Annotated in this window: 32 protein-coding genes; 22 read left to right on the plus strand and 10 right to left on the minus strand. The window is 63.2% G+C overall.

Features of this window, described 5'->3' with window-relative positions; genetic code table 11:
* Positions 1-421 precede the first annotated feature (421 nt).
* Together cmoB and cmoA are read right to left on the minus strand one after the other, a co-directional pair.
* Positions 422-1,396, minus strand: coding sequence for a tRNA 5-methoxyuridine(34)/uridine 5-oxyacetic acid(34) synthase CmoB (cmoB, locus tag AACZ17_RS15950; protein ID WP_290737470.1), 975 nt, complete (start codon positions 1,394-1,396; stop codon positions 422-424).
* Positions 1,393-2,124, minus strand: a complete 732-nt coding sequence (gene cmoA / locus AACZ17_RS15955; protein WP_290737467.1) for a carboxy-S-adenosyl-L-methionine synthase CmoA — start codon at positions 2,122-2,124, stop codon at positions 1,393-1,395. Before cmoA ends, cmoB begins: the two co-directional genes overlap by 4 nt.
* A gap of 106 nt (positions 2,125-2,230) precedes the next feature.
* Here cmoA and AACZ17_RS15960 point away from each other — a divergent pair, with 106 nt between their 5' ends.
* Together AACZ17_RS15960 and AACZ17_RS15965 are read left to right on the plus strand one after the other, a co-directional pair.
* Entirely contained in the window at positions 2,231-3,169 is a 939-nt protein-coding gene (locus AACZ17_RS15960; RefSeq protein ID WP_290737465.1) for an aminotransferase class IV, read from the plus strand.
* 4 nt (positions 3,170-3,173) lie between these two features.
* Positions 3,174-3,941: an HAD family hydrolase gene (locus AACZ17_RS15965; RefSeq protein ID WP_290737463.1), complete on the plus strand. Its 768-nt coding sequence runs from the start codon at positions 3,174-3,176 to the stop codon at positions 3,939-3,941.
* Here the strand turns inward: AACZ17_RS15965 and AACZ17_RS15970 are convergent.
* Both AACZ17_RS15970 and AACZ17_RS15975 read right to left on the minus strand, forming a co-directional pair.
* Positions 3,938-4,999, minus strand: a complete 1,062-nt coding sequence (locus AACZ17_RS15970) for a purine nucleoside permease (RefSeq protein WP_290737460.1) — start codon at positions 4,997-4,999, stop codon at positions 3,938-3,940. The two genes, AACZ17_RS15965 and AACZ17_RS15970, sit on opposite strands and share 4 nt — an antisense overlap.
* A gap of 116 nt (positions 5,000-5,115) precedes the next feature.
* Entirely contained in the window at positions 5,116-7,275 is a 2,160-nt protein-coding gene (locus tag AACZ17_RS15975) for a TonB-dependent receptor (RefSeq protein ID WP_290737457.1), read from the minus strand.
* A 252-nt stretch (positions 7,276-7,527) separates the two neighbouring features.
* Between AACZ17_RS15975 and AACZ17_RS15980 the strand changes: the two genes are divergently transcribed.
* Positions 7,528-8,943, plus strand: a complete 1,416-nt coding sequence (locus tag AACZ17_RS15980) for an amidohydrolase family protein (protein ID WP_290737454.1) — start codon at positions 7,528-7,530, stop codon at positions 8,941-8,943.
* Positions 8,940-9,506 carry a cupin domain-containing protein gene (locus tag AACZ17_RS15985; protein WP_290737451.1) on the plus strand — a complete coding sequence of 189 codons (567 nt, stop codon included), beginning with the start codon at positions 8,940-8,942 and terminating at the stop codon, positions 9,504-9,506. The genes AACZ17_RS15980 and AACZ17_RS15985 overlap by 4 nt, the downstream gene beginning before the upstream one ends.
* Here AACZ17_RS15985 and AACZ17_RS15990 read toward each other — a convergent pair.
* Positions 9,503-10,105: a phosphoribosyltransferase family protein gene (locus AACZ17_RS15990; protein ID WP_290737448.1), complete on the minus strand. Its 603-nt coding sequence runs from the start codon at positions 10,103-10,105 to the stop codon at positions 9,503-9,505. The two genes, AACZ17_RS15985 and AACZ17_RS15990, sit on opposite strands and share 4 nt — an antisense overlap.
* A gap of 131 nt (positions 10,106-10,236) precedes the next feature.
* Here AACZ17_RS15990 and AACZ17_RS15995 point away from each other — a divergent pair, with 131 nt between their 5' ends.
* Genes AACZ17_RS15995 through AACZ17_RS16005 form a run of 3 tightly spaced genes read left to right on the plus strand, consistent with a single transcriptional unit; the run spans position 10,237 to position 14,235 of the window.
* Entirely contained in the window at positions 10,237-11,553 is a 1,317-nt protein-coding gene (locus AACZ17_RS15995; protein ID WP_290737445.1) for an NCS2 family permease, read from the plus strand.
* A gap of 25 nt (positions 11,554-11,578) precedes the next feature.
* The gene (gene pepD, locus AACZ17_RS16000; protein WP_290737442.1) at positions 11,579-13,021 is read left to right on the plus strand and encodes a beta-Ala-His dipeptidase; all 1,443 of its coding nucleotides are present in this window, start codon (positions 11,579-11,581) and stop codon (positions 13,019-13,021) included.
* Between the two features lie 17 nt (positions 13,022-13,038).
* Positions 13,039-14,235, plus strand: coding sequence for an amino acid aminotransferase (locus tag AACZ17_RS16005; protein WP_290737439.1), 1,197 nt, complete (start codon positions 13,039-13,041; stop codon positions 14,233-14,235).
* A gap of 28 nt (positions 14,236-14,263) precedes the next feature.
* Here AACZ17_RS16005 and AACZ17_RS16010 read toward each other — a convergent pair whose 3' ends face one another.
* A complete protein-coding gene (locus AACZ17_RS16010) occupies positions 14,264-16,153 on the minus strand; it encodes an ATP-binding cassette domain-containing protein (RefSeq protein WP_290737436.1) in 1,890 nt (629 codons plus the stop codon).
* Positions 16,154-16,290: 137 nt separating this feature from the next.
* Positions 16,291-17,697, minus strand: a complete 1,407-nt coding sequence (locus tag AACZ17_RS16015; protein ID WP_290737433.1) for a mechanosensitive ion channel family protein — start codon at positions 17,695-17,697, stop codon at positions 16,291-16,293.
* A gap of 157 nt (positions 17,698-17,854) precedes the next feature.
* Between AACZ17_RS16015 and AACZ17_RS16020 the strand changes: the two genes are divergently transcribed.
* Positions 17,855-19,807: an acetoacetate--CoA ligase gene (locus AACZ17_RS16020; protein ID WP_290737429.1), complete on the plus strand. Its 1,953-nt coding sequence runs from the start codon at positions 17,855-17,857 to the stop codon at positions 19,805-19,807.
* Between the two features lie 95 nt (positions 19,808-19,902).
* Entirely contained in the window at positions 19,903-20,949 is a 1,047-nt protein-coding gene (locus AACZ17_RS16025) for a COX15/CtaA family protein (RefSeq protein WP_290737426.1), read from the plus strand.
* Between the two features lie 19 nt (positions 20,950-20,968).
* On the opposite strand, the gene AACZ17_RS16030 is transcribed toward AACZ17_RS16025, so the two are convergent.
* Entirely contained in the window at positions 20,969-21,187 is a 219-nt protein-coding gene (locus AACZ17_RS16030) for a hypothetical protein (protein ID WP_290737423.1), read from the minus strand.
* A 246-nt stretch (positions 21,188-21,433) separates the two neighbouring features.
* Between AACZ17_RS16030 and AACZ17_RS16035 the strand changes: the two genes are divergently transcribed.
* The 13 genes from AACZ17_RS16035 (at position 21,434) to AACZ17_RS16095 (ending at position 40,612) form a co-directional block, all read left to right on the plus strand.
* A complete protein-coding gene (locus AACZ17_RS16035) occupies positions 21,434-23,560 on the plus strand; it encodes a type I secretion system permease/ATPase (protein WP_290737421.1) in 2,127 nt (708 codons plus the stop codon).
* The gene (locus tag AACZ17_RS16040) at positions 23,557-24,966 is read left to right on the plus strand and encodes an HlyD family type I secretion periplasmic adaptor subunit (RefSeq protein ID WP_290737419.1); all 1,410 of its coding nucleotides are present in this window, start codon (positions 23,557-23,559) and stop codon (positions 24,964-24,966) included. The genes AACZ17_RS16035 and AACZ17_RS16040 overlap by 4 nt, the downstream gene beginning before the upstream one ends.
* The gene (locus AACZ17_RS16045) at positions 24,966-25,577 is read left to right on the plus strand and encodes a response regulator transcription factor (protein ID WP_290737417.1); all 612 of its coding nucleotides are present in this window, start codon (positions 24,966-24,968) and stop codon (positions 25,575-25,577) included. The genes AACZ17_RS16040 and AACZ17_RS16045 overlap by 1 nt, the downstream gene beginning before the upstream one ends.
* Positions 25,578-25,698: 121 nt before the next feature.
* Positions 25,699-26,283 (plus strand): GspH/FimT family pseudopilin, encoded by a 585-nt coding sequence (locus AACZ17_RS16050; RefSeq protein WP_290737415.1) that lies wholly within the window; start codon positions 25,699-25,701, stop codon positions 26,281-26,283.
* Positions 26,270-26,902 (plus strand): type IV pilus modification protein PilV, encoded by a 633-nt coding sequence (pilV, locus tag AACZ17_RS16055; RefSeq protein ID WP_290737413.1) that lies wholly within the window; start codon positions 26,270-26,272, stop codon positions 26,900-26,902. Before AACZ17_RS16050 ends, pilV begins: the two co-directional genes overlap by 14 nt.
* Positions 26,899-27,936, plus strand: a complete 1,038-nt coding sequence (locus AACZ17_RS16060) for a PilW family protein (protein ID WP_290737411.1) — start codon at positions 26,899-26,901, stop codon at positions 27,934-27,936. The genes pilV and AACZ17_RS16060 overlap by 4 nt, the downstream gene beginning before the upstream one ends.
* Positions 27,936-28,427: a pilus assembly PilX N-terminal domain-containing protein gene (locus AACZ17_RS16065; RefSeq protein WP_290737409.1), complete on the plus strand. Its 492-nt coding sequence runs from the start codon at positions 27,936-27,938 to the stop codon at positions 28,425-28,427. Before AACZ17_RS16060 ends, AACZ17_RS16065 begins: the two co-directional genes overlap by 1 nt.
* A gap of 37 nt (positions 28,428-28,464) precedes the next feature.
* Complete coding sequence (locus AACZ17_RS16070) at positions 28,465-32,322, plus strand: PilC/PilY family type IV pilus protein (protein ID WP_290737407.1); 3,858 nt, start codon at positions 28,465-28,467, stop codon at positions 32,320-32,322.
* A complete protein-coding gene (locus AACZ17_RS16075) occupies positions 32,322-32,792 on the plus strand; it encodes a type IV pilin protein (RefSeq protein WP_339638849.1) in 471 nt (156 codons plus the stop codon). Before AACZ17_RS16070 ends, AACZ17_RS16075 begins: the two co-directional genes overlap by 1 nt.
* 25 nt (positions 32,793-32,817) lie before the next feature.
* The gene (locus tag AACZ17_RS16080) at positions 32,818-33,123 is read left to right on the plus strand and encodes a hypothetical protein (protein WP_290737403.1); all 306 of its coding nucleotides are present in this window, start codon (positions 32,818-32,820) and stop codon (positions 33,121-33,123) included.
* Between the two features lie 199 nt (positions 33,124-33,322).
* On the plus strand, positions 33,323-34,864 hold the full coding sequence (gene lnt, locus AACZ17_RS16085; protein WP_290737401.1) for an apolipoprotein N-acyltransferase: 1,542 nt from the start codon (positions 33,323-33,325) through the stop codon (positions 34,862-34,864).
* A gap of 292 nt (positions 34,865-35,156) precedes the next feature.
* Positions 35,157-40,229: a retention module-containing protein gene (locus tag AACZ17_RS16090; protein WP_339638851.1), complete on the plus strand. Its 5,073-nt coding sequence runs from the start codon at positions 35,157-35,159 to the stop codon at positions 40,227-40,229.
* A gap of 68 nt (positions 40,230-40,297) precedes the next feature.
* Positions 40,298-40,612, plus strand: coding sequence for a hypothetical protein (locus AACZ17_RS16095; protein ID WP_290737397.1), 315 nt, complete (start codon positions 40,298-40,300; stop codon positions 40,610-40,612).
* Here the strand turns inward: AACZ17_RS16095 and AACZ17_RS16100 are convergent, their stop codons facing one another.
* A complete protein-coding gene (locus AACZ17_RS16100; protein ID WP_290737395.1) occupies positions 40,613-42,553 on the minus strand; it encodes an EAL domain-containing protein in 1,941 nt (646 codons plus the stop codon).
* A 26-nt stretch (positions 42,554-42,579) separates the two neighbouring features.
* The gene (locus tag AACZ17_RS16105; protein WP_290737393.1) at positions 42,580-43,269 is read right to left on the minus strand and encodes a transglutaminase-like cysteine peptidase; all 690 of its coding nucleotides are present in this window, start codon (positions 43,267-43,269) and stop codon (positions 42,580-42,582) included.
* Positions 43,270-43,442 lie beyond the last annotated feature (173 nt).

The following is a 43,442-nucleotide window of genomic DNA, read 5'->3' on the forward strand; positions in this document are numbered from 1 at the left end:
GCTCGGCGGCGGCCATCCATGGCCGCCGACGGTCCCCCCAGCGCCCGCACCGCCCCCACCGGCACTTGCGGCTTGGGTGGTGAAGTCTGGCATTGAAGGGGCGGGGTGGGGCAGCGCCCGGGAGCAAGTTCTGGCACCGCAACCAGATGAGCAGGGCGACGCGGCGCTTGAGAGTAAGTTCTGGCACCACAACCTGATGAGCAGGGCGGCGTGGCGGATGGGGGCGAGCAGGACTGTAGGAAACAGGGATGCTTCCTTCAAGCCCCCATGGATGGGTTCACGGCGTGTCCTGGTCGCCCCCATCCGTCGCGCCGTCCGCCACCGCAGCCCAGCCCAGCCCAGCCCAGCCCAGCCCAGCCCCAGCCCAGCCCCAGCCCAGCCCCAGTCCAGCCCCGTCGAGCGCCGGCAGCGCCCATCTGCCTCACGGCGCCCGAGCCGTCACCACAGCCCGCATGGGTGCCGGATACCCCTCGATCGTGCGCGTGGCATCCTCGGGGTCGAGGAAGTCAGCCAGCGACTGGAAACGCATCCACTCGGTCTGCCGCTGTTCTTCCACGCGTGTGATCGAAACATCCACCAGCGCCACATCGCGGAACTTCAGTTTGCGCAGCCAGGACATCAGCGTGTCCGGACTGGGCAGGAACCAGACATTGCCCATGCGTGCATAGCGTCCTTCCGGTACCAGCGTGGCGCCCAGCGGTCCGTCGATGACCAATGTTTCCAGGATCAGCTGTCCGCCGGGTCGCAGGCAGTCACGCAGCTCCTGCAAGTGATCCATGGGTGAACGCCGGTGGTAGAGGACGCCCATGGAAAACACGCTGTCGAACGCCTGCAGATTGGCGGGAACGTGTTGAATGCCCAGCGGCAACACCCAGACGCCGGGGTGCTGCAGGTATTTCTGCAGGGCCCAGTACTGCACGACGAACAGTGGAGTGGGGTCGATGCCGATGACCTCTCGCGCACCGGCGCCCGCCATGCGCCAGCAGTGGTAGCCGCTGCCACAGCCGACGTCCAGTACACGGCGGCCATTCAGGTCATCAATGTGGTTCTGCAGTCGCGCCCACTTCCAGTCCGAGCGCCACTCGGTGTCGATATCCACGCCGAAGAGGTTGAAGGGACCCTTGCGCCAAGGATGCAGGCGCTGCAGGGTGGCGCGCAGTGCTGCCCGCTGGTTGGCATCAAGGCCGGGCTCCAGGCTGGCTCCGACCTGCGCGCGATCGAGATGTCGGGCGCTGGGGGTGAGGTCCGGCAGGTCCTCCAGGGCAGCGAGCCAGCGTGGCAGGTCACCGTAGCGTTCAGGCGCAAGACCGGCGGCAATCTGTGCCGGCAGCTGCTCCGCCCAGGGGGCCAGTTCGCCTCCCTGCCAGCGCCGGATGAGCGGGCCGTAGTCAATCATTTCAGCGCAATCAGGGAGGCGAAGTTGAAGCACTGGAACCAGACGTCGCAGCTGCTGAAGCCGGCTTTGCGGCAGCGGTCGCGGTGCTGCTGCAGGGTTTCGCGGCGCAGGTAGCCGTCCAGGGCATCGCGTTTCTGGGCAATTTCCAGGTCGCTGTAGCCATTGGCGCGCTTGAAATCGTGATGCAGGTCGATGTTGAGGGCGTCCAGGCGCGGGTCTTCGAAGGTGACTTTCTCGGAGAGCACCATGATGCCGCCCGGGCGCAGCCCGGCGAAGATCTGTTCGATGACGGCGTCACGTTCTTCGCGGGCGATAAACTGCAGGGTAAAGTTCAGTACCACCACCGAGGCATCGGCGATCTGCACATCCTGCAGGTTGCTGCACACGAGATCGACCGGTATCTCGTGGCTGTCGGTATCGATGACGCTGCGGCAGCGCTCCAGCATGGCGGTCGAGTTGTCGACGCTGATAATCCGGCAGTCGGTGTGCTGCAGGTTCTGGCGCATGGCGAGGGTGGAAGCGCCGAGTGAGCAGCCGAGATCGTACAGGCGGCTGCCCGGAGTGGCGAATCGCCCGGCCAGCAGGCCCGTCATGGCAATGATGGTGCTGTAGCCCGGCACTGAACGACGGATCATGTCGGGGAAGACCTGGGCCACGCGGTCGTCGAAGCGAAACGGTGTGGGCTCGGGCACGGGTTGCGCGTAGATGTTGTCGCGTGGTTCGGACACGGGAGTGGCTGCCTGGCGCTGCTGCAAGTGGCGGGATTTTATCATGGATGTACTTGCCGCCCGAATAGCGCACAATATCGCGCGCTGAAACGGTTGGAGCTGGAGCATGAAAGGCACGCACGAATATGCGGGGGATCCGCGCAACGAGACGATTCTGATTGACATCAACGGCACGATTTATCCGCGTGCCGAAGCACGGGTGTCGGTGTTCGACTCGGGATTTATCCTCGGCGACGGGGTCTGGGAGGGGCTGCGCGTTGAAGGCAATACCGTCCTCTTCCTGGAACGTCACCTGGAGCGGCTGTTCGAGGGCATGAAGACCCTGGATTTTCAGCCGGATTTCAGCCGCGAAGAACTGGCGGCGCGGCTCTACGCGCTGCTCGCGGCCAACGGCATGAGCGACGGTGTGCACATCCGCCTGATGGTGTCGCGGGGCGTGAAGGCAACCCCCTACCAGGACCCGCGCATGACCATCACGCCGCCCACTGTGGTGATCATCCCCGAGTACAAGCAGGCGCTGCCCGAGGTGGTGGAAAAGGGCGTCAGGCTGTACACAGTGTATGTGCGGCGCGGGTACTCGGACGTGCAGGACCCGACCCTGAACACCCACTCCAAGCTGAACTGCATCGGGGCCTGCATACAGGCGACCAAGGCCGGTGCCGATGAAGCGCTGATGCTGGACCCGCATGGCTTCGTCGCCACCTGTAACTCCACGCACTTTTTCATCGTGCGCCGGGGCGAGATCTGGACCTCGACCGGGGACTACTGCCTGGACGGTATCACCCGCGGCAAGGTGCTGGAGATGGGACGTGAGCTCGGCCTCACGGTGCGCGAAACCAATTTCACGCTCACCGATGTCTACAATGCGGAGGAAGCCTTTGTGACGGGAACGTTTGCCGGCCTGGTGCCGGTGACGGAAGTCGATGGCCGCCAGATTGGCGAGCCCGGTGCGGGGCGCCCGATGATCCAGCGTCTGCAGGCACAGTACCGGGAAACCGTCGCCCGCTATATCGCCGGCCCCGGCCAGCAACACCCGCGGGGCTAGTTCGATGGAGACTCTACGACTGGCCATGTGGTCTGGCCCGCGCAATATCAGTACGGCATTGATGCGCGCATTCGAGAATCGGCCCGACTGCGCGGTGGTGGATGAGCCGTTCTATGGCTACTACCTGCAAGCCACCGGGCTGGACCATCCCGCCGGGGATGCGGTCATGGCCAGCATGAGCTGCGACTGGCGCGAAGTAGCACGGCAATTGTGTGAAGAGCTGCCTGCGACGGCGGACCCGGGCGCCTGCACGCTGTTCTATCAGAAGCACATGACCCAGCACATCCTGCCGGCCATGGACATGGCATGGACCGACCGGCTGGTGAACTGCTTCCTGATTCGCGAGCCGCGCAGAATTATTGCGTCCTACGCCCGGGTGCGGCCGGAGTTCGCGCTGGAGGAGTTGGGTTTCCCGCAGCAGTGGGACCTGTTCCAGCGGGTTGCCGACCGGCTGGGCACGGCGCCGCCGGTGATTGACTCTGCCACCACACTGGCCGACCCGGAAGGCGTGCTGCGTGCGCTTTGCGCACGCGTGGGTATTCCCTTCAGCAGCGCCATGCTGCACTGGCCCGCGGGTCGCCGGGACAGCGACGGCGTCTGGGCGCCTCACTGGTACGCAGCGGTTGAGGCCTCAACCGGCTTTCAGGTCGTGAACGAGCTGCCCTTGTCCGAGGTTGAACTGCCTCCGGCCTGCGAGGCGATGTGCGAAAAGGCCGAGGCAATCTACGCGAAACTGATCCCGCATGCGCTGGGCCGCGAGGCCCGGGCCTAGCGGGAAGGGATGGTAACGGCGTGCTGCTCCCAGTCGGCCAGTAGCGCGTCGATAACCTTCCTGCCCACCTGATAGGCGTTTTCCAGAGCCGCATCCAGGCCGGCATAGCTGTCATGCTGCTCTTCCAGCAGATAGGCCGCGGCGGATTTCCCGGGCGGTGGCAGGGTGAAATTGGAGGCGGTGCGCAGGACCATGACCCGGTTCTTGTCGACCTTGCCGGCTGCGTGCAGGTAGGTCAGGGACTGAAACGTGCCGGTATCCTCCATGGCCGAGCTGACAAACTCACCCTGGCCATCGGTCCAGTACTTGACCCATTCATTGGCCCAGTCGTTGAGCTTTTCCCCGTGCCAGAAGGTCATGGCGGCCAGTTGGTCACCCTTGATCACTCGCGGTGGCTGCTGGCCCACGGGGTAATCGACATAGGGGGCGCGCGCTTCCTTGAGCGTGGGGTGGTCGGGCAGTTGCATGTCTTTGGTCAGCGCGTAGGCCCAGTTCACCAGGCCTGTGTTGAGCCGGAACACCTCGCCCAGGTTGTAGCTCTTGCGTGCTGTGTCATTTGGCCCCTGGCTGAACAGCGGAAAGTAGCCGTGGCGCCAGTTTTCGGGAATTTCCCGGGCATCGATCTCATGCGCGAGGTCGCCGTCGACCAGCCACTCTGCCCAGGCCACCGAGCCCAGTGACGCATCCGCCGGGTCGAAGCCGGAAATGCCGGCAACCAGCCAGTAGGCCCGGCTCAGGTCGAAGCGCGGGTCCAGGCCCAGGGCCATCACGCTGGCGGCGGCGTTGGCGGTGCCCATACCCGTCACAATCCCCAGCACACCTGATTCCAGGTTCATGTGAATGTCGTGGTGCATGTGCGGTGCGGCAAACCGGGTATCCAGGGGCACGCGCTCATACCAGCGCTGGAACTCGCCGGCCTTGTCTCCGGTGTCGGCGTCGGTCTCGAACATGGTGACAACGACCACCTTGACGGGAATGGGGCCGGTGCCGGGCTCTTCAGCCGCTGCCGGTCCCGCCAGCGCGGCGATGAACAGGGTCAGCAATGCGAATTTCATCATGGTGAATGGATGTCCTCGTTGGAGAGAAAAAGGGCGGCGCCGACCGGGCAGGTCGGGCGCCAGCCTGCCAGGGAAGCGGGCCGGGGGGGAGCCGCCGGCCGCTTGCCCTGACGCGTTCAGAACACGCTGGACAGCGACAGCCCCCATACGCGCGGCTCGTTGGTGAAGCCGGTCAGGTTGTTGAAGTCGATGGCCCCCTGCACGTTTTCCTCATCGGTGATGTTGCGGCCAAACAGGGCGATTTCATAGCTGCCATCCCGCAGGCGCCAGCCAAGACGCAATCCGCCCTCAAACTGGCCATCGGTGACGAACTCCACAGCATCGTACAGGAACAGCTGGGTGTCGCCCTGGTAGGACCAGTCAGTGAAGGCAAACACTTCCGACTCACGGCCCACGGGCATGCGCCAGGAGGCACTGAAGTTGAACGTGGTTTCCGGTGCCTGGGGGAAAGGATTGCCGTCTACAGCCACCAGCCCATTGGCATCAATGGGGTTCAGGACTGTGCAGGCGCCGCTGCCGCAGGGGGCTACGCGCAGGCTGCTGTCGTTGATCTCCGTGTCCGCATAGCCGGCGCCGAAGGTAAGCGACAGCGTGTCGGTCACCGCCCACTCCACGTCCAGTTCGCCGCCCATACCGGTGCCCTGGTCGGCGTTCACCAGCTGGATGGCGTTGTTGCTGCCACCCACAGCCGTGAACTGGATATCGTCCACTTCATAGTAGAACAGCGCTGCGTTGAGGCGCATGCGACCTTCCAGATACTCTGCCTTGTAGCCGAGTTCGTAGGAGGTCACGGTCTCGGAGTCGGCGATGGAGGGCGCGGCACCAAAGGCGACGTCGCGGCCCTGGATGGTGGGCGCGCGGAAGCCGGTTCCCACTTTCGCCCAGTACAGCGACGCGTCATCCGCGGCAAAGGACAGTGCGAGGTCACCAGTCACCTGGTCGTCAGATACGCTCTCCTGAAAACCGGGTGCGAAGAAGTCCTTCTCGTCATCGGTCCAGCGCAGGCCCGCGGTCAGCGTCCAGGCCTCGGTGAGTGCGTAGTCGGCCTGGCCAAAGACGGCAAAGGAGGTGTTTTCGTGCGTGACCGTCGTCGCCGGCACGAAGAACGGGCTGGTTTCGACATCCAGATCGGAATCAAAATAGAACAATCCGGTTTGCCAGTTCAGGCGCTCACCGCTGTTGCTGGCCAGACGGAATTCCTGGGTGAACTGCTGTACATCTGCTGCATCCTGCGTTTGCGAGGGGAAAGGAATGAAGCCCGGACCCATGAAAGGCAGGAACGAGGCACCAAAACCGCCGTCGATGTCGCCCAGGCTGCGTCCTTTGGCGTCTTCCCCGGCGGTGATGGAGGTGAGCGTTACCGCGTCGAAAGCGTATTCCAGCTTGAGGTTGAGCCCGGTATTCCGGTATTCCTGCGGGTTGTTGTCGCCCTCGTCAAAGAACACGGTGTCACGGATGTAGTTTTCATTCAGGCGGTTGCTGCCGGTGTCGAAAATATTCGCGCGAAACACCGCGGCCGTGCCGTCAAGATCCCGATGGTGCGCGCCCAGCAGCGCGCTCAGTCGATCGTTGGGTTCGAACAGCAGGAAACCCTTCGCGGCTTTCTCGATGAATCCGCCGAGCGCATCGCCCTCGCCGGTGAAGCCGTTGTCGATCCAGTCACCGCGGCTCTGGTAAAGCACGGCAATGCGAGCGGCGACCGTTTCTGTCAGGCCACCGCCGACGGCGCCTTCAAAGTTCAGGGTCTCCAGCTCACCGATATCCACCTTGGCGCGGCCCTCGAATTCCTGGGTCGGCTTGCGGGAGTCGAATTTGACGATGCCGGCCGTTGTATTCCTGCCGAACAGCGAACCCTGGGGGCCGCGCAGTACTTCTACCTGTTCGATGTCGAACAGCGGAAAGCTCTTCAGGACCACGTTTTCCTTCACGATGTCATCCATGATGATGGAGACGGGCTGTGAGGCGGCCAGGTCGAAGTCAATGTTGCCGAGGCCGCGGATGTAAAAGCGCGGCGCTACCCTACCATTGGAGGATTCCACATACAGGCCGGGGACCCGGGCAGAAAGGCCCCGGATATCGGCACCGCCCTCAAAAATGGCGCTGAAACGCTCTCCGGACAGGGTGGCAACGGAGAGCGGTACGTCGAGCAGGCTCTGCTCCCGCTTCTGTGCCGTCACAATGATTTCTTCCAGCTGCGCCATGGCCGGGGCGGTTGCAGCGGTGGCAGCGGCGATGGCTGCGGTGAGGGCCAACCGGGATACGGTTATGCGCTTCATGAGTAGATCTCCTGAATGATCGGGATGGGTTCGTTAGTTACTGGCTTGCAGAGCGCAAATGGGGTCTGGTGCCCGCGGGTGGCCTTGACGGCGCATGGGGCGAAATTTACGCTGTTGCGCGCGGGGCTGCAGCCCCGCGTGGGAAAAATACCAGTATTTGACCATGTTCAATCGGCCGCAAGGCTGGCGGCAGGCGCTGGAAACCCCGATTCTGGGCGGTGCCCCGACGCAACGGGGAGGAGGAGTTCTGTCTTGAAGCTGTTTTATGCCGTTTTTGTACTGGGCCTACTGGCATCGTCCCCAAGCGCGCTGGGCACGCCTGCGCAGCAGGCAGATCTCATCGTGTATGGCGATTACCTGCTGACCATGGACCCGGCGCAGCCGCGGCTGCATGACGCGGCTGTTGTCGTGCAGGGAGATATCATCGTCGCTATCGGCACCCGCGCGGAGATCGAGCGCAACTGGCGTGCGCAGGTCACGCTTGATGGCGAGGGGCGCGTGCTGATGCCGGGGCTGGTCAATGGCCACACTCACTCGGCCATGACACTGTTTCGGGGTATGGTCGATGATCTCGACCTGATGACTTGGCTCAACGCCTACGTCTTTCCCATGGAAGGGCGTTTCGTCACGCCCGAGTTCGTCCGGGTAGGTGCCGAACTGGCCTGCTGGGAGATGATTCGCGGCGGGACCACAACCTTTGTCGACATGTATTTCTACCCGGACGAGATCGCCGCCGTGGTCGAGCGTTGTGGCCTGCGCGCGGTGGTGGGTGCGCCGCACATCGATTTCCCCAGCCCCGGCTTCCAGGGCTGGGAGGATTCCTTCGCCGCCGCTGACGATTTTGTGCGCCGCTGGCAGGGCAGGCATCCGCGCATCACGCCGGCCTTTGCGCCGCACGCGCCCTACACCGTATCCCCGCAACACCTGCAGGCAACCGTTGCCAGGGCGGCAGCGCGCGGTGCGCCGATCAGCATGCACCTCGCGGAGGCGCCGGCAGAAAGTGAATACGTGCAGGAACAGTTCAGCACCAGTCCGGTGCAGCATGTTGCGGGCCTGGGAATGTACGACGCCGCCCTGATTGCTGCGCACATGGTGCAGCTGGACGCCGCTGATATCGCGCTCACTGCTGCTGCGGGGATTGGCGCGATACACAACCCCACGTCGAATATGAAGCTGGGTGCGGGTATAGCGCCGGTCAGCGCCATGCTGGCTGCGGGGGTCAACGTGGGTCTGGGCACCGATGGTGCTGCCTCGAACAACGATCTGGATCTGTGGGAAGAGGTTCGCATGGCGGCGCTGCTGCACAAGGTGGCCAGCGGCGACCCCACAGCGTTGCCGGCAGGCCAGGCGCTGGCGATGGCGACCCGGCTGGGTGCAGCGGCCATTCGCAAAGGCGATGAGATCGGCCAGTTGAAGGTTGGCATGCAGGCAGACATGATCCAACTGGATGTCAGCCAGACCCGGCACCTGCCGCTGTATGATGTGGAGTCACACCTCGTGTATGTGCTGGACAGCAATGACGTGCAGACGACCGTTGTGGCGGGCCGGATACTGATGCGGGATCGCAAGGTGCTGACGATCGACGAGTCCAGCCTGCGGGCACAGGTCACCGCGGTGAGTGACCGTATCCGTGGAGCGCTGGCCAGCCAACAGGAGAACGCATCGTGAAAAGAGGTGTTGCCACAGCAATGGCCTGCGCAGCAGCGGCCGCTGCGGTCAGTGCAGGGGAGGTCGGGCCGGTGCCGGATAAAACGGCCATTATCGAAACACTGGGGCTGGAGCCGCATATCGAAGGGGGCTACTTCGTGCGTACCTTCCAGCCCGATCACCGGGCCAAGGTGGATACCCCGGCCGGACCCCGCTACACCATGACGGCGATACATTACCTGCTGACCGACGACTCACCCATCGGGCATCTGCATCGGAACCAGTCTGACATCGTGCACTTTTTCCACATGGGCTCACCCGTCCACTACTACCTGCTGTACCCGGACGGGCGCCTGGAGACCGCGGTGCTGGGGCAGGACCTGGCGGCAGGGCAGCGACTGCAGCTCACAGTGCCGGGTGGCGTGTGGAAGGCCTCGCATTTGCCGGAGGGAGCGTACGGCCTGATCAGTGAAGCTGTGGCGCCGGGCTTTGACTACGCCGACATGGCGCTGGCAGAGCGCGCTGCGCTGCTCGAGGCGTTTCCGCAACACGCCGGTGTGGTGCGCCGTTTCACTCGCGACTAGCGTTGACCTGCACCCGACAGTTGCTGTTGCAGCGAGGCCATGATGCTGGCGAGTTCGGGCTTGTTGGCGCGAATCTCCTCAACGGTCAGGCCGTGCAGCTCGTGCGGGAACACCAGCCAGTCGGCGGTTTCGTGGATGTAGTAGTCGGGAACGCGATCGGTCTTGTTGTTGCCGGGCTTGTAGTAGGGGGTTGCGATGCGGATCTCAGGCGTGTTCTTCTTGCAGGCTCGATGCAGGTCGTGAATCACCTGGTCGATGGACAGTCCCGTATCGTGCACGTCATCCACGATCAGCAGAGAGTCCTCTGACTCGAGCTGCCTGATGATGTAGCTCAGTCCATGCACTTTGACGTGCCGGTCGCGCTCGCCGATGCCGGTGTAGGATGAGGTGCGTATCGCAATGTGGTCCGCGGTGACGCCGAGCACATCGAGCAGTTCCTGTACAGCGATGCCCACCGGCGCGCCGCCGCGCCAGACGCCGACAATGTAGTTGGGGCGATAGCCGCTCTCAAAGACCTGCCAGGCTAGCTTGAATGAGTCTTCCAGCAGCTGCTGGGCGCTGATGTAGTGCTTGTGCATGGTGTTCCTGTTCCCGTTCATGTGGTTGCCGCGCAGCGCAAGGCTAGCATACACGTGCGCGGGCCGCGTGGAGTATGGTGCCGTCGGTGGCGATTGCGTACACTTTGTCTTCCCGCGCCCAGCGCGCACTCCCAGCGGAACCAGGCCACTTCATGAAACAGGCGCAACCGGCCAATGGCCTCCTTGAACGCGTTTTCAGGCTGACTGAGCACGGCACTTCGGTGCGCACCGAGGTCATCGCCGGTGCGACAACGTTTGTCACCATGGCCTATATCATTTTCGTCAATCCGCAGATGATGGCCGCCGCGGGGATGGATGCCCCCGCCGCCTTCGTTGCCACCTGCCTGGCATCGGCGCTGGCCTGCTATTTCATGGGCCTCTACGCCAACTGGCCGGTCGGGCTCGCGCCCGGGATGGGGCTCAACGCGTTCTTCACCTATACGGTTGTGGCAGACATGGGCTACAGCTGGCAGGTCGCACTGGGGGCAGTATTCCTGGCCGGCGTGCTGTTTGTCATCATGAGCGTCACCCGGCTGCGCCGCTGGATGCTCGACAGCATACCGATGAACCTGCGTGTCGCCATGGGCGCTGGAGTGGGGCTGTTTGTGGGCTTTATCGGCCTGAAGAGCGGCGGCCTGATTGTGGCGAGCGAGGCAACCTTCCTCACACTGGGGGACTTCACACGCCCCGAACCCTTGCTGGCCGCTGCAGGGTTTCTGCTTATCGCCGTGCTCTCCGTGCGTCAGGTGCCCGGCGCCATTATCGCCGGTATTTTGGCGACCACCGGGGTGGGGCTGGTGTTCGGGCTGGTGGAGTACCAGGGTCTGGTCGCGGCACCGCCCAGTCTGGCGCCCGTGTTCATGCAACTGGATATCATGGGTGCCCTGGACCTGGCCATGACCAGCGTGATCATCGCGTTTCTCTTCGTGAACCTGTTCGACACCGCAGGCACCCTGCTGGGTGTGGCCAGCAGGGCCGGCCTGGTGGACGCGCAGGGCAATATCAAACACATGGATCGCGCCCTGAAAGCTGACAGCAGCTCCAGCGTGGTGGGTGCTTTTCTCGGCTGTGCGCCGGTTACCAGCTACGTGGAAAGTGCCACGGGTGTCGCTGCCGGCGGCCGCACGGGGCTCACGGCCGTGGTGGTCGGCACGCTGTTTCTCGCAGCCATTTTCTTTGCGCCCCTGGCCGGTATGGTGCCGGCATTTGCCACCGCCGGTGCGCTGGTTTACGTCGCCATGCTGATGCTGGGCAGCCTGGAGGGACTGCTGTGGGACGACCCCACGGAGCTGTTGCCGGCACTCGTCACCGTGGTGATGATTCCGCTGTCGTTCTCCATCGCCAACGGGATTGCGGTGGGTTTCATCAGCTATGTCGTGATCAAACTGTTTGCCGGCCGCTTCCGCGATGTCTCGGTGGGGGCGTGGTTCCTCGCTGCCATCTTCATCGCCAAGTTCGCACTGATATAGGCCCGATAGACGCGAGGGGGTAACCATGAAACCGCAGGGGTTTCCGCTCGATCCAGAGCATATCTGGGAGCATTTCTACCAGCTGACGCGGATCCCGCGGCCCTCCAGGGCGGAGGCCGCCGTCCGTGACTACGTGATCGGCCAGGCCGAGGCCCACGACTGCCGTTGGCAGCTCGACGCAACAGGTAATCTGGTGGTCTACGTACCCGCCTCCCCCGGGCGCGAGCGGCACCCCACGGTGATCATCCAGAATCATCTGGATATGGTGACGGTGAAAACCGGTGACAAACAGCACGACTTCCACCGCGATCCCCTCACCCTGCAGGTGGAAGATGGCTGGTTGCTGGCGGATCGCACCACGCTGGGCGCGGATAACGGTGTGGGCTGCGCCGCGGCGTTGGCGCTGCTGACCGACCCGGATGTGCAGCACCCGCCGCTGGAGTTGCTGTTCACTGTCGACGAGGAAACGGGCCTCGGCGGTGCACTGGGACTGGATGCGTCGCTGCTCAGTGGCCGTGTCATGTTGAACCTGGATACCGAGGACTGGCACGAGCTTTACGTGGGCTGCGCCGGTGGTGCCGCCTGGGTGTTTTCACGGGAATATCCGCTGCAGCCTGCAGCGGAGGGTACCCGTTGCTGGACACTGGAAATCAAGGGCCTTGCCGGTGGGCATTCGGGTATCGAGATTCACCTGCAGCTGGGTAACGCGCTGAAACTGCTGGTCGAGGCCCTCGCGGATGTGGCCTCATGCCAGCTGGCGGCGGCCAGTGTGGGTGTCGCGCACAACGTGATCCCCCGGGAGGGCTGGATCCGTTTTGCCTGCGACGATGTCGATGCCGGGGCGCTGCAGCAGCGGCTGGAGGCCTTGCAGCGGCGCTGGTGCAGCTATCTGCCGGCGGCGGACCAGGGAGTTGAGTTGCTACTGCAGCCCGGCGAGCCCGCCGCGGTGATGAGCGCCGAGGACAGTCGGCAGCTACTGCAGGTCATCGCGGCGCTGCCCCACGGGGCACAGGCCTACAGTCCGGCCCAGCCGGCGGATCTGGTCGACCTCAGCGTCAACCTGGCGCGCCTGCAGCTGGGCGAAGGGCGCCTGGAGCTGGAATCCAGTATCCGTTTCTTCAATCCCGAGCAGGCTGCCGGGCTGCGCCTGGCGGTGGAAGGCCTGGCGCAGCTGGCCGGGTTGCACATCCGGCGCATCGACGGCTATCCCGGGTGGCAGCCAGACTTTGCCAGCCCACTGCTGGCCCGCGCCAAGGCCCTGCATGAACGCCTGTTTGACAGCGTGCCTGCGGTCAAAGCCATCCACGCCGGCCTCGAATGCGGTATTCTGAAGAGCAAGCTGCCGGACGCCGATATCCTGTCCTTTGGCCCCACTATCCGCGGTGCGCATTCGCCGACCGAACGCCTGCGCATCGCTACCGTGCCGCCTTTCTGGCGCTACCTCACCGCCCTGTTGGCGGAACTCTGACCCAGGAGACTGTTGCCATGCTGGAATGCCTACCCCAGGTGCCGGAAGATTCCATCCTCGGACTGGCCGCCGCGTGTCGCGCCGACCCCAACCCGCATAAGGTGGATCTGACCGTTGGCATCTACATGAATGAAGAGGGCCTGTGCCCGGTGTTCGATGCCATCCGCCTGGCCCAGGAGGCTCTGGTCGGGGAAGAGCGCACCAAGGCCTATATGCCGCCCGCCGGTGACCCCGGCTTCAACAGTGGCATGCAACAGCTGTTGCTGGGCACGGGCAGCCGGGCACTGCTGGAAGGTCGGGTGAGCAGCCTGCAGACACCGGGTGGGTGTGGTGCGTTGCGCATTGGCGCCGAAATTATCCAGGCCGCGGCGCCGGGTGCCAGGGTCTGGGTGTCCGACCCTACCTGGCCGGTGCACATACCGTTGCTGGGCAGCGTTGGCCTGCAGTTCGCGACGTACCGCTACTACGACCCCGCCAGTCACGGGGTGAATTTCACCGCCATGGTGGAGGACCTCAAGGGCGCGCGGCAGGGTGATGTGGTGCTGCTGCACGGCTGCTGCCACAATCCCTGCGGCGCGGACCTCGACCTCGAGCAATGGGCGCAGATTGCCGCGATGGCGGAATCGCAGGGTTTTCTGCCTTTCGTTGATATTGCCTACCAGGGCCTGGGTGACGGTCTCGAGGAGGATGCGGCAGGCCTGCGACTGCTGGTGGAGCGGCTGCCTGAAGTCTTGATTGCGGCCTCCTGCTCCAAAAACATGGGACTGTATCGCGAGCGTACGGGAGCCACGGTATTCGTCAGTGCTACAGCCGCCAGCGCCGAGGCCCTGCGCACCCAGGCGCAGGTCGCGGCGCGTCGCATCTATTCCATGCCGCCAGCGCACGGCGCCCTGCTGGCCGCGCGCGTGTTGCAGGACGACGCATTGAATGCCAACTGGCGGGATGAGCTGCAAGCCATGTGCCGACGCATCAATGGCCTGCGCACGAGCCTGGTCAGCAAGCTGGAGCTTTGCACGGAGCGCGATTTCAGCTTTATTGAGCGTGAGAAAGGCATGTTTTCCTTCCTCGGCCTGACCCCCGGGCAAGCGCTGGCGCTGCGTGAGCAGTACAGTGTGTATATGCTGGATTCCTCGCGGATCAACATCGCGGGTATCAACGGCGCGAACATCGATTACCTGGCGGAATCGGTGGGCAAGGTGCTGCAGTCGCCCTGAGCAGGCCGTTGCCTCCTTCGGCGAGGTATCAGGACTCCAGTTCCGCCCAGCGCTCGATGGCGGCATCGAGGGCGTCCTGCACACCGCTGAGTTCCGCCAGCACGGCGTCCACCGCGTCGCGACTCTGCTGGTAGAACGCGGGGTCCGCGGTGCGCGCTTCCAGTGCAGCCTGCTGTTGCTCGAGCGCTTCAATCCGCGCGGGCAGAGCATCCAGTTCGCGCTGTTCCTTGTAGGACAGCTTGCGGCGTGCGGGGGTGCTGGCGGCGGGCGCTGATGTCGCCGGCTCCGGTTTGCTCGCCGGCATCTGCTGGCCCCTGGTTTCGGGCTCCACCAGCTGGCCGCCGCGAGCTTCCCAGTCGCTGTAACCACCGGCCTGTTCTTCCACTGTGCCGTCCCCGCGCAGGATCAGCAGCTGTGTCACTACATGGTCCATAAAGTCGCGGTCGTGGCTGACCAGAATCACCGTGCCGTCGAAGGACAGCAGAATGTCCTCCAGCAGCTCGAGGGTTTCGATGTCCAGGTCGTTGGTCGGCTCGTCGAGCACCAGCAGGTTGGCCGGCTTGCTGAACAGGCGGGCCAGAATGGCGCGGTTCTGCTCGCCGCCGGACAGGGCCTTGACCGGCGTCCGTACACGCTCTGGACTGAACAGGAAGTCGCCGAGGTAGGAGATGGCGTGGCGACGCTTGCCGTTCAGCTCGATGAATTCCTGTCCCCCGCAGACATTGTCGATCAGGTTCTTCTCGGGCTCCAGCTTGCCACGCAGCTGGTCCGAGTAGGCGATCTCCAGCTTGGTGCCCAGGGTTACGCGGCCTTCGTCAGGCTGCAGTTGCCCGAGTATCATTTTCACCAACGTGGACTTGCCCGCACCGTTGGGTCCGACAATGCCGACCCGGTCGCCGCGCTGAATAATGGTGGAAAAGTCGCGTATGACGGTTTTCCCGTCGAAGCGCTTGCTGACCTGTTCCAGCTCCGCCACGACCTTGCCCGAGCGGCTGGCTTCCTCGACCACAAAGTTGGCGCTGCCCACCCGCTCACGGCGCTGCTGGCGCTCACTGCGCATCTTCTCCAGCGCCCGCACGCGGCCCTCGTTGCGAGTTCGCCGCGCCTTGATGCCCTGGCGAATCCACACTTCCTCTTGCGCGAGTTTCTTGTCGAACAGTGCGTTGGCCCGTTCTTCGGCCTCCAGCTCCTGTTCACGGTGGGCGAGAAACCCCTGGTAGCTGCCCTCCCAGCTGGTGAGGTGGCCGCGATCCAGCTCGGCGATGCGTGTGGCAACGCTCTGCAGGAAGCGGCGGTCGTGGGTGATCAGCACGATCGCCCCGCGGTACTGTTGCAGCTGGGTCTCCAGCCACTGGATGGCGGGAATGTCGAGGTGGTTGGTGGGCTCGTCCAGCAGCAGGATATCCGGGTCGGCCACCAGGGCGCGTGCCAGGGCGACGCGCCGACGCCAGCCGCCCGACAGCTCGCCCATTTTGGCGTCCTGCGGTAATTGCAGCTGGGTAATGGTGGTTTCCACCCGCTGCTGCAGGGTCCAGCCATCTGCCGCCTCCAGCGCCTGCTGTACCGTGCTCAGGCGATCGAAGTCGATGTCGTCGCCCTCGTGCAGCAAGCGGTGGTATTCCGCCAGCAGCTTGCCGGTGTCTGCCAGGCCCTCGGCAACCACATCGTACACAGTGCTGTTGTCGGCGTCCGGCAGCGTCTGCTCCAGCCGGGCGATGCGCACCCCGGGACGTACCCAGCGCTCACCGGAATCGGCCTGCAGTTCGCCTGCAAGAACCCGCAGCAGGGTTGTCTTGCCTGCCCCATTCCGCCCCAGCAAGCCCCAGCGCTCGCCGCGACGAATGGTCAGGCCGACGTCGTCCAGCAGTACCTGGGTACCGTAATGAAGCTGCAGGGATTCGAGTTTGAGCAGGGGCATGAGCACGCTGTCGTTGAAACGGGGGCTGCATTCTACGGGCTGTGCCCGGCGGGGGCCAGCGGTGCGGCATCGCGGGCACCCCAGCTGGATCGATCGCGACGAGGGGACCGGTCTTCAGATCACCCAGCCGGAAGCGGCTAGAGCAGGTTTTCGCCCCCTTCGGGCAGACGCGAGGCCTGCGCCTGCCTTTCAATGTCACTGTCGGTATTTTTCAGGTCGCCCTCGGCGATATGTGTTCCAACGTTGTCTGGCGCGGTGGGGGTTGAGTCGGAGGGGAAGGTGACACCTGCTTCCCCCGAAGGCTCCTGCAGGTCGACCCGCAGGCCCGCGGGGAAAGTGATCTCCCGGACCTCGCCGGGCATCGAGATCCCAGCCTGCTCAAACGCGGTTTTGACCAGACGAATGGCGGCCGAACGGACCTTTTGCGCATCATAAGTCGCAGTGTTGACCCAATAGCTCAACCGGAGGTTCACCGTGGAAGCCGCCAGTTCGTCCACCAGCACCAGCGGTTCGGGTTCATCCAGTATGGCGGGATGCTGGCGCAACACGTCCAGTGCCGCGGTTTGTGCCGCGGCAATAGCGTCTTTGTACGCGATGCCTACAGTGAATTCCTGTCGCGTGCGTGGGTTTGCCGTAAAGTTGACGATTTCATTCTTGTAGATGATGGCGTTGGGGATCTGCACATGGTTCCCATCGCGGGTCATGATCAACGTGGCGCGGGTATTCACTTTTTGCACGAATCCCCGGTGGTTCTTCACCTCGATAAAGTCGCCGACGGCGAAGGGGCGCTGCATGCTGATCAGGATGCTGGCGAGAAAGTTCTCGGCGATGTCGCGAAAGGCGAAGCCTATCGCCAGCCCCAGTAGCCCCGTGCCGCCTACCACCGTGACCGCGAGACTGGTCAGGCCGGCAATACGCAGCACGATATACAGTCCGAGTATGAACACCAGCGCGGCGCTTGCCCGGGAGAGCATGTCGCGAAGCAGGCGCGTGCGTACCCGCCTGATCAGCAGGCGGCTTGAGGCTGTCGCTGCCAGGCCCGCCAGCAGCCAGGTGAAACCGAGCAAGGCCAGTGCCAGTAGCGCCAGCGGGAGCGCGCGGAAGGTGGCTGCCGCCATGGCTTGCAGCTGCGCATACGTCGGAGACAGATCCCAGGGCGATGACGTTGCCAGGGTGATATTGTTGACCACCGCGACCACGCCCTGCGCATTGCGTGCCAGCGTGCCGGCCCAGGCCTGATGTTCCGGTTTCTGTGCCTCGCCGGTGAGGAAGACAATGCCGTTGTCGACGCGCACCTGCACCGACGCGAACCAACCCGTTGCCCCGAGGATCGCCCGCAGGCGGTTGGCGATGGCATCGTCCGCGGTTACGCGCTCAACGGCAATTGAGTCGGCGACTGAGAGTTCGCTGGACGTTGTCGCAGCGCGCGGCTCCCCCGGTTCCGTATCCGCAGCGCCGGCGAACGCTGCAAGCAGGCATGGCAGCAGCACAAAGAGCAGAGATGTGCGCCGTAAGTGTTGCCGTGGCAGGTTAAAACTATCCATGAGCCTCGCACGCTTCTTTCAGGGCAGCCGGTCGGGCGGATGCAGTGTAAACCCAATCTGGGCACAAGTGCAGGTGTGCTGCACAGCTGCTGTCCGTGATTGAATTCCGCGGCGTCCGGCGGCATGCTGGCTGCCGGTATCGATACAGGATTTACGGATGTCAGCGCGGCCCCTATGGAAGCCCTCCCCGGAACGGCGCGCGGAGGCACAGCTCACGCGGTTTGCTGCGCAACTCGCGGCGCGCGGTGCACTCCCTGAGCATGCGGACTACTTTGCCGTGCATGACTGGGCGCTTGCCCAGCCGGCGCGGTTCTGGCGTGCGGTGTGGGATTTCACCGGCGTGGTGGGCGAGCCCGGGACAGACGTGCTGACGGACGGGGATCGGTTCCCCGGTGCGCACTGGTTTCCACAAGCACGGCTCAACTTCGCCGAAAACCTGCTGCGGCGCCGGGATGATCACCCCGCGCTGGTGGGCCTGCTGGAGAACGGGGAGCGGCGGGTCGTCAGCTATGCCCAGCTTTACCGGCAGGTCGCGGCCCTTGTTGCCCGCCTGCGCGCCCTGGGTATCGGGCCGGGTGACCGGGTGGCTGGCCTGATGCCCAACGTGCCTGAGGCCGTTGTCGCCATGCTCGCCACGACAGCCCTGGGTGCCACCTGGACCTCGTGCTCGCCGGATTTCGGCGCCAGCGGCGTGATTGACCGCTTTGGGCAGGTTGCGCCCAGGGTGCTGTTCTGTGCCGATGGCTACTACTACAACGGCAAGGCCTGCGACTCACTGCAGCGCCTGGAGGGCATTCTGCAGGCCATCGACAGCATCGAGCAGCTGGTGGTCGTCCCGTTGCTGAGTGCCCGGCCCACCTTGCCGCAAGGAGCGCCTGCGGCCCTGTTTGGGGATTTCCTCGAAGACACGGCAGCCGCCATCGAGTTTGCCCGGTTGCCCTTCGATCACCCCGTGTACGTGATGTATTCATCCGGTACCACCGGTGCGCCCAAGTGTATCGTGCACGGTGCCGGCGGCAGCTTGCTGCAGCATCTGAAAGAGCATCGCCTGATGTGCGACATCGGGCCCGGGGACGTGTTCTTCTATTACACCACCTGCGGCTGGATGATGTGGAACTGGCTGGTGAGCGGGCTCGCCAGTGGCGCCACCCTGATCCTGTACGACGGCTCACCCTTTGCCGGTGAAGGCCGCCTGTTGCTCGATGCCATCGACGCTGAGGGTATCTCGGTGTTCGGTACCAGCGCGAAATTTATCGCGGCACTGGAAAAAGCGGGTATCCGGCCCGCGCAGACCCACCGCCTGGATACGCTGAAAACGATTCTGTCCACGGGCTCGCCACTCCTGCACGAGAATTTCGAGTACGTGTACCGCGACTTCAAGCAGGATATCTGCCTGTCCAGTATTTCCGGCGGTACCGACATCCTCTCGTGCTTCGTGGGTGGGTCGCCGACCCTGCCTGTGTATGCCGGCGAAATTCAGGCTCCGGGTCTGGGTATGGCGGTGGAGATCCGGGACGCGGACGGCAACTCCGTGCAGGCGCAAAAGGGGGAACTGGTGTGTGCCGCGCCGTTCCCCTCTTGCCCCCTGGGTTTCTGGAACGATGTCGACGGTGAACGATTCCGTGCCGCGTATTTCCAGCGCTTCCCGGGCGTGTGGGCGCAGGGTGATTACGGCGAGGTCACCGCCAACCGGGGTTTCATCATTCACGGTCGTTCCGATGCGGTACTGAACCCCGGGGGCGTGCGCATTGGCACCGCCGAGATCTACCGGCAGGTGGAGCAGTGCGATTCGGTGCTGGAGAGCGTGGTCATCGGTCAGCAGTGGCAGGACGATGTGCGGGTTGTGCTGTTTGTCGTTTTGCGCCCGGGGCGGACCCTGGACGCAGCCCTGGAGGCGGAGATCCGCCGACTTATCCGCAGCAACACGACCCCACGGCACGTGCCTGCCCGCATTGTCCAGGTGGCCGATATCCCGCGTACCCTCAGCGGCAAGATCGTCGAACTGGCGGTGAGAAACGTGGTGCACGGGCTCCCGGTCAGCAACACGGATGCGCTGGCCAACCCGGAGGCGCTGGCGCTGTTCCGGGATTTGCCCAGCTTGCAGTGCTGACGTTGAACAGGGGAGTGCCGCTGGCACGCCGCTCGCGGTTGAAATTCGGTTATCATTGCGCCCCCTGATGCAGGCAGGCAGGCCGAGGCAGCGCGATGGTACTTACGCAACAGACACACTACGACCGGCAGGTAGCCGGGTGGCTCATTCTCTGTGCCGCTGTGATTTTTGGCATGATCCTTCTGGGTGGCGTGACGCGTCTGACCAACTCTGGCCTGTCCATGGTCGAGTGGCGTCCGATCATGGGCATCATACCGCCGCTCACCGACGTGGCCTGGCAGGAGGTCTTTGACAAGTATCGCCAATCACCTGAGTACCTGAAAATCAACCGCGGCATGTCGCTGGACGCCTTCAAGACCATTTTCATGTTCGAGTACCTGCACCGGGTGCTCGGCCGCCTGATTGGCATACTCTTTTTCTTTCCATTGGTCTTTTTCGCGCTCACCGGGCGGGTGCGTGCTGGGTTGATGCCGCGCCTGTGGTTATTGTTCGTGCTCGGTGGCTGCCAGGGCCTGCTGGGCTGGTACATGGTGAAGAGCGGGCTGGTCGACAACCCGCATGTCAGCCAGTATCGACTGACCGCACACCTTGGACTGGCGTTTGTGATTTACGCCCTCATGTTCTGGGTGATACTGGATGTGCTGGCGGGGCGGCGACCCGCTGCCGGACAGCCACATGCGCTGGCGCCCTGGGGCGCGGTGTTGGCAATGCTGGTGTTCCTGATGATTCTGTCCGGTGGTCTGGTGGCGGGCACCAAGGCCGGGTTTGCCTACAGCACCTGGCCGCTGATGGGTACGTCGTTTCTGCCGCCGGGTCTGTACAGTGGTGAGCCGGCCTGGCTCGACGCCTTTGAAGACATCACCACCATCCAGTTCAATCACCGCATTTTCGCCTACCTGCTGTTTGTGTTGATCCACCTGTTTGCCTGGCACCTGTGGCGCTCGGGCCTCGGCGCGCGGGCGCGGCTGGCGGCGGGTCTGCTGCTTGCGGCACTGTGGTTGCAGGTCACCCTGGGCATCAGCACCTTGCTCCTGCACGTGCCGATCAGCCTGGCGGCGGCGCACCAGGGTGGCGCTGTGGTGCTGTTGTCGGCAACGCTGTACGCGGCGCATCTGCTGCGTCGCGGCGCCCCGGCCGCCTGAGGCGGCGCCGACCAGGTCGCTACCAGAAGCGCAGGACGGTGTCGTCTTCCCGGCGCCCGGGGCGCAGCCGCCGGTCCTCGTTTTGCGGGTCGAAGCGCACCGTGGCGCGGCGATCAGTATTACTGCGGCGGTCCAGCCTGCGCCGGTCCGGCCCCGCGTATTTCTTGTTGCCTTGCCGGTCAGCGCAAAACGCTGGCGACAGGTCTCGCGCCTCAAACAGCGTGGGTTTGTCTGACATCCAGTAGCCTCCTCAATCCCGGGGTCCTCGGGCCTTCCGGCCCCGGTAATTGCTACAGTGTGGACTCCTGCAGTGCTTCCTGCACGGATTTGGCGCGGTCTTTCTGTGATGTTGTGACCTGCGTCACATAGCAATTCACCCCCAACTGACTTATCCTCTCATCATTAATTACTAAAATATTCAGTAGCTTAGAAGGCATTGGTGATATTGTTTTAAAGGCTGCGAAGAAAGGGGCACGCGGAACCGATGACTGCCAGTATTGACGACCCACTGCTACAGAGCCTGCTGGCCCTGTGTCGGTATCATGGTGCCGCGTCTACCGCCGAGTCCCTGGTCGGCGGCCTGCCGCTGGATGAGGGGCGCCTGACGCCGTCCCTGGTGCAGCGCGCAGCGAGCCGTGCGGGGCTGGTCAGTCGCATTGTTGAACGCAGCGCGCGGGCGGTCGAGCCAGCGCTGCTGCCGGCGATTGTGCTGCTGCGCGACCAGCGTGCCTGCGTGTTGATGGGCTGGAGTGCCGACGGCGCTGAGGCCACGGTGATCTACCCGGACCTGAACGAGGCAGCAGTCAGCGTGCCTTCCGGGGAATTGCTGGCGGACGAAATGGGCAGTGTGATTGTCTGCCGGCCGCGTTTCCGCTTTGACCAGCGCACACCGCGCACCGGCACGTCGGAGCGCGGCCACTGGTTCTGGGATGCCATCCGCGCCAACATGCCCATCTACCGCGATGTCCTGCTCGCGGCATTCTTTATCAACGTCTTCGCGCTTGCGCTGCCCATCTTTACCATGAACGTCTATGACCGTGTGGTGCCCAACTACGCGGTGGAGACACTCTGGATGCTGGCGATCGGTGTCGTGATCATCATGCTTGCGGATATCGTGCTGCGCACCATGCGCGGTTACTTTCTCGACCTGGCCAGTCGCCGGGTGGACGTCGAATTGTCCGGCAAGATCATGGAGCGGGTGCTCGGTTCCCGACTGGAGAACCGCGCTCTGTCTGTGGGTTCCTATGCGGTGAACCTGCGTTCCTTCGAGACGGTGCGCGATTTCATTACCTCTGCCTCGGTGACGACCCTGATCGACGTACCCTTCGCCCTGATCTTTGTCGCCGTGATCGGCTGGATCGCCTGGCCGGTGCTCATTCCCCTGCTCCTCGGGCTGCTCGTGGTCCTGGGTTACGCCCTCGCGACGCAGGGCAAGCTGCGAGAGCTGTCGGAAACCACCTACCGCGCCGGTGCCCAGCGCAACGCCACCCTGATCGAAAGCCTGGTCGGCCTGGATACCATCAAGGCGATGGGTGCCGAATCGCGCATGCAGCGCAAGTGGGAGGAGAGCACGGCTTTTCTGGCCCACGTGGGGGTGCAGCTGCGGCTGGTCTCGAATTCCACTATCAACGTGACCCTGTGGGGCAACCAGATGGTTACCCTGTTTGTGATCATCACCGGTGTCTACCTGATTTCTGCCGGGCAGCTGAGTATGGGCGGGCTCATTGCCTGCAGCATGTTGAGTGGCCGGGTGATGGCGCCTTTCGGTCAGGTTGCCGGGCTGGTCACCTCCTGGCACAACGCCGAGATTTCCCTGAAGTCCCTGGACGAGGTGATGGCCAAGCCGATGGAGCGGGCCGAGGGCGCGCAGTTCCTGTCGCGGGAGATGTTCCAGGGCGACATTGAATTCCGCAACGTGTCCTTCGCTTACCCCGGCGCCGAGATGGAATCGCTGAGCAATGTGTCGTTCCGCATCCGTCCCGGCGAGCACGTCGCCATTCTGGGGCGCGTTGGCTCAGGCAAGTCGACTTTGCAGAAGCTGGCCATGGGCCTCTACCAGCCAACGGCGGGTGCGGTGATGGTCGACGGTATCGACCTGCGCCAGCTGGACCCCAGTGAGCTGCGTTCGCGTGTGGGCTATGTGCCGCAGGACGTCACCCTGTTTTTCGGGAGCTTGCGCGACAACATTGCGCTGTCCCACCCCAACGTCAGTGACAGTGATCTGGTGCGGGCGGCGGAAATCGCCAGCCTCTCGGACTACATCAACCGTCACCCCAAGGGCTTTGACATGCAGATCAGCGAGCGGGGTGACTCGCTTTCCGGTGGGCAGCGCAAGTGCGTGGCGCTGGCGCGGGCCATGGTGCACGAGCCGCCGATTCTGTTGATGGACGAGCCGACCGGGTCCATGGACCACTCGACGGAGGTGGCGGTGAAGCAGCAGCTGTCAGCCTGCCTGAAGGGGCGGACCTGGCTGGTGGTGACGCACCGCAATTCCCTGCTGGAAATGGTGGACAGGATTCTGGTCATCGACAATGGCAAATTGGTGGCTGACGGGCCGCGGGACAGCGTGATTCAGGCCCTGCAACAGGGCAAGATAGGAGCGGCCCGATGAGCGAGGAGCAGGTGACGACAACCGGAGCGGTGGCCGAGGCCGCATCTGCGCGGCCGCGCCGCTACCTCGCGGACTTCGTTTTTGCGCCCTGGCTGCGCAATGCGGCGGATGCCACGGGGAACTGGGAGCAGGATGTTCACCGCGCCTATCTGGAGCAGCAGCCGTTGCGCGCGCGCAACCTGCTGTATGTAGTGGCGGTTATTGTCATCGCACTTGTGACCTGGGCGGCCTTTGCCGAGGTCGACGAGGTGACCCGAGGCGAGGGCAAGGTCATACCCTCGCAGCAGATCCAGGTCATGCAGTCACAGGACGGGGGGGTGGTCACCGAAATACATGCGCGGGCGGGTGACGTCGTCGAGGCGGGGCAGTTGCTGGTGCGGCTGGATCAAACCCGTTCCACCTCTAACCTGCGGGAAAACCAGGCCGAGTTTCGTGCCCTGTCCGTGCGCGCGGCGCGCCTCAGTGCCAATCTGGCGGGCACCGAATTCATACCGGAGCCCGAGTGGTCGCTGCAGGCCCCGGGTATCGTCGAGCAGGAACAGGCTCTGTATACCTCGCTGCAGGCGCAGCTGACCCTGCAGCGGCAGATTGCCGAGGAGCAGTTGGAGCAGCGGCAGCAGGAACTGGCGGAGGTGACGGCGCGGTCACGGCAGCTGGCGCGTTCGCTGGAGCTGAGCCGCCAGGAGTTGAGCGTTACCCGTCCGATGGTCGCTTCGGGTGCGGTCTCGCAGGTGGAGATTCTTCGCCTGGAGCGCGAGGTGAATCAGCTTAGCGGCGAGTACGATCAGTCCCGCGCCCAGCTCAAGCGCATTGATTCCGCTATCGCCGAAGCGCAGCGGCGCCTGAGTGAAGTGGAAGTGGAGTTTGAGAATACGGTGCGTGAGGAGCTGACCGATACGCTCGCGCGCATCAACGGCCTGCGTGAAGCGGGAGAGGGTCTCAGTGATCGCGTGCGTCAGACCGAGGTGCGCTCGCCGGTCAAGGGCACAGTCAACCGCCTGTACTTCAATACCATCGGCGGCGTGGTACTGCCGGGCAAGGAAGTCATTGAAATTGTCCCGCTGGACGACAGCCTGCTGGTGGAGGTGCGGATTCGTCCCAAGGATATCGCCTTCCTTGTGCCGGGGCAGGAGGCCCTGGTGAAACTGACGGCCTATGATTTCGTGGTGTATGGCGGCCTTGAGGGCGTGGTCGAACACATCGGGGCCGACACCATCATGGATGAAGAGGGCAATCCCTTTTATGAGGTGCACGTGCGCACCAAAGAGTCGGGATTCGGCGAAGACATGCCGATCATGCCCGGCATGACGGTGCAGGTGGACGTGCTCACCGGCAAGAAAACGATCCTCGCCTACCTGATGAAACCTGTGCTGCGCGCGAAACAGTACGCGCTGACGGAGCGCTGATGAAACATGTGTTTGTGACGCCGGCCAACACGCTGCGGCCCCGGTGGCGCGAGGCATTTCCGGATGCGCTGGTCGTGGCAGCAGTCGAGCAACTCGCCGTAGACGCGCCGGCTGCCGAGGTGGCCTGGCTGGAGGCAAGCCTGCTGGACGCGGCGGCGCGCAACGCCGCCCTGGCCGCCGCAAGTGCCGCGGGGTATCGCGTTGTGCTGATGACGGCGACGCCCGCGGAAGCCGATGCCTTTCAGGCACTCAACGCGGGCGCGGTAGGCTATTGCCACAGTGAGTCGGCACCGGAGCAGCTGCGCGAGGTCGGCCTGGTGGTGGCCCACGGAGGTCTGTGGATGCCCCCCGAACTGGTGCAGCGCCTGATGGCCCTGTCCCTGCGGGTACAGCCGCAAAGCACGGGTCCAGGGCCGGACCTGGGTGCGCTCACGCCACGGGAGCGGGATGTGGCGCTGCAGGTGGCGCTGGGCGCGAGTAACCGGGAAATCGCCGCGTCGCTGGCAATCACTGAGCGCACGGTCAAGGCGCACTTGTCGGCGGTGTTCGAGAAACTCGGCGCCAGGGACCGGGTGCAGCTGGCGCTGATGATGAGCCAGGGTGCGTTTTGATCGCAGGCGATTGAGCCATCCGTCACCGTTTATTGCCGCTGGTCAGAGCCTGCTGGTATTGCACATCCGCATCGGGATACTGAAACCTGATGTAATTGCCGGTATCAGGAGCAGTCACGGCGTGAGTAGAGTGACCACAGTGTTCAAGCACCCATCGGGGGGGTTCAGCCTCATCGAGATGATGGTCGTGCTGGTGATTCTGGCAATATCCCTGTTGCTGGCCGGCCCCGCCTTTACTGATCTCATCCGCGACAATCGCCTTGTATCCAGCGTCTACAGCGTTCGTGCCACCCTCAATCTTGCTCGATCTGAGGCGCTCGCGCGTCGCGATCGTGTGGTGGTATGCCCCAGTAACGTCACGGGCACGGGCTGCGTCGACAGCAGCAACTGGAGTGCCGGCTACATTGCGCTCATGGGCAGTGATGTGAGCGCCGCTGTCGATGCAGCCAATCCGGGGGGCACTCGGATTCACTGGGAGAATGAGACCAACCCCGCTGTCACGGTCAGTTTTGTTCCCAAGCTGGTGGTGTTCGATACCATCGGCTCTGCGCTGGGCAGCGCGGGAACCTTTGTGTTTTGTGATGAACGCGGCGCGAGCAAGGCTCGGGGATTGGTTCTGACCAACGCCGGGACGGTTGCCGCCAGCGTCGATAGCGACGCCAATGGCATAGTTGAAGACGGAGCGGGTAACGATGTTTCTTGCTAGAACGGGGTCGCGGCCAAGCCGGCAATCCGGCGTCACGCTGATTGAAGCGCTGGTGACCTTTGTCATCCTGTCTGTCGGACTGCTGGGCATTGTCAGCCTGCAGGCGGTCTCCAAAAGTGCCCAGCACCAGGGGATCCAGCGCAGCAAGGCAGTCATGCTGGCCAATGACCTGGTCGAGCGAATTCGTATCAACCCGGCGGGTCTGGCGACCTACACGGCGGGCGGCCTGACCACGCCCCTGGGCGGCGGTACCCTGAGTGCCCCCGGGACCGATTGCGCCACGGCGTCGTGCACCCCCGCCCAGCTTGCGGCTTACGACCTCTGGCTGTGGGAGCAGGGTATCGATGGCGCCACGGTCACCGTAACGGGCTCTGATGCCGTGGTTCGCAATGCGGCGGGCCTGATTGCACCACAGGCCTGCGTACGTTTCACCGCAGATCCCGGCATGGCGCGTACTGGCCTGGTCGAGGTGATTATTCAATGGCGCGGGCTGGGTGAGACCGAGGACGCTGTGGCCGCTGTCGGCGGGGAAGCCTGTGGTGGTGCCGCTGCAGGTGCGGACGATTACCGCAGGCAGCTGGTGGTGAGCACCTTTGTCATCGACGAGGCCGAATTATGACAGTGGGCAACACAGGCGTGTATCAGCAGCGCGGATTCTCATTGGTCGAGTTCATGGTCGCCATGACGCTGGGCTTGATCCTGATTGCGGGCGCGGTGTCGGTGTATCTGGGCACCAAGCGGTCGTATAACGAAGTCGAGCAGGTAGCCAGCCTGGCGGAGAACAGCCGCTTTGCGGTACAGGTGTTGAACGACGCCTTGCGCCATGCCGGTTTCTTCGGCGGTGCGCATCCGCGTGATATCGTGCCCGACGTCTCGCTGGGAACGGTAACCGGCGACTGCACGGGGGATGCCGCCTTTATAGAGGTGGGCAACTATCTGCTGGCCGGTGTGCCCTCGGCAGCCGGCGCCGCGTTTAACTGCGTGACCGACGCACTGCCGCCTGCCGCGGGCGCGCCACCGCGCGAGGTGTTGGTGGTCAAGCAGGTATTGCCGCGGCCGCTGTATGACCGCGATCCTGATGACGCGGCCGCCGCGGTTGACGGTGTGATCAGTTTTCCCACCGCGATGAGTGGGCAGGAAATCTACGTCATTGCCAACAGTGAACGCGGCATTCTGCTGGATGGTGCGGACACGGCGCCGGATGTGCGCGCGGGGAACCCCTTCGCACTGGCCGCCGCCTGGCCCTATCGGCTGCAGGTGTACTACATACGCAACCTGCCAACACCGACCTTGAGTCGGCGTGTGCTGGCCTGGGATGCCACGGCCGGCGCCATGGCCATGACCACGGAAGATCTGGTGCCCGGGGTTGAATCGCTGCGTTTCCGGTTTGGCGTGGATACCACCGGCAATGGCGAGGTCGATCGCTTTATGACCGTGGCAGAGATGACGGCGACACCGATGTGGGATACCGCAGAGGCGGTCGAAGTGTCGCTTCTGCTGCGTGCGCCCGCTGAAGACGGCAGCTATGTGGACGGGCGTACCTATACCATTGGCGGCGTAACGGTTACGCCCGGCGGTAACTGGCGCCGCCAGCTGATTCAGACGAACGTTTCGCTGCGCAACCCGAAACTCATGATTCGCGGAGGTTTGTGATGACTCGGCAACGCTCCCAGCGCGGTGTCGCGCTCGCGGTGTCCCTGCTTTTCCTGCTGGTGGTGACCATTGTCAGCATCACTGCAGCGACCAACAGTTCCATGGGGCTGCGTATGGCCGGCAATCTGCAGGACAACTTCGAATCCTTCCAGGCAGCGGAGGCCGGCGTTTATGGCGCCCTGGCCCTGGCGGGTACGGCGCAGGATCCCTTCCTGCGCGTGGATGACGATACGCCGTTCGCCGGCCTCAACGCCTCGACAGAGCACCCGCTGCGCCGCCTGCGCGATGGGGTCGGGTCCGTGGATGTGCGGGTTGCGGTGGTGGGTGTGGCGCGGGAATGTCCGCGTCCGCCGGGTGAAACCGGCGGCAGCAGTATTGGTGTGTTTGATTGTGACTATTACCGGGTGACCTCGGAACACGATGTGGCCGGCAAGGCGCGTTCGCGCGTTGAGCTGGGTGTGGTCAAGACGGTGGTGGGCGAAGCCGGATAGGCATTGATTGAGCCTGTGTGAAACAGGGGGCGGAACTATGAAGATGGCAACGGGTATGTGGAACGCAGTTCGGATCACGGCAGCGGCAGCGGTGCTGCTGTCGGCGGGTACGTTTCCCGTGAGTGCGGACGACACGGAGATCTACAAGGCCGAGTTCAGCGCCAGCACCGGGTCCCGGCCCAAGGTGCTGGTGGTGTTCGATGATTCGGGCAGTATGGCGACCATGGTGGACCAACAGCGCCCGCCCTACGACCCCGAGGCGACGACCTACCAGCACACCTTTGTCTCGGGCGGCCGTCCATCCAACTGGTCGGATCGCATCTACTGGTCCACCGATGGCAATGTGCCGCCCAAGCGTATCGGTGGCCAGGCCAACCCCAACTGGTTTCTGAAGAGCAAGAACCGCTGCGCGTCCTCCTACGACAGCCTCGCTCTGGATGGTCGCTTTACGGCAGACCGGGCGCGGCGCTGGGTGGATTCGCGCCTGGTGGAAACGGCAGGCTATTTCCGCTGCGAAAACTCCGATGAGACTTTGCAGGGCAATGGCTGCTACAAGTTTGTTGATGTTGACGTCACCACTGAGATTTGTCCTGACCCCGTAGTTGTCGAAGTTACACGGTCTGAGTGGGAGGCATGGCCGGGCGAAAAGACCCGGGATTGCCCCGACAAGCGTGTCAGCAGGTGTGAAAGCGGCGCGGTTGCCTGGGACTATTTCATCGTCAGGCAGGATCCCTGCACCACGGAAACCGTGACAGAGTCCACCTGGACGCGCATGCGCGATGCGGTCTGGGTGCCGCCCTCCACAGCGCTCAGCTTTGAAAGCTGGCAGCCTCTTACAGGCGGTGTCACCGAGCCGCCTCACGTGGAGTGCCTGAATGACGTGGCCTCCGGAATTGCCAACAATGGTGCGGGTATTGGCCCGGGTTATCCCCAGGATGGCGTGCAAACCGGCAATGAGTACGGCCCGAACCCGGACCCCTCGATGAATTGGGGTACTGGCGCGTATACGTTCTATACCGGCCACTACCTGGACTGGTACTACGACGATTCACTGGAGGAGCCCCGCAGCCGTATCGACATCGCCCAGGATGTGGTGTCGACGATCATGCGCAGCAACCCCGGCGTCGACTTCGGCCTGATGGAGTTCAACAGCAACCAGGGCAGCAGTAATCACGGTGGACGCGTGGTCAGCCGCATCATCGCAAACATGACGGATGCCCAGCGCACCAACGTGATCAACATGGTGAATTCGATGACGGCGGACGGGGCTACGCCTCTTTGCGAGTCGATGTATGAGGCCTACCGCTATTTGTCGGGGGGGCAGGTCCTGTGGGGCGATGATCGCCGCACGGGTGACAGCTGGCCGCCGGATGATGCGTTGCCGCAGGATCCGCTGGCATCCAGTGGCGGTACGTATATCTCGCCGAGTACTGACTGCGCCTACACCTATGTCATCCTCATGACTGACGGTCAGCCGACCAACGATGACCGAGCGAATACGTTCATTGAAACGCTCACGGGCAAGACCTGTAACAACTATCAGCATGATAGTGGGCAGGGCATGCGCAAGAACTGTATGCCCGAACTCGCCGAGTATATGGCCAATACCGATCTGGACGACGACACGACCAACGGTAACCAGTTCGGTATCACCTATACCATCGGTTTTACCACCGACCAGCAGTTGCTGGCAGATACGGCCGAGAAGGGTAAAGGCGAATACTACACGGCGAACAACGCGCAGGAACTGGCGGCGGCATTCCAGGGTGCAATTGTCAGTATCCTCGCAACGGATACTACGTTCACCTCGCCGGCCGTGGCGGTAGATACCTTTACCCGCACCCAGAGCCGCGATGAGATTTTCTACGCGATGTTCAAGCCGGGTGAAACCGTAGACTGGCAGGGCAACATCAAGAAACTGAAGCTGCGCATCGACGACGGTGAGGCCGTGTTGGTGGATGGTAACGGTACGCCTGCCATCGATGCCGCCACCGGCTTTATCAAGGACAGCGCGGTAACGTTCTGGGGTTCTACTGCCGATGGCGGTGGCGTGGAGAAAGGCGGGGTCGGCGGACTGCTTGCGGCACGGAGTGCCGGCTCGCGTTCGCTCTATACGAACACCGGATCGGGGGGTGCCTTGCAGGCGCTGGAGTCCGATAACATCACAGCGAGCGCCATGGGCGTTGCCAATGACGCGGAGTTGTATAACCTGTTCGGTGTGGCTTCGGACGTGGCCTTGACCCGGCTGATCAACTGGGCTCGCGGCTTTGACGCCTATGACAAGGACGGTGATGGCGACAGCACGGATACCCGCAGCTGGATCATGGGCGATATCCTGCACAGCCAACCGCTGGTATTGAACTACGGTGCTCGCAGCGGTTATACCCAGGCGGCTCCGGACATTCGCTTGTTGGTGGGTACCAACGCGGGCTTCGTGCACATGTTCGGCAATGACAACGGTCAGGAAGACTGGGCATTTTTCCCCAAGGAGCTGGCATCCATTCTCCGTGCCCGCAGCCAGAACGCGCGCTCTTCGCAGAACATCTACGGCATGGACCTCACGCCAGTGGCCTACACACTGGATGTGAATGGTGACGGCACGCTGAATTCCGGCGCCGGCGACAAGGTCTGGGCGTACTTTGGCATGCGTCGGGGCGGCGATGGCTACTACGCGCTGGACATTTCTGACCCGGATAGTCCGTCCTTCCTGTGGCATATCGACGCGTCCACCACCGGCTTCACTGAAATGGGGCAGACCTGGTCGGAGCCGGTGGTAACGCGTATTCCGGGCTACACGGACGGCAGTGGCGTACCCAAGCCGGTGCTGGTGTTCGGTGCCGGGTACGATACGAACAAGGACAGTTCCGGGGTGGCAACGCCGGACAGTAAAGGCCGTGGTATCTTCATTGTTGACGCCCAGACCGGGGCGCTGGTGTGGAGCGTCACGCCGGCGGCCAACAGCGTGAAGAACCTGCGCGAGTCGGCGCTGCAGCATTCTGTGGCGGCACCGGTCACGGTGCTGGACGGCAACGGGGACAAACTCACCGATCGCATCTACTTTGCCGATACCGGTGGGAACATCTGGCGGGTGGACCTGCCGGGCAACACGTTGCCGACCGCGAGCCAGACCACCTGGCAGATCAACCAGCTGGCCAGTCTGGGCGGTGGAAATGCCGCGAATGACCGGCGCTTCTTTAACGCGCCGGATGTCGTGCGCATCCGCTTTGACGGCAATCCGATTGATGCGATCCTCATAGGCTCTGGTGATCGCACCAACCCGAATGCAACGGATGTCAATAATCGCTTCTACATGATCCGGGATCTGGCGATTGGTGCTTACTCCACTCCCAGGCCCAGCACTTCGGACTGTGCCGACGATGACATTGCCGACTTCCGCTGCTTCCTGCCGATCAATAATGCGGGCCTGTATAACATCACCAACAACCGTCTGGTAACGGGCACCGATGAGCAGCGTGCCACCGCGCTGGCGGCACTGAAGTCTGCGCTTGGTTGGCGTCTGGATCTGACGGGTGACGGTGAGAAGGCGCTGTCCAAGTCGATTACGCTGAACGGCAAGGTGTTTTTCACCACGTTTACACCGAGCAGTGTGCTGGACGACATCAACGTATGCGAACCCGTGTCGGGTGTTGGGCGCCTCTATGTGGTGGATCTGTACACGGGCGACCGGAACACGATTGCCCTGGGTGCCATTATTCCGGATACACCCTCGGTGCATTTCGGCGAGGATGGCCAGATACGCCTGCTGCTGCCACCAGGCACGCCGCAGGGTGATACCGACGGCGACGGCGAGCAGAATTGCGAGGCCGGTGTGTGTGATATCGGTGTGCCGCTCCGCGCACCCTATGGTGACTACTGGTTCGAGGAGGGCTACTGATGCCAGGGGTCGCATTGAGCGTTGCGCAGCGCAGCGGAGTGGCGAGGTGCAGTGCCACAGGAGGCTTCACACTGATGGAAGTCATGATTGTGGTGGTGATCGTTGGGATCCTGATGTCAGTCGCCCTGCCGGCCTATCAAGGCAGCTTGCAGAAAGGCCGGCGTAGCGATGCGATGTCGGCACTGCTCGACGCTTCCAATCGGCAGCAGCAATTCATGCTGGATCAGGGCCGCTACACCACCGACATGCAGGAGCTGGGTTATGCGGCCAGCCCCATGATTTCCGATGAGGGTCACTACAGTGTCAGTGCGGCAGCCTGCACCGGTGGCGTGATCGCCAACTGTTTTCAGCTCACTGCCACGCCAGTGAGCGGTTCACCGCAGGCCAGTGACACGCGCTGCACCACCTTTATTCTGGATTCATTTGGCACCCGCTCTGCAACGGGTACAACTGCCGCCGAGTGCTGGTAATGCGGAAACGAGTAGGAGAGAGATGATGAATATAGCAGGTCGTTGGAGCGCGCTCGCAGTGTTTTGTGCCTTGTCTGTTTCCACAGCGCTGGTGTTTGCGCAGGCGAAGATGCCGCAGGGTGAGTTTGTCTGCCAGGTGAAAGATGCAGATGGCGAAACACGCTTCGTCGGTATACAGGCCTCTGATGTGAACAGAGCCAAGGCGATTGCCGAGGGTAAAGCGAAGTGGGCGGTGCCGGCGGGTCGCGAGGTGGTCGAGTGTATTAATCCGAACACGCAGACTTTCAGGCAGCGGGAAGCGCAAAAGCTGTATCGGGAAGACGTTCGCTAGTCGCGCAGTGCTCACTCGCTGTTTGTCCTGCCCCCGGCGTTGCTGTTCGATTCAGGGCGACGCCTTTTCAGTGCTCCGTTCCCTCCGCGTCCAGTGATAGCAGGGCGCGGAGTGTCGGCATTTACCTCTCTGGTCTGCGGTATCAGCGGCCCGCCATTATGAGCAGGGACGCTGGATTTAGCTTCGAGCGGGGCGCGGAGTGATTAGCTACGCGCTCTCCGGCGCGCTGATGATTCTGGCATCGCCGCTGGTCAATGCCTGGCCGCTGGTTGCTGTCGCGCTGGCACCTGCGATAGCCGGTTTCTGGCAGGATTCCGGGTTGTCGGCCAGTGCAGCACAGCCCCGTCGGTATTGGCGGATGGTTCTGGGCGGATACCTGGTTGGCCTCTGCTATGCCGCGTCTCACTTCTACTGGCTTATAGAGTTCAAGCCTGCGTGGCTGTTCCCGGTGCTGGCTGGTTTTGCACTGATGCCTGCCATCCTTGGTCTCGCCGTGTCGCTTGCCGTTGGTGCGGGGCTGCGCGGTTTCGCACTGTTAGTGTGGACGACTCTAAGCTGGACGGCGATTGAAGTACTGGCCTCGGACCTTTGGCTTGGTTTGCCGTCCTATGCGCTGGGGTATTACCTGTGGCAGGCCCCGCTGTTGCTGCAAACTGCAGACGTGGCGGGGGTGTTCGGTATCAGCTTCTGCGTCATGGCAGTGAATGTACTGGCAGCGCAGTGTTGGCGGGCGCGCGGTGTCGGCAGGGTCTCCTGGTGGTTGCTGACGCTGTGCCTGAGTGCGTCAGTGTTGGGCTATGGTATGTGGCGCCAGGCGGCGGTCGAGGGCCTCATTGAAGCGGGGCCCAAAGTGCCGGTACGTGCCCTGCACACCGATATTACGCTGGAAGAAAAACACGATGAAGCGAAAACCAGGCGCATGTTCGCCGAGTTTATCAGGGTCACCCGAGAAGCCGCAACCGGGTCTTCTGCTGCCGCGTTGACGGTGTGGCCGGAAACCAGCCTGCCACTGTGGCTGCGCTCTGCAGAGAATCTGGACATCCTGCAGGAGTTGTCGCTGGCTGCCGCGGACACACACACACCCATACTGGTTGGTGCCTATTCCATGACCCTCTCGGCCGCTGGGAAACCCCGGTTATCCAATTCCGCTTTTCTGGTTCCCGTTGCCGGCGACATTACGGAGGAATATCACAAGGTGAAGCTCGTGCCCGGAGCCGAGCACAATCCACTGGAGGGCTGGCTGCCGGAGCGCTGGCTAGAGCGGTGGCCGTCGCGCATGGCGCGGGGAGAGACCAGTCGGCCGCTTGACGGGGGCGCGCTGCAGCTTGGCGTCTTCATCTGCTGGGAGGCATTCTTCCCGCAGCATGTTCGTGCGCTGTCCCGTGCTGGTGCTGATCTGCTGGTTAACATGTCGAACGATGAGGCCGCTTTCGGTCCACTGCGCCGCGCGTATTCCATTCCCCTGCCGCACCTTGTCTTGCGAGCGATCGAAAACCGCAGGTTTGTTGTGCGTAGCGCCAACGTCGGTGCTTCGTTATTCATCGCACCCACTGGCGAGATCGTTGCCACTTCGCTGCCAGCCGCCACCGGGATAGTACAGGCGCTGGTCACGCCGTTGCAGGAGCAGACCTATTTCACGGAGTACGGGTTTCAGATCGCTCGAGCCGCGCTTCTGTGCTGGCTTGCCTGGACGTTGTGGTTGGTGGTCCGCTTGGGGCTTCGCCCCGATGTGCGTCTCTAGCGTTTTCCGCACGCAAAGACGGTCTCTCCGGGCCTGTTGGTTTTCCAGCATCTGAAGGCCTTTCCTGGCCGACCGCACCGGCCCCGGGAACACTGACAACGCCCATCCAAGCCTGCGTACGATCACTGTATTGATGCGAAAGGGCAGGATTCACCCAGTTCTGTGAAGAGCATCACCTTTCCACGGCGGTTCTTGGCCTTTCGTACAATGCCGGCCATCGTCTGTTGTTTTACGATCAAGATGTTGGTCAATGCACGTGAATCGCGTGCCTACGGTTTCAGGAGAACACATCATGGCAAGTCAGCCGATTGCAACAGTCGTCTCGGTTTCAGGCACCGCCTACGCGCGCCGCCCGGACGGGGACTTGCGAGAACTCCAGCCGGGTGATGTCCTGCTGGAAGGGGAGACGGTGGTCACGCCGAATGGCGGTGCGGTGGAACTGCTGCTGGAAGATGGCAGCACGCTGGCGGTGGCCGAAGTCCCCGAGTTGCTGCTGACGCGCGATATCGTGGCTGAGCGTGCCGCGACCGCCGATGAGAGCGCCGTCGAGGACGAGACGATAGAGGCCTTGCTGGCGAACCTGGACGGCGACGGCGATATTCTGGACGGCCTCGAGGCTCCGGCTGCCGGTGCCGAGGGCGGCGGCGTCAGTGAAGGGCACGGTTTCGTGCGCTTGGCCCGCATTGTTGAAAACACGGAAGAGTTCCATTCGGTTGCCGTCTTCACGCCTGACGAGAGCGTGCTGTTTGCCGAAGAGCCGGCCCTGCTGACAGTCGATGCGGTTGATGATGCCGAAACGACGGAAGAGGGTGTGCCCGTAGTGATTTCCGTCAAGGACAATGATGTCTTTGTCGAAGGCTCCATCATTACCAACGTCAGTCAACCGGCCAACGGTGGCGTGATAGTGAACGCCGACGGCACGGTCACCTATACCCCAAACGAAGGGTTTGTCGGTACCGACACGTTTACTTACACGGCGACGACGCCGGATGGCAATAACGGTGATACGGCGACGGTGACGGTCGTAGTGACAGCTGGGAGTCCATCGGCGCCACCGGTACCTCCGGTGCTGTCGGTGAGTGACGTTACGGTGGTGGAAGGTGATGTGGCCGAGGTGGTCATCAGTCTTTCAAAGCCGAGCGATACACCGGTGACCGTGCAATTCCAGAGCAGTGACGGGTCGGCAACAGTGATCGGTGGTGACTACGACCCCCAGTCCGGCACCATCACCTTCGCGCCGGGGACTACAAGCGTCACCGTGCAGTACCAGACGAATGCAGATGCCCTGCAGGAAGGTACCGAGCAATTCACCGTGAACCTGAGCAACGCCGCCGGAGCGACTATCGGTGATGCACAGGGTGTTGTGACCATTCTCGACGATTTTATCCCCGTCATTCGCATCAATGATGTGACCGTGACCGAAGGCCAGACGGCTGAATTGACCCTCAGCCTGTCAGGGCCCAGTGACCAGCCGGTGACTGTACAGTTCGCGACGGCAGATGGCAGCGCGACGGTGGTTGGCGGTGATTATGATGCCGAGACAGGGACCATCACCTTTGCACCCGGACAGACAACGGCGACGGTGTCTGTCCAGACCAATGATGACAACCTGGAGGAAGCTACCGAGCGCTTCTTGGTGAATCTCAGCAATGCCACCGGCGCAACCATTGCGGATGCGCAGGGCACAGTGACTATCCTCGATGGCACTGAACCGCCACCGCCACCGCCACCGCCACCGCCACCGCCACCGCCACCGCCACCGCCACCGCCCGGCGACACTGAGCCGACGGCGAGCGATGGCGCGGCGACGACGGGTGACGCGACCCTGGGCGCGGACAGCGGGACGCTGTCCTTCGACCTGGGTGATGACACGCCGGTGACGTTCAGCGCGGTGTACGACGGCGGCCTGGGTGCGGCGACGCAGTCCAGTGCCGGGGGAGTGACGACGCTGGCGGCGGATGACGGCAGCTGGACGCTGACCGTGAATGAGGCCACGGGTGCCTACGTGTTCACGCAGAACAGCGCATACAGCCATGCGGTGGGTGCGGACAGCGCCAGCGCGGTGGTGGACATCACGCTGACAGACAGCGACGGCAGTGTGGCGACGCCGCAGCTGACGCTGACCATCAACGATGCGGGTCCGACGGCGGTTGCAGATACGGCGACGGCGACAGAAGGTGGCCCGGCGGTTGAGGGCAACGTACTGGGCAATGACCAGGCCGGCGCTGACGGTGGCATCACGGTCACCGGGGTGAACGGTGCGGCACTGGCGTCGGGTACCTCGACGACGGTGGCGGGCACGCACGGCAGCCTGACGCTGGCGAGTGACGGCAGCTGGAGCTATACGCCGAACGGCAGCGTACCGGTGGGTTCCACGGACCAGTTCAGCTATGAGATCACGGATGCGGACGGCGACACGTCGAGCACCACGCTGACGCTGAGCTTTGCCGGTGACGGCAGTGCGCCGACGGCGAGCGACGGCGCGGCTGCGACGGGTGACGCGACCCTGGGCGCGGACAGCGGGACGCTGTCCTTCGACCTGGGTGATGACACGCCGGTGACGTTCAGCGCGGTGTACGACGGCGGCCTGGGTGCGGCGACGCAGTCCAGTGCCGGGGGAGTGACGACGCTGGCGGCGGATGACGGCAGCTGGACGCTGACCGTGAATGAGGCCACGGGTGCCTACGTGTTCACGCAGAACAGCGCATACAGCCATGCGGTGGGTGCGGACAGCGCCAGCGCGGTGGTGGACATCACGCTGACAGACAGCGACGGCAGTGTGGCGACGCCGCAGCTGACGCTGACCATCAACGATGCGGGTCCGACGGCGGTTGCAGATACGGCGACGGCGACAGAAGGTGGCCCGGCGGTTGAGGGCAACGTACTGGGCAATGACCAGGCCGGCGCTGACGGTGGCATCACGGTCACCGGGGTGAACGGTGCGGCACTGGCGTCGGGTACCTCGACGACGGTGGCGGGCACGCACGGCAGCCTGACGCTGGCGAGTGACGGCAGCTGGAGCTATACGCCGAACGGCAGCGTACCGGTGGGTTCCACGGACCAGTTCAGCTATGAGATCACGGATGCGGACGGCGACACGTCGAGCACCACGCTGACGCTGAGCTTTGCCGGTGACTCCGTTCCCGTGCTGCTGGTGTCCAACGACGCCATGGTGGACGAGGATGACCTGCCGGGCGGACTGGGTGACCAGGCGCCAGGCGACGATGATCCCGTCACCACCGGACTGATTGAATATGATACGGGCGCAGATGGCTTTGCCGGCATTGCCTTGTCAACGGCCGGCGGCACCACACCACTACTGACCAACGATGGACAGACCGTCGACACCTTCTGGGATGCCGGCAGCAATACCCTGATTGGCTATATCAGTGGCCAGGATCCCATGGCTGCGGGCAGTCAGGTGTTTACGGTTGCGTTGAACACGATAGGTGCAAGCTCAGCATCTTACGCGGTCACACTGCTGCAGCCGGTGCGTCATGCCCCGTCTGCAGAAGAGGACAATGTGTCCTTCTCGGTGGACGTGCAGGTTACAGACGGCGACGGCAGCGTAGGCAGCGCGGCCTTCACCGTCAGCATCGATGACGACAGCCCGCACGGCGCCAGCCAGACTGCACAGACCCTGGTGGTTCCACTGAGCGAGCTTGCCGTGGGATCCCTCAGCGCAAGTTGGCAGAATATCACCTCGACCAGCGGCAGTGGCAGCATCGCATCCAACGCTGACAGTGGCGGTATCGGATTGCAGTGGGGTGGCAGCAGTGGCTCTGGCTACGACTTCGACTACGTGCCCTCGCTCATCGGCAATGCACCCGTGCAGGCTGACAGCGTGTTTACGGTGGGCAGCCTGACCCACAATAACTTCCCCATCTCGGCAAGCGCCAAAGTGCTGCAGACGGTCGATCTTGGCGTGACGTTCACGCTGGTGATTGATGGTGTGCCGACGCAGGTCTCGACAACAGTTTCGTTGCGGCATACCGAAACCCCGAACAATGTCTCGCCGTCCTCGAACCCGGCGAATGACGACTTTGTCAGTATCACGAATCCGAATCAGGTACAGACCATTACCGTGGGTGGTCGCGAGTTCGAGCTGGAAATTCTTGGCTTCCGCGACGCGCAGGGGAACCTGGTCAGCTCTGTGCGCACGGTGGAGGGGCAGTCCACCACTTACGAACTGTTCGCCGAGGTGCGGTCGATGGATGACCTGCCCGAACTGCAGGGCACTGTGCCCGGCAACTGGGGCGCGGACGGTCCGGGGGCCGGTGGCTCATTGATCTGGGATGGTGAAAATGCGGGTCAGGTGCAGGGCAGCTTCGGCACGCTATCGGTGGATGGCCAGGGCGGGTACACCTATGTGCTGTCGGCTGCCGCCCGGGACAGCTTCAGCGTGGGAGAGACCCGTCAGGAGACGTTCACCTATACGCTCGTTGACGACGATGGCGACAGCCAGGTCTACACGCTGACGCTGAATCTCGACGGTGTCGCCAACGCAAGCATTGTGGACGGTGTTGTTGAGGGCATGAGTTACGAAACCTCCTCTGGCCTCTCCGGCCTGACCGATGAAGACGGCGGTTTCCTCTACCGGCCCGGTGATACGGTGACGCTGCGTGTTGGTGGCGTGCTGCTGGGCTCATTCGTCGCCGAGGAGGCCATTGCCGATGGCAAGGTGTTCCTGCAGGAGATTGCGGGCGTTGGCCTGGGTGACCTGAATGACGATCATGTGGAGAAAATGGCCGTGTTCCTGCAGTCCATCGACAACGACCCTGACCCCTACAACGGTATCGTCATTACCGACGCCGTGCGGCAGGCGCTGTCCGATGATGTGTTTGACCTCGACAGCATCAGCAAGTCGGAGTTGCAGGCGCTGCTGACCGAGAACGGCTACGCGCCGGTCAACGAGGATGACGCCATGCAGCACGTCAAGGACATGATCATCGAGCATGCCGGCGAGACTGAGTTTGATGCGCGTCTTGCCGATGGCGGAAACTTGCTGGCAAGCCCGGGCGACGATGTCTTTGCCTTCTCACTCGCTGATGCGGGCAGTGTGGCACCCGAGGTCAGCATTGTTGGATTTGGTGAAGCGGGCAACGATGTGCTCGACTTGCGTGACCTGTTGCAGGGCGAGGAATCCACCGCGGACCTCACCAGCTACCTGAACGTGACCTTTGATGGCACCGGTACGGTCATCGAAGTCAGTGCAACAGGGGCCTTCACCGGTGGCGAGCGTGACGCCAGCGCAATCAGCCAGACCATCCATCTTGAGGGTGTTGACCTGGTGAGCGGCCATGATGATATGGCGTCGGTCATCCAGAGCATGCTGGACAGCGGCAGGTTGACTGTCGACCAGTAGAGGATCTGGGCTATGATGACCCCGGCGGCCGCAGGGTTGCCGGGGTACTATAATGGAGTACAGCCACGATGCCTTTTGTTCAACGGGATTCTGCGCAGCGTATCGTCGCGGTCAGCCAGCTCCCGCAGGATGGCCTGGAACCGGTGGCGGCAGACGATGCCGAGCTCCTGGAGTTTCTGGCGGCGCTGAGTGATGACGCCAGCCGCATCAGCGCGACCGACCAGGATTTCGTGCGCGTGCTTGAGGACGTCGTGGAGCTGCTGGTCAGCCGCGGCGTCATCCTGTTTACGGACCTGCCCGACTCCGCACAGCAGAAAATGCTGTATCGACAGCGCCTGCGCAGCGTACTGCCGGGCAGCCTCGATTTGTTGGGCGACGACTGATTAATCGGCTGTGCGTTGCGCAGCCAGTTCGCTGATTGCTGGTCCGGTCGCGCCATCGAACCCAAGTTCCCGCAGTTGTGCCCATTCCGCCGCACTGCGCACACCTTCCGCGATAACGGTGACTCCGATGGAGTGGCCCACGGTGCAGAGGGTCCTGAGCAGGGCCTGGTTGCCGGCATTGCTGTCGATCTCCCGGATGAATGCCGCGTCGACCTTGAAATAGTCCAGACCCACATCGTGCAACTGGCCAATGTCGGCCAACTGGTGTCCAGCGTGCTCAATGCCGACCTTGCAGCCGTAATGGCTGGCGTGACGGGTGAGCAGGCGGAACGCATCGAAGTGACGGAATGCCATGGACTCCGGTACCTCCAGCCAGAGTCTGCCGGCAGCGCTACCGGCCTTGGACAGGGTCTGGTCGAGCCAGTGCAGGAAGGCCGGTTCCACCAGTGCACCGACAGACAGGTTCACCGCCAGTGGTGTGGTAGCTTCGCTTTCGGCGCTCGCCAGGGCCATCTCGATGACGCGCTGGTCGAGATCTGCCGACATTTCCAGCCGGTTGATCCAGGGCAAAAAGGTCGCAGCCGGCAGTTCCTGCTGCTCCTCGCGCAGCCTCACGGGTGCTTCCATGTGCATCAGGCGCCCGTTACTGTCCAGCACCGGGAAGCCTGCCAGACTGAAGCGGCCCTCCAGGAAAGCGCTTTGCAGAATCCCCCGCCAGCGCGTCATCTGCTCCCGCACGGGCAGCATCTGGATGTCGCCTGCAAAGGTGATGTTGATCTCTGAACTGCCCGCCTGATGCGCCGGGATCAGCGCGCTGTCGAGGCGTGTGAGCAGGGCGCTCAGTGTGTCTTCGTGGGTATACAGCGTGGCCGCCGAGGGCAATGCGCTGTCGGCCTCCATGCTGTGGGCGTTCAGCGCCTCCTCCATCACCGCCTGCATTTCAAGCACCAGCTCCCGCGGGTTCGTGGCGCGCGGTGCCATGATGGCAAAGTCGGAGCCGTTCAGGCGCGCGGCGGCCCAGCGGCTGTGTCGGCTGACGATTGTGTTGAGTGCGGTGCCGATATCCTCCAGCACCCCATCGATCACCTTGCGCCCGTAGGTCTGATTCAGGTGGCTGAGTCTGGCGATGCGTACCAGGGCCATGCAGCCGGTCGCGTTGACGTCGTCGCTGCCCAGGGCTGCGTCCAGATTGCGCAGAAAAGGCTCCCGGTTCAGCAGTCCGGTGAGTCCGTCGGTATGGGTTTCCTTCTGCCACTGGTTCAGGCGGCTGGCTTCCTGCTGCAAGGCGCCGCGTATGCGTTTTGACAGGGTGTTCATCGCGCTGACCAGGCGTTTGAACTCCAGCGTCTTTGGCTCTGGCAGGGTGACGAAACGCCGCTGTCCGATGGCCTCAGCCTGATTCACTACGTCGTTCAGCGGAGTGATGATTTTCCGCAGCAGCAAGCTGCCCAGCAGCCCGCTGACTGCCATGGTGCAGAGAAACAGCAGCGCCAACAGGCGCGTGCTTTCCCACAGGGCCTGGTAGGCAAAGCGCGAGTGGCTGCGCACGGTCAGCGTGCCCACCTGTTGCCAGCCTTTCTGCACCTGTGCGATGCCCGGCTCCACCTCCAGCGGCAGCAGCCCGGGCAGCCAGGCAGGGGCACCGCTCGCGGGCCGCCGGTCCTCCCGGCGGATCAGTACCTGGCCATCGGGGTCAGTGAGTGCTATCAGTTCGTAGTGCCCCGTATCGAACTGCGCGGCGAGGGTCAGTTCCAGCAGAACACCGTCGGCCTCCTGCTGGCTCAGGGACAGGGCGAGCGCTGCGGCGTTGTCCACATTTTTCATGTACAGCTGCTGCTGAAGGTAGCGCTGCGCCGCGAGGCTGCTGACCACCAGGCTGCTGCCGAAGGCAATGGCGAGTAGCAGAATGATGGCGAGCCAGAGTTGCTTGAAAAGTGACATGCCGATAGTTCCTCAGTTGTCCCGTGTCAGCCCAGCCCATCGGCTGCCATGCGTTGCAGGAGATCGCGCCAGCGCGAGAGCCGCGCGGCGGGGTTTTGGATCGACGGCGTACTCGCACCTCCGACCCAAATGCCCTCGCTGTTGAAACCGAAGACCGGTTTCAGGTCGTCACGCCGTGAGGCGGGGCGCACCTCGGAGATCATGTTGTCGAGAATCAATGGATCCGCATTCGGTGTCGGGTAATACGCCAACACCATATGGGCTTGTGTGACGGTGCCGTCAACGCCCCCCAGCCGGGCTTTCACGTAGGTTATTCGCATTTTGCCCACCTCGACGCCGGACAGCAGCAGGGTCATGTACTTGGCGATACTGAAATCCTCGCAGTCACCCTCGCGCTTGGCCATGAGTTCGAGTGGCGTGGCCCAGTAGTCGTGCTGCTGCCAGACATCGATGTCCTGACGCCAGCGCGCGAGCCGGTTGAAATAGGCATTGACCCGCTCAATCTTCTCGCGCTCGTCGAGTGTGCTGATATCCTTGAGCATGGCGCGCCACAGGCCTACTACCTGTGCAGTATCCGCCCCGTGACGGCTCAGTGCGAGGCGCTCCATCCGGTCCAGATCGGCCCAGGCCAACAGCATCGCGCCGGAGAACAGCAGGACGAGGGAGAGAGCGATCAAGCCCGGCGCGCGCTGAAGAAGGTTGGCCAGTGAGAGCATTGCGTTAATCCAGTGCTGGCCAGCCTCTCGGCGCGGCCCTTGAAATGCGCCAGTGATCCCGATGTTCCACGAGCACAGCACCGAGTCTACGGGATTTTGTCGCAATTCTGGACTTTTTAATGGTTCATCGCGCATTTCCGGGGAAGGCGGCTTTGATCTTCAGGAAGAAGTAA

The organism is uncultured Haliea sp. (assembly GCF_963973825.1).
In the GTDB taxonomy this organism is placed as follows: domain Bacteria; phylum Pseudomonadota; class Gammaproteobacteria; order Pseudomonadales; family Halieaceae; genus Haliea.

What these genes read in the sequence shown, in the direction of transcription:
- cmoB (WP_290737470.1), bottom strand. Translation starts at nt 1,396, where the DNA reads ATGATTGACTACGGCCCGCTCATCCGGCGCTGGCAGGGAGGCGAACTG.
- AACZ17_RS15960 (WP_290737465.1), top strand. Translation starts at nt 2,231, where the DNA reads ATGAAAGGCACGCACGAATATGCGGGGGATCCGCGCAACGAGACGATT.
- AACZ17_RS15965 (WP_290737463.1), top strand. Translation starts at nt 3,174, where the DNA reads ATGGAGACTCTACGACTGGCCATGTGGTCTGGCCCGCGCAATATCAGT.
- AACZ17_RS15970 (WP_290737460.1), bottom strand. Translation starts at nt 4,999, where the DNA reads ATGATGAAATTCGCATTGCTGACCCTGTTCATCGCCGCGCTGGCGGGA.
- AACZ17_RS15975 (WP_290737457.1), bottom strand. Translation starts at nt 7,275, where the DNA reads ATGAAGCGCATAACCGTATCCCGGTTGGCCCTCACCGCAGCCATCGCC.
- AACZ17_RS15990 (WP_290737448.1), bottom strand. Translation starts at nt 10,105, where the DNA reads ATGAACGGGAACAGGAACACCATGCACAAGCACTACATCAGCGCCCAG.
- AACZ17_RS15995 (WP_290737445.1), top strand. Translation starts at nt 10,237, where the DNA reads ATGAAACAGGCGCAACCGGCCAATGGCCTCCTTGAACGCGTTTTCAGG.
- pepD (WP_290737442.1), top strand. Translation starts at nt 11,579, where the DNA reads ATGAAACCGCAGGGGTTTCCGCTCGATCCAGAGCATATCTGGGAGCAT.
- AACZ17_RS16005 (WP_290737439.1), top strand. Translation starts at nt 13,039, where the DNA reads ATGCTGGAATGCCTACCCCAGGTGCCGGAAGATTCCATCCTCGGACTG.
- AACZ17_RS16010 (WP_290737436.1), bottom strand. Translation starts at nt 16,153, where the DNA reads ATGCCCCTGCTCAAACTCGAATCCCTGCAGCTTCATTACGGTACCCAG.
- AACZ17_RS16015 (WP_290737433.1), bottom strand. Translation starts at nt 17,697, where the DNA reads ATGGATAGTTTTAACCTGCCACGGCAACACTTACGGCGCACATCTCTG.
- AACZ17_RS16020 (WP_290737429.1), top strand. Translation starts at nt 17,855, where the DNA reads ATGTCAGCGCGGCCCCTATGGAAGCCCTCCCCGGAACGGCGCGCGGAG.
- AACZ17_RS16025 (WP_290737426.1), top strand. Translation starts at nt 19,903, where the DNA reads ATGGTACTTACGCAACAGACACACTACGACCGGCAGGTAGCCGGGTGG.
- AACZ17_RS16030 (WP_290737423.1), bottom strand. Translation starts at nt 21,187, where the DNA reads ATGTCAGACAAACCCACGCTGTTTGAGGCGCGAGACCTGTCGCCAGCG.
- AACZ17_RS16035 (WP_290737421.1), top strand. Translation starts at nt 21,434, where the DNA reads ATGACTGCCAGTATTGACGACCCACTGCTACAGAGCCTGCTGGCCCTG.
- AACZ17_RS16040 (WP_290737419.1), top strand. Translation starts at nt 23,557, where the DNA reads ATGAGCGAGGAGCAGGTGACGACAACCGGAGCGGTGGCCGAGGCCGCA.
- AACZ17_RS16045 (WP_290737417.1), top strand. Translation starts at nt 24,966, where the DNA reads ATGAAACATGTGTTTGTGACGCCGGCCAACACGCTGCGGCCCCGGTGG.
- pilV (WP_290737413.1), top strand. Translation starts at nt 26,270, where the DNA reads ATGTTTCTTGCTAGAACGGGGTCGCGGCCAAGCCGGCAATCCGGCGTC.
- AACZ17_RS16060 (WP_290737411.1), top strand. Translation starts at nt 26,899, where the DNA reads ATGACAGTGGGCAACACAGGCGTGTATCAGCAGCGCGGATTCTCATTG.
- AACZ17_RS16065 (WP_290737409.1), top strand. Translation starts at nt 27,936, where the DNA reads ATGACTCGGCAACGCTCCCAGCGCGGTGTCGCGCTCGCGGTGTCCCTG.
- AACZ17_RS16070 (WP_290737407.1), top strand. Translation starts at nt 28,465, where the DNA reads ATGAAGATGGCAACGGGTATGTGGAACGCAGTTCGGATCACGGCAGCG.
- AACZ17_RS16075 (WP_339638849.1), top strand. Translation starts at nt 32,322, where the DNA reads ATGCCAGGGGTCGCATTGAGCGTTGCGCAGCGCAGCGGAGTGGCGAGG.
- AACZ17_RS16080 (WP_290737403.1), top strand. Translation starts at nt 32,818, where the DNA reads ATGAATATAGCAGGTCGTTGGAGCGCGCTCGCAGTGTTTTGTGCCTTG.
- AACZ17_RS16090 (WP_339638851.1), top strand. Translation starts at nt 35,157, where the DNA reads ATGGCAAGTCAGCCGATTGCAACAGTCGTCTCGGTTTCAGGCACCGCC.
- AACZ17_RS16095 (WP_290737397.1), top strand. Translation starts at nt 40,298, where the DNA reads ATGCCTTTTGTTCAACGGGATTCTGCGCAGCGTATCGTCGCGGTCAGC.
- AACZ17_RS16100 (WP_290737395.1), bottom strand. Translation starts at nt 42,553, where the DNA reads ATGTCACTTTTCAAGCAACTCTGGCTCGCCATCATTCTGCTACTCGCC.
- AACZ17_RS16105 (WP_290737393.1), bottom strand. Translation starts at nt 43,269, where the DNA reads ATGCTCTCACTGGCCAACCTTCTTCAGCGCGCGCCGGGCTTGATCGCT.